We start from the raw sequence: 56690 nt of genomic DNA, 5'->3' as shown, positions 1-56690 counted from the left end.
TGGAGAAGGTGGAGTTCCTCGACTCGACCGGGCTCGGTGTGCTTGTGGGCGGTCTCAAGCGCGTGCGGGCCCACGACGGCACCCTGGACTTGGTCTGCACCCAGGAGCGGATCCTGAAGATCTTCCGGATCACCGGTCTGACCAAGGTCTTCGGTATCTACGAGTCGGTGCAGGAGGCCATCGACAAGCGCAAGTCGAAGCAGTCGTAAGCCAACGATGGCGGTTGTCCAACTCACGATTAGCGCGCTGCCCGCGCATGTCCGCACCGCCAGGCTCATGGCTACGGCCGTGGCCCGGCGGGCGGGTGTCAGCGAGTCGACCCTCGACGAGATTCGCCTGGCCGTGGGCGAGGCGTGCTCCCGCGCCGTGGAGGCTCATCGCACCCACTGCCCCGACCAGCCGATCAAGCTGGAGTTGATCGACAGTTCCGGCCCGACGGGACCCGGTGGCCCCTCAGGTCCCGATCGGATCAACGGCAGCCGTTCCGGCCGCTTCGAAGTGGTCGTTTCCGACCACGCCCCAGCCAAGGAGAACGGCGCTCCAGCGTTCAACGGTTTCGAGGGCGGGCCGCACGCTTCGCTCGGTGAATCCCTCACCTCAGGCGGGTTCGGCGGATTGTCACCTGATGTCGGCCTTGCCGTCATCCGCGGTTTGGCTGACGAGGTGAGTATCGAACCCAGCGAGAACGGCACGGTGATCCGCATGAGCTGGCCGTTGGCCAGTAACGAGGCGGACATCTCCGAGGCGCATGGACTCGACTGACGCCTTCCGCACGTCCACGGGCGTCTCATGGTGAGACGCCCGTAATTCCTTCCCCCGTCCCCTCAAGCACCACACAAATCCGCCATGGCAGCGGTGCGCCTAGTCGCATTCCTGAGTGGACACCGGCGTGGTAGCGCGGATTCCCGCTTCCGCGTTCGCGGCAACCTCTTCTGCGGTCAACACGTAACCGGTTTCTTCGTCATTGGTGGCGGCCGCGAACACCACCCCGTACACGGTTCCCCGGGGTGAGAGCAGCGGCCCCCCAGAGTTTCCCGGCTGGATCACCGCGCGCACCTGGTAGATTTCCCGGCTCACCTGCTGGGAGTGGTAGAAGTCGGGTCCCCGTGCGGTCTGCTCGGCGCGGATCCGGGCGGGGACCACGGTGAACCCGCTGTCCCGGGGGAAACCGGCGACGACCGCGTCGTCGCCTTTCTTCGCCTGCATTTCGAATTCCAGCGGCTCCAAGTCGAGACCGGGCACGGCGAGCACCGCAAGATCCTGTTGGGGGTCGTAGAGGACCACGATCGCCTCGTACTGGGTACCGTCCCGGGTGACGATCCGCAGCTCCTCTTCCACCCCGGCCACCACGTGCGCGTTCGTCATGACACGCTCGTGCGCGTAGACGAACCCGGTGCCTTCGACCCGACGCTGGCAGGAGGGCGCGTTCCCCAGCACTTTGACGACGCTCTGGCTTGCCCGCCGCAGCTCTTCAGTGTTGAGCACCGACGGGTCGGGTTCCGCGACCTCCGCGGGCTCGCTGGTGCCCAACCCGCTGAAGACCTGCGGGAAAGCGCTCTGGTCGACGATCCTGCGGAAGGTGGAAAACCAGGTCTGCGCCGGATCAGGCATGACCCGGTCCACCGTCCGCAGGATCCGCGAATTCTGCACCTGCTCGGTGACCAGAGGAATCATCGAGTTAGCGACGGCGCTCCCCACCAGCCAGGACACCAGCAGCACCGACAGGGTGCTCACCAGGGCCCCGCCCATGGCGTCGAGGATCCGCGCCGAGTTCCACGTGACCCGGTTGCGGATGAGCGCGCCCAGATAGGAAGTGAAGAACTGGCCGAGCGCGGCGAACAGGAACACCATCGCGATCGCGATGAGCGCCTGCTGCGTGGGGTTGGGGACGAACGCTTGGATGACCGGAGGCGCGCCGAGCGCAGCCAGGACTCCCCCGCCGATGAAGCCCACAAAACTCAGGACTCCGACAATGAACCCCTGCCGGTAGCCCGAGATCGCGAAGACGATAATGAGCACGACGAGGATCGCGTCCAGCACACCCGCTCCTCTCCGCTGTCCCCAAGGTTGTTTTAAGGTGTGCCGCCACCGTCTCGGGCCACGGGTCGGAACACGTCGATGACTTCCACATTCTGGTCACGCCACGGCCGTTCCCACCCGCCCAACACGAGCAGACGATCCAGTATCCCAGCGGTGAATCCCCACACCAGCATGCCGCGCACCCGGAACGCCGGGCCGGTGCGCCCGTTGGACAGCACTGTACGCACCCGGTTGGCCGGGTCGGCGAGCTCTGCGATGGGGACACGGGTCACCGAGGCGACTTCGTCTGTGTCGACGGCACGCACTTCAGAAGGGGTGTGCCACCACGCCAGCACAGGGGTGACGCGGAACCCTGTGGGAGGAATGTAGAACTCCGGCAGGGTGCCGAGCACGTGGACTCCGTCGCGGACCACCCCCGTTTCCTCTTCGGCTTCCCGCAGGGCACAGTCCACTGGCCCGGCGTCCTGCGGTTCGAGCGCCCCTCCGGGGAAGGCGGGCTGCCCCGAGTGGCGCCGCAGCCCCGTGTTGCGTTGGATGAGGAGTACGTCGGGCCCGGCTTCGCCTTCCCCGAACAGCAGCAGGACCGCGGAGCTGCGCCCACCGGAAGCTGGGGGCCGCATCTCGACGGGCACCGGCATCCGCTTCGCGGCCTCGGTCAGTGACAGCAGCCATTCCGGAGTAGTGATCTGCGGTCTCATGAGAACGGCCCCGTCCGTACCAGCCGCCGCGCGGTCTCCTCGTCCACCGGTCCTTCACCGTAGGAGGGGCACAGGTGCTGGAGTTCGCAGGCACCGCACGCGGGGCGGCGGGCATGGCAGACTCGGCGCCCGTGCCAGATGAGCCGGTGGGATAGCATCGTCCACTCCTCGGGCGGGAACAGGGCAGCGATCTCCTGTTCCACTTTCACCGGGTCGGTCTGCCGGGTCATCCCGAAGCGGCGCACAAGCCGTCCGAAGTGGGTGTCGACGGTGAGGCCGGGAACACCGAAGGCGTTGCCCAGCACCACGTTGGCGGTCTTGCGGCCCACACCCGGCAGTTTCACCAAGTCTTCCAACCGGTCGGGAACTTCTCCGCCGTGTTCGTCGCACAACCGCTGGCCAAGCGCGATGATGTTGCGCGCCTTGGTGCGGTAGAAGCCAGTGGAGCGGATGATGTTTTCGAGCTCCTCCTGGTTGGCCGAAGCATAGTCGGCTGCAGAGCGGTAGCGGGCGAACAACACGGGGGTCACCTTGTTGACCCTCCGGTCCGTGCACTGGGCCGACAGGATGGTGGCTACCAGGAGTTCGAGGGGGGTAGTGAAATCAAGCTCACAGTGCGCGTCGGGATACATTCGCGCCAATTCCCGGTTGATTTGTCGGGAACGTCTCATCAAAGCGAGGCGAGTCTCACCCGTGGGCGTGTCGCGCTCCGCTGCGGACGCGTCGCCGCTAGCACCGGGGGAGGAGGAAGCAGTGTATACGTTGCGGGACACTGTTCCAGCCTACGTATCTTTTCTGCTTCGTGCCCGGTCAGCGCGGGATTCCGCGACAGCCTCAGGCTGTGTTATCCGCGGTTTCCTCCCGGCACTCCAGCGGAGTCCGCAGCCACGCCCTCGAGAAACAACTAGGATCGAAGTGCTGACGTCGGCTGTGACGAGCTGCTCGTACCCCCGGTGGGGTCCACCAGGGAACACGCCGGTTTCACAGCTTGTGCGATGTGCGTCACACTGTTGACGGTCAGGCTGCGAGGAGGAATGGTGGACGAGACCAACGAGGTGCTGAGCAAGGCCCCCCTGTTCGAGGCGCTTGACGAAGAAGGCGCGGCCGCGCTGCGTTCTTCCATCACCGAGGTGCGACTCGGCCGGGGCCAGACACTCTTCTCCGAGGGAGACGAGGGTGACCGTCTCTACGTCATGCTCAGCGGAAAGGTCAAACTCACCCGCAAGTCCGCTGACGGCCGTGAGAACCTGCTGGCGGTTCTCGGCCCGGGCGAAATGCTGGGTGAGCTCTCCCTGTTCGACCCGGGACCGCGGACGGCCAGCGCGGTTGCGGTAACCGACGCTGTGTTGGCCGGGCTGGGCCACGACGACTTGCGGCCGTTCATCATGCGGCAGCCCGAGGTCGCCGTCCACCTGCTGAAGGCGCTGGCCACCCGACTGCGGCGGACCAACGACGTGGTGGCGGACCTGGTCTTCACCGACGTTCCCGGCCGTGTCGCCAAGGCCCTGCTCGACCTGGCGGAACGTTTCGGCAAGCAGAGCGAGGACGGGCTCCACGTCCACCACGACCTGACGCAAGAAGAGCTGGCCCAGTTCGTGGGCGCGTCACGCGAAACCGTCAACAAGGCGCTGGCCGAATTCGCGCTGCGCGGCTGGCTGCGGATCGAAGCCAAAGCCGTGGTCCTGCTCGACGTGGAACGGCTGCGTCGCCGCGCCCGCTGACTTCGACCCCGGTCCGACCGCCTCAGTCCCGCGGCGTCGGGCGGTCGGACCGTGCCGGACAACCATCCTCCGCGCAGTAGGAACACCGGTGAAGCGGCCGCTCCGCCGACCCCGGCACGTCGAGTGTGCTCGGCATGCCCGTGCCGCCCGGCCGCGCCGCGGGCAGGCTCAGTCCGCCAGAACCTCCACGGGAACGTCTCCGCGGTCCACGAGGTACCGCACCTGGGCGCGGACGGACGCTTCGGTCGCGGCACGCAGCGCGGGATCCACGTCCGCGTACACCCGGTCCACGATCTCGGCCAGCGTGTCCGCCCCGGCCGCCACCGCGTCACGGATCTGTCCTAGCCGCTCTTCGCGGTGCTGGATGTAAGAGTTCAGCTTCCGCAGCGGATCCGTGCAGACGGGCCCGTGCGCGGGCAGCAGGGCGCGGATGTTCGCGCTGTCCACCAGGTCACGCAGCCGAATCAGGGAATTCAAATAGTCGCCCAGGTCTCCGCCGTCTTCTCCGACGATCACCGTGGTGCCCCGCCCCAGCACGGTGTCCCCGGTGAGGACGACGTCGTCCGCAGGCAGGTGGAAGCTCACCGAGTCCGCGGTGTGCCCGGGCGTGCGCAGCACCCGTACCCGCAGTCCGTCTGCTTCGACCACTTCTCCGTCGTCGAGCCCGTCCCCGCTGATGCGATGCGCCGGATCGACCGCGCGCACACGGCAGCCGGTCAGCTCGGAGAAGTACCGTGCCCCCGCGGCGTGGTCGGCATGGCCGTGGGTGAGCAGGGCCTGGGTGACCTGGGATCCCTGCTCTTGCACCATGCGCGCAACACGCTCCAGGTGCCGTTCGTGATGGGGTCCGGGGTCGACCACCAGCACGTTGCGGGCGCCAGGCTCCCGCAGTATCCACGTGTTCGTTCCGTCGAGCGTCATCGGGCCGGGATTCGGGCAGAGAACGCAACTTGCGCGCAGCGTCCCGGAACCGTCGATCCTCATCGCACCTCTTTTCGCGGCATGCCCGACTAGGGGGTCCATCAGAACGGATAATCAACACCATCGGGAACGATCAGTGTGATTCCCCCCGCAGACTTCCGGAACTCCGGTTGCACCGGAACGATCTCCCGTTCCGCGGCCAACACCTCCTCAGGTGTGGCGTATCCGATGAGGCTCTTCAGGTTGGCCACCGTGGGCGGCAGCATCGCCAACTGCCCCGCCCGCCACTGCCGCACCGCCTCCTCCGGGGACATCCACGTGACATGGTCGGCTTCCCCGCCCACGTCGCGAGGCTGCTGGCCTTCCGGCAGGACCGCGACAAAGAACCTGGTGTCGTAGCGGCGCGGCTCCATCGCCGGGGTGATCCACCGCGCCCACGGACACAGTAGATCCGAGCGGAGCACCAGCCCTCGCCGGTCAAGCAGTTCCGCGAGCGACAGGGAACGGTTGAGCAGCGCCTGCCGGTCTTCCTCCCAGTCGTCCCCCCGCGTATCGGCTACCACTTCATTCTCGGAGGGACCGGCCAGCAGCACCCCGGACTCTTCAAAGGTTTCCCGTACCGCCGCGCAGACGAGGGCGCGCGCCAGTGCCTCGTCCGCCCCGAACGCGCGAGCCCACTCCCGGGGCGGCGGCCCGCTCCAGCGGATCGTGTGGTCGCTGTCCCGCGGATCCACCGACCCCCCGGGGAAGGCGTACATGCCCGGAGCGAACCGCATCGAAGCGACCCGCCGCAGCAGGTACACCTCGAGACCTCGATCTGCCTGACGCACCAGCAGCACGGTCGCGGCGTCCCGAGGCCGCACCGGAGTCACCCGCCCCGCGAGCACGTCCCACATGCGGGGAGTGATCTCGCCGCTGCCAAGGTGGCGGATGACCTCACCCTCCGAGAGAGTCGCTTCTTCGGAGGGAGACACGGGAGCGGAGGAAGGCTTCTCCTCTTCTTCCCGCCGGCATTCTGAATGGTTCGCTGACACGGAGCCTCCTCCCCGGGGGACGGTGACGTTGCCTGGTCGGACCGGACTAGTCGACCTCGACGATCACCTCAACCTCGACCGGGGCGTTCAACGGGAGCACGGCCACACCCACCGCGCTACGCGCATGCTTGCCGGCTTCGCCGAACACCTCGGTGAACAGTTCACTGGCCTCATTGATGACCTGCGGCTGGCCGGTGAACGACGGGTCGCTGGCCACGAATCCCACGACCTTGACCACGCGTTTCACCCGGGACAGTTCGCCCACCTCGGCTTTGATGGCGGCGATCGCGTTCAACGCGCACACCGCGGCCAGCTCCTTGGCCTGCTCCGGGTCGACGTCGGCCCCCACTTTGCCGGTCGCACGGAGCTCCCCGCCGACCACCGGAAGCTGCCCGGAGACGTAGACGTGGCTCCCGCTGCGCACGGTCGGCAGGTATGCGGCCACGGGAGGGACCACCTCGGGCAGGGTGTGCCCGAGCTCCGCCAATCGTGTCTCAGGGGTCTTCGTCGTCATTTCTTCTCGCGCTTCAGGTAGGCGACCAACTGCTGGTTGCGCGGGTCATCGCCGATCGTGGGGCCGGGGATCACCGTGACCAATTCCCACCCGTCTTCGCCCCAATTGTCCAGAATTTGCTTGGTTGCGTGCGACAACAACGGCACAGTCGCGTACTCCCACTTCGTCATGGCGCCAACCTTATAGCGACCGTTCCCCGCACGGCAGGGGTCCATGACCCTTACCAGCACCATCACTCCCGGCGGCGGCAGGGCGAGACCTCAACCCGCAGTGCATAGACTCCGTGGGGTGAGCTCACGCGATCGCGATTGGGACGGAGTCCGCCTCCACGTCGTCACCGGCAAAGGAGGCACCGGGAAAACCACCGTCGCCGCAGCACTCGCTCTAGCCCTGGCCGCGGAAGGCGGCAAAGTGCTGCTGGTGGAAGTTGAAGAACGGCACGGCATCGCCCCGCTCTTCGGCCTCGACTCGCTGTCCTATGCGGAACGCGAAATCGCCGCCGCCGACAACGGCGGCACGGTCTACGCGCTCGCCGTCGACGCTGAGGCAGCGCTCCTGGAATACCTGGAGATGTTCTACGGCCTGCGCCGGGTCGGCGGTGCACTCCGCCGCTTCGGCGTCATCGACTTCGCCACCACGATCGCGCCCGGCGCCCGCGACATCCTCCTGACCGGCAAAGTCACCGAAGCAGTGCGCCGCCGCACCCCGCAGAGTGCCCGGCACGACGGTCCCGGCCCGTACGTCTACGACGCCGTAGTGCTCGACGCCCCGCCCACCGGCCGCATCACTCGTTTCCTCAACGTCACCGCCGAAGTCTCCGGCCTGGCCCGGGTAGGCCCGGTCCGCGACCACGCCGCCCGGGTCATAGACGTCATCCGCTCCCCCGAAACCGTGGTGCACTTCGTCACCCTGCTCGAAGAAATGCCGGTCCAAGAATGCGTGGAGGGAATCGCGGAGGCACGCGACGCAGGACTGCATGTGGGAGGCATCCTGGTGAACATGGTCCGCCCCGCGCTGCTAGAGGACTCCGTGCTCGCCGCAGCGTCCCAAGGTGTCGTCGACGTCGCCGCGCTCACCCGCGGCCTTCAGGCCGCCAGCCTCCCCGACCCGTCCCGTCTCGCCCAGGAGCTGTCCAAAGAAATCGTGGAACACGCCCGGCACATGCGAGTAGCAGCCGAAGCCCGCAGCCGGCTCGCCGCAGCCGGACGCCCCTGCTACGACGTCCCTTTCCTCGACGACGGGGTCGACCTTGACGGCCTCCGCCGACTCGCCCGCGAACTACGCGACCAGGGGGCAGTGTGAACCCCACCCCTCCCCGCACCCTCGACGTGGACGACCTCCTCGACAACCCCGGCACCCGAATCGTGGTGTGCTGCGGCTCCGGAGGCGTCGGCAAGACCACCACGGCCGCGGCCCTGGCCTTGCGCGCCGCAGAACGCGGACGGCACACCGTGGTGATCACCGTGGACCCGGCCCGCCGACTCGCCCAATCCCTGGGACTGACCGAACTGGACAACACCCCGCGCCCGGTCCCCGGTGTCGCGGACAGCAACGGCGGATCACTGCACGCCATGATGCTGGACATGAAACGCACCTTCGACGAGACCGTCGAAGCGCACGCAGACCCCCAGCGGGCGGAGCAGATCCTCAACAACCCCTTCTACCAGTCCTTGTCGTCCAGCTTCGCGGGCACGCAGGAGTACATGGCGATGGAGAAGCTGGGCCAGTTGCGGCGTTCCGACGAATGGGACCTCATCGTTGTCGACACCCCGCCCAGCCGGTCCGCACTGGACTTCCTCGACGCCCCCAAACGGCTCGGCAGATTCCTCGACGGCCGCCTGGTCAGATTCCTGGGCACCCCCGCACGCGGCGGAGCCTTCCGCCTGCTCGGCGCAGGGTTCGGCCTGGTGACCGGGGTGATCACGAAGATCCTCGGCACCCAGCTCCTCAAAGACGTGCAGTCCTTCATCGGCGCGTTCGACGCTGTCTTCGGCGGATTCCAGGAACGGGCCGAACAGACCTACCGGATCCTGCAAACCGAAGGCACCGCGTTCCTCGTCGTGGCCGCACCCGAGCTCGACGCGCTGCGGGAAGCCTCCTACTTCGTGGCACGGCTCTCCGCAGAACAGATGCCGCTGGCCGGCCTGGTCCTCAACCGCGTCCAACAGGTCCACGCCGACCTCTCAGCGGAACAAGGCTCGGCCGCGGCGGAGCTGCTCGAAGCAACCGGGGAGCATCCCCTCGCCGCCGCGGCACTCCGCCTGCATGCCGGACGGGTCCGACAGCGGAACCGGGAGCAGCGACTGCGCAACCGGTTCGCTGCGGACCATCCTGACGTTGCGATAGCGGAAGTCCCGGCCTACCCGGAAGACGTCCACGACCTGGACGCGCTCCGCGCGATCGGCCGGGCACTCGCTGGTGTGTCCACCGTGCCGTAACGGCCCGGTGCCCTCAGGAAGGGGCGGCTGCTCCCCTCGGTCGCGTGGACGCCGCGTCTCCTCTCACCACGTGTCCTCGACAAGAGCAGCCCCACCCCACACCCTCCCAATGAATGGTGGACGGACCTGTCCCGCGCTTGCACGGCTCCGTCCGGAAGACGGCTGGTTCCCCCGTCTTGCTCTGTCGCTGCCGAAAACCACCCTCCACGGTCTCCGGAACGTGCACCGGGGGCGCGGGCGGCCACGGGCTTCCTCCCTGCCCGTGGTGCCGTCAACCCTTGACGAACTGGTCCTTAGCAGCCCCGGACTGCTGGTAGTGCTGCCGGGCGTCTTCGAGCAGTGCCCGCCACGAGGTCACCTCGGGGCGGCGCCGCAGCAGAGCCCTCCGCTCGCGTTCGGTCATCCCTCCCCAGACACCGAACTCGATCCGGTTGTCCAGCGCGTCAGCCAGACACTCGGTGCGGACCGGGCACCCCCGGCAGATGAGTTTGGCCCGGTTCTGCGCGGCCCCCTGGACGAACAGCGAGTCGGGGTCGATCTCCCGACAGGCAGCACGCGCAGCCCAGTCTGTACTCCACATGTGCCCCACTCCCAAAGATCATCATGTGTTGTGTGCTGTGACAGAAGCCAGCCGACGGGCGCGGACATCGACTGGCACGGAGGAACAGAGACGACCTCTGCGGGCACACCGGATCGGCTCAACGGGTACGACGGGGTGCGGGGCCCGTATGAGATGTACCGTCTCTTGCATCTCCGCTGGTAAAGAAATTACGGTCCGCACCCCAAAGTCAACAGTCCCCATTAGGCCCATTTCTGATATAGCTCAGGTGGACCATTAAAGCTTTGAAAACTAGTCACCTAGTGACTACCCAGAGTAATAAAGTGCGTGTGGGCGGCGACCCTCCCCAAGTCCCTGATCATGGAAAGATGGGAATCAGGGCTCGCGGATCGACCACATCCGGAACCGACAACAACGCGAAGCCCACGGCGGTTCGTCGCTGTTTTCTCGTTTCCGAACGTAATCTGGACGGGTGGGTCAAGGGACATTGCTGCAGAAACTCGGTCAGTTGTTCGGGGTCTCGGTCGCTGCCGGAGTACTCGTGGCTGCGCTCGCCGCTCCCGCCCTCGGCGGTATCGGCATCGCTGCCCGCAACGTAGCGACCGGCTTCCTCAACATGCCCAGCGAGCTAGAGACCCCGCCGCCGCCCCAACGCTCGATCATCTACGACGCAGAAGGCGGCGTCATCGCTGAGGTGTACGACCGGAACCGGGAACTGGTAGAACTCGACCAGATCGCCCCGATCATGCAGCAGGCGATCATCGCCATCGAGGACAGCCGGTTCTACGAGCACGGCGGCCTCGACATCGTGGGCACCTTCCGCGCCGCCCTGCGCACCATCGCCGGGCGCACCCAAGGCGGCTCCTCCATCACCCAGCAGTACGTCAAAAACGTGCTGATCGAAAGCGCCACATCCCAGGCGGAACAAGAAGAAGCCCGCGAAACCACCCTGGGACGCAAGATCCGCGAACTGCGCTACGCCATCGCGCTCGAACAGCGGATGACCAAAGACGAAATCCTCGAGGGCTACCTCAACATCGCCTACTTCGGGGACGGCGCCTACGGTGCCGAGTCCGCGGCCCAGCACTTCTTCAGCGTCAGCGCCAGCGAACTCAACCTCAACCAGGCTGCCACCCTGGCCGGTCTCGTCCGCTACCCCGAGCTGTACAACCCCCGCCTCAACCCGGACCAGGCCCAAGAACGGCGCGACGTGGTCCTCGACCGGATGGTCGCCACCGGGGTGATCACCGAAGAAGAAGCCGAGAAGACCAAAGCGCAAGACCTGGAACTCGACATCTCCACGCCCAGCAACGGGTGCATGCCCAGCAAGCAGCCGTTCTTCTGCGACTACGTGATCCAGGAGATCGAGAAGAACGAAGCGTTCGGGGAGACCGAAACCGAACGCGCCCGCTGGCTGCGCACCGCAGGCCTGGAGATCTACACCACGCTCGACCCCGACATGCAGGAGGCTGGGCAGAAAGCCGTAGACAAGTGGGTGCCGCGCAAGAACGAAGCCCGCAAGGTCGCCGCCGAAGTCTTGATTGAACCCGGCACCGGGGAGATCCGGGCCATGGTGCAGAGCCGCAACTACGGCCCCGACGAAAGCAAACTCGGCGAAACCTCCATCAACTTCACAGCCAACGCCGACCGCGGCGGCAGCACCGGCTTCCAAGCCGGCTCCACCTTCAAAGCCATCACCCTGGCCGCGGCCCTCGAAAAAGGACTGCCGTACAGCACGTCCTTCACCTCGGGCAGCACCATCACTGTCACCGGCCAGAAGAACTGCGACGGCAACACTCTCGCCCCGTGGACAGTGAGCAACTCCAGCGAAAGCGGCGGCGCCGCCACCCACAACATGGTGTCGGGCACCAAAGGCTCGGTGAACACCTACTTCGCCCAACTGCAGAAACGGGTCGGCCTGTGCAACGTCATCAAAATGGCGGAAAAACTCGGCCTGACCCGGGCCGACGGCCAAAGCTACGACAACCCGCGCACCCAGGGGAACAACTCCTTCACCCTGGGCAGTGAGGAAGTCTCCCCGCTGAACGTGGCCGCCGCCTACGCGACCTTCGCCTCGCGGGGCATCTACTGCAAGCCGATGGCGATCACCAAGATCGTCGACCGCCAGGCCGGGCGCACCATCGAAATGGAACCGGAGTGCGAACGGCGCATCTCCAAAGATGTCGCCGACGGCGTGAACTACCTGCTCCAGCAGACCTTCAAAGGCGGCACCGCCACCGGACTGGGTATCGGCCGCCCTGCCGCCGGAAAGACGGGAACCACCGACAACTCGGCGAGCGCCTGGTTCGCGGGCTACACCCCGAACCTGGCCGGCGCCGTGTTCGTCGGCGACCCGCGCGGCCCCAACCAGTACCCGCTGCGGAACGTCACCCTCGGCGGACGCTACTACTCGGTGGTCTACGGCGCGACCATCCCCGGTCCGATCTGGCAGGAAACCATGCGGGAAGCCGTGAAGAAACTGGACGAGAAGAGCTTCGCACGGTCGCCCGCACGGTTCGGCTCCACCAGCGAACCCGCGCCGCCACGACGAGAGGACCCCACGGACGCCAACCCGGCTTCCAGCCCGGGAAGCGTACCCAACGTGGTTGGCATGTCCCGTGACCAAGCGGTAGCCGCCATCGAATCCGCCGGCTACCGGGCGAACGTGGCCGACCGGCGGCTGCCGTCCAGCCACCCGGAAGGCACCGTGGCCCTCGTCGAGCCTTCCGCGGGCTCCCGCCTCGCCGAAGGCTCCGTCGTCAACATCTTCCTGAGCCGCGGCCCCGCCGACAACGGCAACAGCAACGGCGGCAACGGCAACGGCGGCTGGGAATTCCCCGGCGGAGGCGGCTGGGAGCTCCCCGCCTTAGATGACCAGTGGGGCGCGTTCTAGCTAGTCCCAACTCACCACTATGGCCCTCGAGCACTGGTGCTCGAGGGCCACACGCTTCCTCAGCCTGGGGACAAAAGTCACGACAACTGGCGGCGCACCTCGTCAGCGACCCGGCGGCCCTCAGCACGCCCCGCAACCCGGGGAGTGAGCAGCTTCATCACCGCGCCCATCCCCTTGACGTCGCTCACCCCGGCCTCCGCGATCGCCGCCCGAACCAGATCAGCCAGCTCTTCGTCGCTGAGCTGCTCCGGCAAATACTCGGACAGCACCTCGCCTTCGGCACGCTCGTCCGCTGCCCGGTCCGCGCGCCCACCCTGCTCGAAAGCCTCCGCGGCCTCGCGACGCTTCTTCACTTCCTTCGTGATCACCTTGATGATCTCGTCGTCGCTGAGCTCACGGGCGGACTTCCCCGACACCTCCTCGTTGGAGATCGCGGTGAGCAGCATGCGCAGCGCCCGAGTCCGCACAGCGTCCCGTGCCTTCATCGCAGCGGTAAGGTCGGCTTGCAGCCGGGTCTTTAGTTCGGACATGCCAGGGATGCTAGAGGCCCCTTCCGGGGAACTCCAGGCAATTTTTCCCATGGCGTCCACCACAGCCCAGCCGGCAGCCCCACCCCCACCACGGTTTTCGCCACCACCGATACCCGCGTGACCGGCGCGCCGGAACCAGGCACTGCTGGGATCTGACACCATCGTTCCATGACAGGTTCAGCGGTGGTGAACACCACGGGCAGAGTGCTACGCCGGATCGGCACAGCAGCAGCGGTCACCGGCGCCCTCGGTGTCGCAGGACTCGTATACGCCTCGGTCGTGGAACGCAACTGGTTCCGGCTGCGCCACTACGAGATACCGATACTCGCCCCCGGCAGCGACCGGCTGCGTATCCTCCACCTCTCCGACGCGCACCTGACCCCCGGACGCCGCCTACTCATCGACTGGATCCGCAGCCTCGACGCCCACAACCCCGACCTGGTCGTCAACACCGGAGACTCCCTCGCCCACCCCCAAGCGGTCAAACCGTTCCTCGACGCGCTCGGCCCTCTCCTCGACCGGCCGGGCCTGTTCGTCTACGGCTCCAACGACCTGTTCTCCCCCCAGCCGAAAAACCCCGCCCGCTACCTGTGGCGCAGCAGCAAAGCCGACTACCGGAAACGCAAAATCCCCGACCTGCCGTGGCGGGAGCTCGGCGCAGCCATGCGCGAAGCAGGCTGGCTCGACCTCAACAACCAGAAAGGCCACCTCACCGCAGGAAACCTGCGGATCGCCGCAGCCGGAATCCACGACTCCCACATCGGCCTCGACCGCTACGAGAAGATAGCCGGCCCCGCCGATCCCACCGCTGACGTACGCATCGGCGTCATGCACTCCCCAGAACCGCGGAACCTCGACCGGTTCACCGCCGACGGGTACGAACTCCTTCTCGCCGGGCACACCCACGGCGGCCAGATCTGCCTCCCCTTCTACGGCACCCTCGTCACCAACTGCGGTATCGACCGGGCCCGCGCCTGGGGACTCAGCCGGAACGGAACGTCGTGGCTCCACGTCTCCGGCGGGCTAGGCACCTCCCCCTACGCCCCAGTCCGCTTCTGCTGCCGCCCCGAAGCCGCCCTCTTGGACCTCATCCCCCGCGCCTAACCCGCCCCGCAGTGCCATCCCCGTGGCGGGGCCGCCCACCCCGCACCCCACAACCGCGGCCCCGCCACCCGTCCCTGACCCGGGCTCCCCATAATCGACATTCGCGTTCTCCAACCCCTCCCCGGCACGCATACATACCGGCATATGAGGCATAAACGCTGGTAGAGACCGCTCTGCCCGGAGGCCGTACGAATCCAGTGCCGAGATCGACGCCAGAGAACCACGGAGAACCCGGCGGCGCAATCCGGTTAACCGCCACCGTGTCGACAATGTTCGACCTGGCCCCTATCGGGGTGTCCATCACCCGTGGCCCCGACCACCGCCTGGTCTACGTCAACGAAGCACAACGAGCCATATTCGGCCCGCGCCCACTCGGCAAACCCCTGCTGCAAGCCTTCAACGACCTTGCCGAAGCGGGATACATCCTTGTCCTCGACCAGGTCATGACCACCGGGAAACCCGAATTCCTCCCCCAAGTCCCCGTAACCGTCAACTATCCCAACGCCGGCCGCCAAGAACGCTACTTCAACCTCAGCTTCACCCCGGTGTTCCTGGACGACGGAGAACCCGCAGTACTGAACCTGATCGCGGACGTCACCGAAACCATCGACGCCGCCCAGCGGAAACGCGCCCTCCAGCGGTACACCAGCATCGTCCGCTCCGGGAGCCTGGTGGAATGGAGCGCCTCCCCCATCGACGGCTCCCTGCAATGGATCCGCGGCTGGGAGGAGATCACTGGGCAACCCCACGAAGAATCCCGAGGCCACGGCTGGTTGAACATGGTCGCCCCAGAAGACAGGGCCGCGCTGCTCGCGTCCTGGCTACGGGCAATCGACGAAGTCCCCGACTCTGTGGAGTACATCTTCCGGGTACGAACACGCGACGGCACCTACCGGCACTTCCGTGCCCATGCCGTCCCCGTCCGAGAAAACGGGGTCGTCGTCGAATGGACCGGCACCTGCGCCGACGTGGAACAACAATGGCGGGAGCAGCGCCGCCACGCCCTGTTCAACCGTGCCTCTGGGGCGATCTCCAACACCGCCCTCATCGAAGACATGCTCAAGGCGTTACCCGAGGTCATCGTGCCCGAGGTCGCCGATGTGTGCACGGTCCACCTGTTGTCCCCCACCTCATCGCCTGAAACATCAGCGAACCCGTTCATTGTGGAACGCCTGGCGACCAAAGCCCGGGAAGGGATCACCGTGCCGCCGCCACGGTTCCAGTCACGCTTCACCATCCGAAGCACATACCTCGAGTTGATCCGGCAGAAGCGCTCCATCCACCGGGTGTTCCCGGTAGGAAAGCCGCCCTTGGACCCTCTCAGCCCGAATAGCTCGCGGTGGCTCCGCCAAGTCAAAGCCAACAGCGTGGTCATGCTCCCCATCACGGTCGAGGGGGAACTCGTCGCTAGCCTGGTCGCAGTCGTCTGCGGGGAACGCGAACCGCTGACTCAAGACGACGCGGACCTCCTGGCGGACCTCATCGACCACCTCCAGCCCACCATCGACACGTTCGCGAGCTTCCAACGCACCCAACGGGTCGCGAGAGCCCTCCAGCACAGCCTGCTCAGCGATCCCCCCACCATCCCGGGTCTCCCTATCGTCGGCCGCTACCAGACCAGCCCTACTTCCGCGGAGGTGGGCGGTGACTGGTACGACGCGTTCATCGTCGACGACACGATCATGCTCGTCATCGGGGACGTGGCCGGACACGACCTGACCGCGGCCACCGCCATGAGCCAGATGCGCAACATGCTCCGCGCTTTCGCTGCCGACCACCCGCACAACCCTCACGAAGTGCTACGCCGCCTGGACGGCGCAGTGCAACGCTCCGGGGAGTACAAAGGGACGGCCACCTGCATCCTCGCCCGGGTCACCCCAGACAGTGACGGCATCTGGCAGGTGGACTACTCGGTGGCCGGACACCTGCCGCCGCTGCTCGTTCTCCCGAACGGGGAGACCCGCTTCTTGGAGAAAGCCCACGACCTTCTCCTCGGCGTGGACCCCACAATGCCGCGCCACCGGGCGCTCGAAGTCCTGCCCTCGGGAGCCACCCTGCTGCTCTACACCGACGGTCTCGTGGAACACCCCCACGAGTCTCTCGATATCGGGTTGGAGCGGCTGGCCCACCACTGTGCCGCCATGGCCCGGATTCCCCTCAACACGTTCTGCGACCGGCTCCTCACTGAGCTGCCTATCGCCGGAAACGACGACATCACTTTGATCGCGTTGCGGTTGGAGTCGCCTACCCTGGCCACAGCCTCCCTGGCCCGGCACGGCTGACCGGCCAGTTTCCCCTCCGGCATAGGGGGTATCTCACCTAACGGACCCCCTGCCACCGGCAGATGTGCAAGTACCCCGGAGTGTCCGCTACACTGTCATCAGTGTTTCGGGGTGTGGCGCAGCTTGGCAGCGCGCTTCGTTCGGGACGAAGAGGTCGTGGGTTCAAATCCCGCCACCCCGACCACAGCGACACTGTCGCATAAGCAGAGGTCAAAGAGGGTGGCCCCAGGAGATCCGGATTCCTGGGGCCACCTTCTTTGCTGTGTGTCCGTGCGTCACACGTGCGTCAAAGGTCTCTGGTCGCATCCCTGGGACACTTCGCACCGTGGCCCCTTGAGGCATGGACTGCACCAGCATGCTGACTACCGCGGACTGCCCGTCCCATGCCTCGCAGGGACGTCTGCCTGCCGAACGTAGACGGGCAGCGGTAGCCGCCCACGGCGGCGCTCCCCGGACGGGCACCCCACCCCACAATCCCTCCTGTACGATTTTGAAAAGTGAATGAAATCAGCGCCGCGCGTTAGTAAAGTCGCAGGTCGTCTAGTGTGCTCCCCGCGCACGCGGGGATGATCCGCCGCGGTTCCGCGGCCAGGATGACGGACTGTGATGCTCCCCGCGCACGCGGGGATGATCCGAGATCATCGCTCGGCTCTGGCAGGGGGTTCCGGTGCTCCCCGCGCATGCGGGGATGATCCCCACTTGTCGGCGCTTCTGGTTGACGAGCTCACCGAGGCGCTGCGCCGCACTCCGGCTGCGGTGGTGGTCGCCACGCACGATCGGATGATGCTCTCCGACTGTGCGTCCTGGCCGTCCGTGGACCTTACAGGGTCTCGGGTCTCTGGTCGGTGAGTGTGCCGCTCCTCGCCCTGTCCACTGGGGTGCGGAGCGGCACACCGAGAAAACACGTCGGAGCCCGCTTCCGTGGGCGTGCCGCGTTCGGGGTTTTCTGGTTCAGCGGGGAACTGCTCGTGTGAAGCGGGGGCGCTTCTGCACGGAGCGCAGTTTGATGAGAGGAACAGCGCCGGTCGGGTGCTGCTGTGGTCCGACCGGCGCTGTTGCCGAGGCTGAGTCACGGAGCGTGTGGGGGCCGCTCCGGGACCTGGGGCTGCTGTCGGCTGGCTGTTATCCCGCGGAGGTGCCCGCTGTCAGCCGCTGCTGTGTGCCGCTGGAACGGCGGAGGATGAAGTGGTCGAGCGCCCAGGCTCCGGGTCCGAGGATGGCGATGAGGAAGAAAGCCCAGCAGTACATGGCGGCGAGTTCTCCCCCGTTGTTGAGGGGCAGGAGCGCGTGGGGCTGGTGCACGACGAAGTAGGCGTACGCCATGGAGCCGGAGGCGAGGACGGCGCTGGACCGGGTGAACAGGCCGAGGAGGACGAGGGCGCCGCAGACGAGCTGGATGAGGGCGGCCCACCATCCCGGCCAGGAGGCGAATTCCACGGCCTGCCCGGTGCCTTGGTTGCCGCCGAGTACGCCGAACAGGGAGGCCACTCCGTGGCAGAGGAACATCAGGCCTACGACTATGCGGAATAGAGCGAGGACTGGTCCGTGGTATCGGTCCAGGTTCATTGGTCACCTCAATACATGAATGGGGGAGGAAGGGAGGAGAGTGACCACGGGAATGCCACGTTTGCCGCAGCGTGGATGTGACACCGGCGGGCCCCGGCGGTGCACGGCGCTGCGGTGTGGACGTGTCCGTGGCACCGGAGAGACCACGACTGTGGGAGACACTCCGTGGTCATTCCGGTCGGGGCACCGCCACGCTGCGGTGCGTCCGGAACTGCGGAGCAGCCACGATGGTGTTTAAACCGCCCAGAGAGCACAACCCCGGCTCGGAGTTACGGTTTGACCACTTAATGTGATCAAGGTGGTGCGAGCGAGGGCACGGCTCTTGTTGAGGACATGACTGCTCCTCCGCACGAGTGGGGCACCCGGGGTGGCGGCCGAGTGGCCGAGTCGCCTTTGGGGCAGCAGGAGGCATTCCCACGACAAGGGGTGGGTCGCGTGGAATGCGACTCAAGGTCGGGTGTGCCCGCTATGCGGTTACATCAAATAGTGACTACTTGCTAGGCAAATGTCAACGCAGAGTAAAAGGGGATGGCAGAATCGCGTCCTCTCATTTTTTGGCCGGATAATTTTCCGGGTTTGAGGACTTCAGAAACGCGGTGCTCCTGCGCTGTCCCGAGGAGGCTTCCGACGTCCCGAGAGCGCTTTCTCGGGGCGCGGTTTTGGAAGAAACCGCACGTCACTGGGCATTTTTTCGAGGATGGTCCGGGCTGAACCAGCTCTTAAAGTTACTTTCTCGTCAAGTTTCTCTGTCGGATTCTCCTGTTCGCGGAAGCCTCTCGGACCGGATTTTTCTGACCGAATTGAAAGGTCGGACTACTTGGCGCTGTCTGCGTGTAGGCGGGAGCGCATGTCTGGCGTGGACGGCTTTTTCGCGCTGGTTTGAGTTGGCCGGCGTCTGCTGGCCGCTGGGTCAGCATGGCGCGGGATCGGGCCGGGTGGGCTGCTGTTTTCCTTGCGAGGAGGCCGACGGGACCGGGCCGTGCAGGTTCCGTGCCTGTGGGCAGGGTGCTCGTCATGCCTCTTGCGGGGCGGCCGCTGGTCCGATTTCGGTGCGGGGTGGTCGGGTGTCGGAGCCGGGAATGACGTGGTTCGTCGGCGGGAAACATGCACAGAGTTTTATCCACAGGCTGTGGATAACGTAGCGGCTCCCTCATGCTCGCCCGGCACATCGAGCGCAACGAATGCACCTAAAACTCACCGTTTGTCCCTTTTTTCGGGGCGCAAGGGCAACTTTTCTGATCCCCCAACCGCAGCCCGGGTTGTGGAAAACCGCTGTGAATTACCGTGACCCACACGGCATTAAATAGTGATCCACTTCACATAAAAACAGCAGGGAGAAAACCGAGGACTTCTCTCCAGCACACCTGGCAACCGGTGTGGGGTATCCCTCGAGGGCGCTCCTCGCACCGGCACGCTCCTCCCGGGCTCCGTCCAGCCGCGTGTCCGCCGCGCTGCGGACACGCGGGGTGTTCCACCGGGAAGTCCACCAGGGCAGATGGGGCGGCAGCCTTCATCGCCACGACAGGAAGCGCCGCTGTGCGCTGGCGTCACGGGAATCCCGGTGCCGCCCTCACCACAAGCAGCGGTACTACTCCTTCCCGAAGTCTTCACGGGAGAGTCCGGACCGCCGCATCGCATCTTCCAGTTCCGCGCCCAGGGTGGGGCGGGGTTGCGGCAGCTTCGGAGCCTGCACATCGGGCTCCGGGAGTGTCTGCTCGGTGCCGCGGGTCTTCGGCCGGTTCTCCTCGGGAGTGGTCACAGTCGTTCCCTTTCTGCTCTCTGCAGACCTGTCCCACCCCCGGCTACCCCAGGTATGCCGGAACACACGTGGCAGACGGCACTGCCTGCCCACGTCGTGGGCGAGGGGTCAGCCGCCTTGCGCCATCCGCCGGTTGAACACCTGTTCTTGGGCGATGCGGCGCAGCGCGGTGATGACGACGTCGCCAAGCACTGTGCCCAGCACTGCTTTTTCGACGACGTCGGCCACATCGGTGTGGCCGGAGATCAGGTCGATGTCGACCTCGGCGATCGCTTCAGCGAGTTCGGCGTAGCGGCCTACGCACTCGAAGAAGCCGCGCTGATTCAGCAGGCTCATCCGAGCCAAGGCTTCTACGAGCGCGGTGAAACCGGGGTGGTCTTCGGGGACTGTCCAGCCGCGGGCGGCGAACACTGATTCCACGTAGCGTCGGGCTTCTTCCCGGGGCTCGTCGCTGCGCTCCCCGGTGAGGACAGGCAGTCCGCGGTGGGCGAGGGCGACGGCGTGGTGCACCGAAGGCTGGGATGCGTCGATTTCGGCGAGGACTTCGCGGACTGTGGGCACGGGGAGTCCACCGACGTCGATGAGGCTGCGGATCAGTCGGAGGCGTCTCAGATGCTCTTCGGAGTATCTGACCTGGTTGGCGGCGATGCGTTCGCCTTCGGGAAGCATCTTTTCTCGCAGGTAGTACTTGATCGTCGGCACGGACACGCCGCTTCGCCGACTCAGTTCGCCGATGCGCACCCTGTCTCCTTTGCTCTTGCGTCCCCAGCAGTCAATAGATAGCTTTGTTATCGATAATTCAATTATCGATAATTCTTCTATCTAAGTTGTGGTGTTTCGGCCCCCTCAGCCGTTCCAGGAGCAAGGACCGACGATGACTCTCTCTTCCGCTACGGCACCGCCCCGCAGCCCGCGCCGGCTTCCGGGTGTCCGCTGGAACCGCACCTCCCTGGTCGTGGCAATCACCGCCTTCGCCTGCGTCCTCGTTGCTGCGATCTTTGTGCCCCCCTACCTGTCCCTCGACCCCGGCTCCAGCAGGGTCGCACTCCGCCCGGATTCGGCCCTGCACTTTCCCGCCGTCGCCATCCACGCCGCCACCGGTGGGATCGCGCTGCTCACCGGCCCACTCCAGTTCAGCCGGCGACTGCGCCGCCGCGGAGTCTGGCACCGCTGGATCGGCCGGGTCTACCTGTTCGCCGGAGTGCTGCCCTCGGCGCTCAGCGGTATCGTCGCCGCCCTGCTGACCTCCAGCGGCCCTGTGGCGATGGCCGCGTTCCTCTCCCTCGACATCCTGTGGATCATCACGGGCCTCGCCGCCTACCGGACCGCCCGCGCCGGCCGCTATGCCGCACACCGGGAGTGGATGCTGCGCAACTTCTCCCTGACGTTCGCCGCAGTCACCCTGCGCATCTGGCTCAGTGCACTGGTCGCCATCCAACTTCCCTGGCTCGACTCCCTCTACGGAGGCGACTTCGACCAGCTCTTCGCCACCGCCTACGCCGTCAGCCACTGGACGTCGTGGCTACCCAACCTGCTGCTCGTCGAGGTCTACCTGGCCCGGCAGGCTGCCCGACAAGCCCGGGAAGCCCTCGCCACGGCGCTCCAGACGACCGCCGCGGCAGCCGACAACACGGAAACGTCCCCGACCCCCGCATAGACGACATGTGGGCGGTGCCTGGCAACACCGCCCACACGCATCGACTACACCAGGCCTGCGCGGCGCAGCGCTTCCGCCATCGCCCCCATGGGCTGCTGCTCGCCGCGGCCGCCGCGCTGCCGCCGCTGGTCCCCGCGCCGCGGCGCACCCCGCTCCCGGCGCTCCCCGCCGGAGCGGTTGTTCTCCCCACTGCGCTGGTCCACTTCATCGTCCAAGCGGAGAGTCAGCGAGATCCGCTTGCGACGCACATCCACGTCCAGCACTTTGACGCGCACGATGTCGCCGGGCTTGACCACGTCCCGCGGGTCTTTGACGAAACTCTTCGACATCGCTGAGACGTGCACCAGGCCGTCGTGGTGCACTCCCACGTCCACGAACGCGCCGAACGCCGCCACGTTGGTGACCACGCCCTCCAGCACCATGCCCGGTTTCAGGTCGGTGATGTCCTCCACCCCGTCCCGGAATGCTGCGGTCTGGAACTCGGGGCGCGGGTCCCGGCCCGGTTTCTCCAACTCCGCGAGGATGTCGGTCACCGTGGGCAGACCGAACCGCTCGTCCACGAAGTCGTCGGGGCGTAGCGAGCGCAGCGTGTCCGTGTCGCCGATGAGCGCCCGGATATCCCGGCCGGTCGCCTCGAGGATGCGCCGCACCACCGGATACGCCTCCGGGTGGACGCTTGAAGAGTCCAACGGGTCGTCCCCGTCAGGAATCCGCAGGAAACCCGCGCACTGTTCGAACGCTTTCGGTCCCAACCGCGGCACTTCCCGCAGTTGGGCACGGGTACGGAACGGCCCGTTGGCGTCACGGTAGGCGACGATGTTCTGGGCCAGGCTCGCCGTGATACCGGAAACGCGGCTGAGCAGCGGTACCGACGCGGTGTTCACGTCCACGCCGACCGCGTTCACGCAGTCTTCCACGACCGCGTCCAAGGAGCGGGACAGTTTCACCTCGGACACGTCGTGCTGGTATTGGCCGACCCCGATTGACTTGGGGTCGATTTTGACCAGCTCGGCGAGCGGGTCCTGGAGTCGTCGTGCAATAGAGACAGCGCCGCGCAGCGACACGTCCAAGTCAGGAAGCTCCTGGGAAGCGTAGGCGGACGCCGAATACACCGACGCCCCGGCCTCCGACACCATCACCTTGGTGAGCTTCAGCTCCGGGTGGCGTTTGATCAGGTCAGCGGCGAGACGGTCGGTTTCGCGGGACGCGGTTCCGTTACCGATCGCGACCAGTTCCACCCGGTGCTTCTGGGCGAGCGCCGCCAGGACGGCGATGGACTCGTCCCAGCGCTTCTGCGGTTCGTGCGGGTAGATCGTCGCGGTGTCCACCACTTTGCCGGTGCCGTCCACGACAGCGACCTTCACCCCGGTGCGCAGGCCCGGGTCGAGACCGATGGTGGGCCGGGTGCCGGCGGGCGCGGCCAGCAGCAGGTCGCGCAGGTTGGCGGCGAACACCCGGACTGCTTCGTCTTCGGCTTCCTGCCAGAGGCGGGAGCGCAGGTCGATGTCGAGACGGACGAGGATGCGGGTGCGCCACGCCCAGCGGACCGTGTCCAACAGCCAGCGGTCCCCGGGACGGCCCTGGTCGGCGATACCGAAGTGCTGGGCGATGCGGACCTCGTAGCTGCTGCGGGCTCTCGGGTCTTCTGCCGGTTCTTCCGGTTCCAGGGTGAGGTCGAGGACTTCTTCCTTCTCACCGCGGAACAGAGCCAGGACCCGGTGGGAGGGCAGGGTGGTGAACGCTTCGGCGAAGTCGAAGTAGTCGGCGAACTTCACGCCGACTTCTTCCTTGCCTTCCCGCACCCGCGAGACGAGACGGCCCCGCTGCCACATGCGTTCCCGCAGTTCACCGATGAGGTCGGCGTCTTCGGTGAACCGTTCCACCAGGATGGCGCGGGCGCCTTCCAGTGCGGCAGCCGTGTCCGCGACCCCCTTGTCCGCATCAACGTAGGCGGCGGCCTGGTCGTGCGGGTCGCGGGAGGGGTCGTTGAGCAGCGCGTCCGCCAAGGGCTCCAGTCCGGCTTCGCGCGCGATCTGCGCCTTGGTGCGGCGCTTCGGCTTGTAGGGGAGGTAGATGTCTTCCAGGCGTGCCTTGGAGTCGGCGGCCATGATCGCGGCTTCGAGTTCGGGCGTGAGTTTGCCCTGCGCCTTGATCGACTCCAGGATGACGGTGCGGCGTTCCTCCAGTTCCCGCAGGTAGCGCAGCCGCTCTTCGATCGCCCGCAACTGGGCGTCGTCGAGCATCTCCGTGACTTCTTTGCGGTAGCGGGCGATGAACGGCACGGTTGCGCCGTCGTCAAGCAGTTCGACTGCGGCCCGTACCTGCCGTTCGCGTACCCCGAGCTCCTCGGCGATCCGCTGGTGAATGGACGTCGTCACAATCTGATCCGCTTTCTCCCTGAGGGTGGGACAGGAGCATTGTGCCGCCTGTCCATGCCCGCCGCGGCCGGGGTGGTGTGAAGGTCGAGTGGGCTGGTCGGCGCGCAGACGGGCACACCCCCGTGCCAGGACACGGCACGGGGGTGGATCAGAAGATACCTGTTGGTGTTCAGTTGACGCTTTGCGTGCGACTCTTTTTGATCATGATGAGTCCGGAGATGATCCGGTAGAGGCCGTAGACGGCCGGCCCCCAGGCGACGACGTAGATGCCGCCGGAGAACGACTGCAGGGCGTTCACGTAGGTGATCAGGGTGATGAGAACGCCGGCCAGCAGCCAGAGCGCGCCGAAGATGACCGCCCGTTCACCCCGGACCTTCAAGTCATGCCGCAGGGCCTCGGGGCGCGGAACGTACGGGGGCGGCTCAGCGGAAGGGGAAAGTGCAGCGTCCGTGTGCTCTGCGTTGGGCACGGGTTCTGGCTGGGGGCGGTTTGAGGAGTGCGGCTCGGGGGTGTGCTGTTCAGCCATGGGTGTGGTGCCGGTGGTGGTTCAGCGGATAGGGCGGTTGCGGGAGCGCACTTCGTGGATGATGCGGTCCATGAAGCTGTCGCGGCCGTCGGTGAGGATGAGGGGCACGTCGAACGACGTGGTGTCTCCCAGCCACACCTTGTAACCGAGGATCTTGCCTTTGGTTCCGGTGGCGCGGTTGCCGTAGATGGTGGTCAGGTGGCTGATTTCCTCCCACGCCGCAGGCTGCAGCCGTTTTCCTGCCGCGTAGATGATTCCGCCTTCGTACAGGTAGTGCGAGCGGGGGGCGACGATGAGGCCGCGCAGCCCGGCGGCAGCGGCCCAGACAGCCACGAAGAGGAAGAACAGGGCGAAGAACCGCAGTACAGAGCGGAGCAGGGAGAACGAGAAGGGGTCGTCCTCTGGGGCAAGGTAGGCCACGAGGACCATGAGCAGCAGTGAGCCGACCGCGATCGCACAGCCGCCAAGCGCTTTTTCTGCCCGGGTACCGTCGGAGCGCATGTCGATGAGGGCACCGAAACCGCGTTGGGCTGCGAGCTGGGTGACGGGCTCCGGAATGTTTCCTGAAGTGCTGCCCTGGCCGTCGGAGGGCTGGGGTGAAGGGCTCTCAGAAGGAAAGGGTCCGTTGGTCATGGGGATGCCTTTAGTGCTTGTCTGTCAGACAGCGCTCTGTGGCCTATCCGGGGTCTTCCGGATCAGGAACCGCGCGTTCCACTGCCCGGCTTGGTAGCGCCGGGCAGGACCTGAGGGCTGGTCCAGGTAGAGATCGGGCTCACCGTGAAAGCCGCAATGGTTCACGGTGAGCCTTAGGCAGCATCTCTCGCCGGACAGCCATCGGCTGCGGCTGGGTAAATAACCCTATACCCGAGTTTTCTCATAAATCCCGCACCATAGGGAACGTTGCTTTTCTGTGACACAAATTCCTTCCTGGAGCAATATCTATGCGACTGAGGAAATGGTCCTCTTCGCCGTTCTTTCCCCGGATCTGACATTCTGCGACGCGCGATCCCTCCTGCACACACCGTCACAGACAAGCCGTTGGCCGACGCGCAGAAAAGCGCGTTGACCAGCGGATACATCATGGAGTCCTGCTGCTTGCCCGACAGCAACAGAGAAGGGAAAACCTGAATTTCCTTCATTTTTCTCACCGCACATCCCGGAGGACTATGCGGCGTTCTGATAGCCGAGAAGAAAGAGGGAGCAGCGAGGCGAATGTGATGGGATCATCGGAACACAGTTGTTATTCATGAACACCAGAAATCGAATGGCGTTCAACCGTTGCCCCGCACCAAAAACGCGGCACTCCGCATAAGGCTTCAACCGGTGCCCCGGTAGTTCATGCGCGCCGTCCCCTGAACCAGCCGTGCCCCTGACGGCAGCGGCCTCCAGCAGGCCCCTGCCGCTCCTCCGGCACCCGCCCGCCCCAGTGTCCCTGTCCCCTGCGACAGCACCGTCCACCCGCCACGTGTTGCCGCGATCCCCACCGAAGGGAAGCTTGACCAGGCATGCTGAGTTATGCCACGTGGGACCCTATCCGGGGGTTCTGGGGCGTCGGAGGAGGTGGGATGGTGACCGCAGGGGATGGCGACGGCTGGGTGATCCTGGCCGACGGTTCACGGCGGTGGGGACTGTACGGGGCTTCCGGACTGCTGTTGTACAGCGTGGACGAGTCCGGAACCGGCCACGTGCTGCTGCAGCACCGTGCCCCATGGACTCACCAGGGCGGCACCTGGGGGCTGCCCGGCGGTGCCCGCAACAGCGGCGAGTCCTCTGTTTCCGCTGCGATCCGCGAATTCGTCGAAGAGGTGGACGGCGACCTGGGCACGCTGTCTCTGCTCGGCATCCACCGGCAAGACCACCAGGTCTGGGTGTTCGACACCGTGCTGGCCAGTGTGCCGGAACGGCGGCCGTTCACTCCCGGCAACCCGGAGAGCGAGAGCATCCGCTGGATTCCGGTCCCCGACGTGCCGTCGATGCCGCTGCTGCCCGCGTTCGGGAAGGTCTGGCCGGAGGTGGCGGCCGCGCTCTCTGAACAGCTCCTGCTGATCGTGGACACCACGGTGGTGCCGCAGTCCATCACCCCCGGCGCACTGTGCCACCGGTTGACTGAGCTGGCGCAGGTCGGAGTTACGGACGACATGCTTCCCCCCGATGTGCCCCTCACCCCGCTGCACCGGCGTTTTCCCAGCGTGCTGCTCCTCGTGGACGCCCACAGCCGAGCCGCCCTGCCTGCCCCCGTCCACGGGGTCGACGTAGTCCAGGTGTCGGACGGCAGTGCCGCCGCAATAGCGCAGCTCGTCTCCGAGCGCCTGCCGCAGACCCGCATCGTCGTCGCCACCGACCATCCGGACACGCGGGCACAGGCCGCGGCCCTAGGCGTCCACACGGCCCCCGTGTCGTGGGCGTACGAGCTTGCCCAGCGGGAAGAGTCCAGCCCGGTCGAACGCGGCTCCTCAGTAACGTAGAGTCCCTTCGCTGACTGTGACCGCTGTTCCCCCGATGAGGACCCGGTCGGGGGCATCGGCGGGAAGCTCCACGACCAGGCGGCCGCCCCGGGCTGAGCACTGCACGGCGTCCAGCCGGGTGCGGCCCAGCCGCTGGGCCCAGTACGGGCCGAGCGCGGTGTGGGCGCTCCCCGTCACCGGGTCTTCCGGAATCCCGATCGCGGGAGCGAAGAGCCGGGACACGAAATCGTAGGGCTGCCCGGGGTCGGCGGGCGCGGTGACGGTCACCCCGCGCACCGTGCACCGGGCGACCTCGGCCAGGTCGGGGGCAAGGGCGCGCACGGTCGCTTCGTCCGGATAGACCACGAAATAGTCGTTGACGTCGCTGAACCCCGCCCACACCGGTTCGCCGCCGAGCGCGGCCACAAGCCCGTCAGGAACGTCCTTCGCGTACGGCGGGTTGGCAGGGAAGTCGAGCCACAGCAGGCCGTCGCGCGCGGTGACGGTGAGCACCCCGCTGCGGCTGGCGAATCGGAACGGCCCTTCGGCCCCGCCTGCTGCGAGCACGTGGGCGGCGGCGAGGGTGGCGTGCCCGCACAGGTCCACTTCAGTGGTCGGGGTGAACCAGCGCAGTTCGTAGTCGGCGTCCGCCCCGGCAAGGGGCCGGACGAACGCGGTTTCGGACAGGTTGAATTCGGCAGCCACCCGCTGGGCCCAGGCGTCGTCGTAAGGGCTGTCGAGGACGAGCACGGCCGCGGGGTTGCCGTGGAACGGCTGGTCGGTGAAAGCGTCCACCACGTGGAAACGGTTCATGCGCCTTAAGCGTAGGAGTACGGCAGGACAGTGGACGAGACTCCCGCGGCACCGGTTTTCCGGGCACTTTCTGCCCGGCTGGTTCGTTGAGTAAGCGGAACCGGGTGGGGCTCGGGGATTCCCCTTTTCCCTGCTGGCGCAGCGTCAGGGAGAAGTCAGGGTCGATTCCCGATGGAGCTCGGGCCTGTTGTGGGGCATGGTGGAAACGAGAACAGCCGGGCCGTACCGTCCGGAACGTTCACTAACGGACTTGGAGCAGATATGACGCTGGAGCGCGGAAACGCTTTCACCCCCGTCGCCTCGGCGACACTGATCTGGCCCTGGCGCAGCTCCGTGGTCGCGGGCGGCGTGGCCGGAGTGCTCGCCTTGCTGACCAGTTTGAACGAGGGCGTGCTCAGCGCGTTGGGGAGCGGCATCGGGTCCGCGGCTTTCTTCTTCGCGCTGGTGGGCGGTGCGGTCGGAGCTCTGGGCAGCAAGGGGGACCGGCGGGCACGCCGCTACGCGGCCCAGTACCCGTGGCGGTTCGCCATGGTTCCTGCCCTGATCGGTGGCGCCGGCGCAGCCGTAGGCACTCTGCTGAGCAGCGGATTGATTCTGGGCATCTTGGGTGGCGCTGCGACCGCAGCGGTGCTCTGGGTCATCTTGGGGATCATCACCATGGTGGCGGGCAACAAGAAGTAGGCTGCTGCACAGTCCTTGACATATCGCAACGGTTGACTGAACCGCGACAAACTTCACCGCTCCGGGGAAGCACACCACCCCGGAGCGGTTTTTGGCCGCTGCCCAACAGGGAACGGAGCTGGGTCCATGGCGTCTGACGCACGGGGGCGCGCCGGGGGAGACGCCCGGAAGAAGATGATCGAACGGGTCCGCGGGCTGCTGCGCATGGCAGAGGACCCTTCGGTCACCGACGCGGAAAGCCAAGCGTTCACCGCGAAAGCCGCTGAGCTGATGACCCGCCACGCGATTGCGGAGGCGGAGGCGCGGGCGCAGCGCGGTGAGGGTGTTGAGGAGATCAGCAGGCTGGACTTCCCGGTTTCCGGTGTCGGCGGGCACGGCAAAGCCCGGGTGAAGGCGCTGGCAGCGATCGCGGCCGCGTACGGATGCCAGTCGGCGGTGCGCGGCAACACGTCAGCGAACACCGACCGCACGCTGATCATCATCGGAACAGTGAGTGCGTTGGATTCGCTGCGAGTGCTGCTGCCGTCGATCACCATGCAGATGGAGTCGTCGGCGCGGTTCGCGGCGCGGGAGCATGTGGCGAACCTGCGGGAGCTGCGCAACTACGACCGTTCCACTCTGGCCACGGAACGCAACCGCTTCTACCGGTCGTTCATCCGCGCCTACGGGACTGCGGTAGCGGAGCGTATCCGGGAGTTTCGGGCCCGGCTCGCCGAGGATGCCCAGGTGGGGAGTGGTGCGGGCGCGGCGGAGGACACGCCGAGCACGGGTGCGGAGCTGGTGTTGCGTACGGATGTGGACCGGGTGCGGGAGGAATTTGCCCGTCGTTTCCCGAAACTGCGGCCGACCCGGCCCGAGCGCACCTATCATCGGGCTGGGTACCGGGCAGGCTATCTGCGGGGCCGTAACGCACAGTTGGGTTTGGAGACCGCGGTAGGCAAAGGCGGCACCCACTCGTTGCCGGGGCAGGCGGCCGCGAACTAAAGCGGAGCGCGAGGCGGTTCCGCCGCGGTCCCCGGGTTTCCGCAGACCGGAAACGGCCATCCCCCACCCCTCAAAAGCTGTGGATAAACCTGTGGAAATCTGTGGATAACTTGGCCTGCCTGGACATGGTCAGTGGTGGCAGCCCCCAATTCCGGGAAAGTGGGGCCTTGACACCACGGCCGCTGCAGAGGGGGAGAGGATGCCCGGAACCGCGCTGCTCCACCAGTTCCGCCACCAGCGGATCGCGCTGCTCACCACGTATCTCAACAACGGCAAAACCCCCGTGCACACCCCGGTGAGCATCGCACTCGACGGTGACCGACTGCTGTTCCGGGTCGGCAAAGACTCCAGCACAGCCGCACGAATGACCGAGAATCCCCTCGTTGACCTGCGCACATGCACGTTCCGCGGGGAACCCACCGGTGCTCCGGTCCGCGGCCGGGTCCGACCACTCAGCGGTGAGGAAGCCCACCGCGCCGCGCGACTGCTGGCGCGCGGCCACCTGATCACCCGGCGGTGGATGCTGCCGCTGTCCTATCGGATGCTGCGCTACGAGCCCGTCCACTACGAGCTGCTCCCGGTCGGGGACGACGCTGGGGACAACCCTGTGGAAAAGGTGGCGGGCTAGCCCGACCTGCTGGCCCGCCACCCGCGTCTGCCCCCGGGTTTCGGACAGGGTGTCCCCACACTGGAGGCACCCTGTCCCCGCAGGAACGCGGACTACTTGATCAGACCCAGAGCGCGGACGGCTTCCCGCTCCTCCTCCAGCTCGCGCACCGACGCGTCGATCCGCTCGCGGGAGAACTCGTTGATCTCCAAGCCCTGGACGATCTCCCAGGAGCCGTTCCGGGACACCACGGGGAACGACGACACCAGGCCCTCCGGCACGCCGTAGGAGCCGTCGGACGGCAGCGCCACCGACGTCCAGTCGCCCTCCGGGGTACCGTTCACCCAGTCGTAGACGTGGTCGATCGCAGCGTTCGCCGCGGACGCAGCCGAGGAAGCGCCGCGGGCCTCGATGATCGCCGCACCACGCTTGGCCACGGTCGGGATGAACGTGTCGCGCAGCCACTCCTCGTCGTTGACGGCCTCCACCGCGCTGCGGCCGTTGACCTCGGCGTGGAAGATGTCCGGGTACTGGGTCGCGGAGTGGTTACCCCAGATCGTCAGCTTCTTGATGTCGCTCACCGACACGTTCAGCTTGGCGGCGAGCTGGGACAGCGCCCGGTTGTGGTCGAGCCGGGTCATCGCGGTGAACCGGTCCGCCGGGATGTCCGGGGCGTGCGCCTGCGCAATCAGCGCGTTCGTGTTCGCGGGGTTGCCCACGACGAGGACGCGCACGTCGTCAGCGGCACCGTCGTTGATGGCCGCACCCTGGGGACCGAAGATGCCGCCGTTGGCTTCCAGCAGGTCGCGGCGCTCCATCCCCTTCGTGCGCGGCCGGGCGCCGACCAGCAGGGCCACGTTCACGCCGTCGAACGCCTTGCGGGGGTCGTCGTAGATGTCGACCCCGGCGAGCAGCGGGAACGCGCAGTCGTCAAGCTCCATCGCGGTACCCTCGGCCGCCTTGATCGCCTGCGGGATCTCCAGCAGGCGGAGCCGAACGGGCGTGTCTACGCCGAGGAGCTGGCCCGAGGCGATCCGGAACAGCAGTGCGTAGCCGATCTGTCCGGCAGCGCCGGTGACGGTGACGTTGACTGGAGCCTTGGCCATGCTTGTCACTCCTGGTCCACTCGGAGGTTGTGCGGGAAGAGCGCTCGAGCCGGTCGCTTCGAACGCCACAACCCCGCCCGAAACGTGTGTTGCGACCAGTCTTCCAATGAGACGTTCCGAAGCGTGGACCACCCCCGGTTTGCGTTCCTGTGTCGTCTCAACCAGAACCGCGCACCGGGGTGGCTTCCGGATCGGACTGCGAACCGGTCTTCAGCTCTTTTCGCACGTCAACCGAGCACCAACGGTCCAATCAAGTGCTGGCGTCTTGGAGTCACCGGTCGGTGAGCTCGGTGAGGAAAGCACGCCACTCGGCCAGTGGGAAGGTGAGATACCCCAACTCGCGGTGCGCAGAATCCCGCACCGCAACAAACTCGGAAGTAACAGCGACTTCCACGCACTCTTGCGCGGTGACGCTGTAGCTGGACTTGCGGAAGGCAAGAGGTGCGGGATCGGGCGTGTGCACAGTTGTCCTATTCGGCGAGTTGGGCGAGGCGGGCGACAGTTGCTTCATGAGACAACGCTGTGGTGTGCAGGTGAGTGAAAAGGTCCTGGTATTCCGTAATCTCAGCGGTGTCCTCCAAGTAGTGGCCGCCAGCCCGGGTTTCCAGGTAGACGACGGGCCGGTCTGCCGGATCAGGGAATTCTAGGAGGACAAACGGTCCACTGACCCCCGCGTGCAAGCCAGCGGTGAAAGGCAGCAGTTGCAGGGTGACGTTGGCGTCGTTTGCGCGGTTGATGAGGTGGTGAATCTGCGCGCGCATGACGTCGGGACGATCGGGAGCCGCGGGACGGATGAGGGCAGCCTCGTCGATGACCGCGTGGAAGCGCGGCGGATTCTTCCTTGCAAAGAGTTGTTGACGCCGTACTCGGGAAGCGGCAATCCGCTCTACGTCCTCTGGCGGGTAGCGCATTGCTTGCGCGAGAGCAACGGCGTAGTCGAAAGTCTGGAGGAGACCAGGGATCGCGCCCAGTTGGTAGGTGGCAATGGAGGAGGCTTCAGCCTCCATTCCGACATAGTCGCCGAGCAGGCCACCGTAGGAGGCCCACCAGCCTTTAGTGCGGGATTGCCGGGTGAGGTCGAGGAGCGCTGCGCGCTGGTCAGGATCGTCGACCCCGTAGACGTTGAGTAGCAGTTCGACGTCGGTGACATAGGGACGGAGCCGTTTGCCGGTCTCGATGTTGGCGATTTTGGCTCTGCTCCACTCCAGTTTCTCCGCCACCTGCTCCAGGGTGAGCCCTCGGGCAAGGCGCAGCCGTCTCAACTCTTCTGATAGGCGACGCCGCCGGATCGTGGGGCTGTAGTCACCACTGGGTTCTCGCATGCATGCATGGTAGGCCTCGCGTAGTTTGAGGATCAATTCCTGATTCACAGTCCACGAATCTCATATTCATCTTTTATTTGTAAGATCAAAAAACTGTAAATCTCATTTTTAAATGAAAGACGAGAACTCTGATCGAAGTCCGCACACCTTCCTTGAGGGAGCGTGCGATGCGGCTTACTCTCGTCTTGTTTCCGCTGGTGACAGCGGTAACGATGTTTCTGATCCGGCCCCTTGTCTTTTGCCGCCTATCAGCAAAACTCAGCCACCCCTTCTCCCGTTATTGAAGAGTCTCCGGAAGTCCAGGAATCGCGCTCTCAGCCTGCCGTGCCGCTACCTTGCTCAAGAGCAGGCATCTCGTCCGTGTGCGCGGTGGCAGCTCCACTGTGGGCGCTAGGTTATGGCCCGGCCCAGGTCGTGATGCTCACTTGCCCGCCACCGACTCCTCCCTGACCTTGTCGTAGTTACACGGGAGGAGCGCTCGATTAGGTCGCGCCGAATCAAACGGCACCGCGCACCGGGGTGATTTTTGAGCTGGCCTGCGAACCGGTCTTCAGCTCTTTTCGCACGTCAACCGAGCACCAACGGTCCAATCAAGTGCTGGCGTCTTGGAGTCACCGGTCGGTGAGCTCGGTGAGGAAAGCACGCCACTCGGCCAGTGGGAAGGTGAGATACCCCAACTCGCGGTGCGCAGAATCCCGCACCGCAACAAACTCGGAAGTAACAGCGACTTCTACACAGTTCTGCGTGATCGACCCGCTGTAGCTGGACTTGCGGAAGGGTAGCCAGGGTGTCTCAGTCATGGCGTTTCTCGTTCAGGGACAGCCGGAGGGTGTGGATCAGGTCCCGTGAGTCTTCGGGGGACAGTGCCTGGTCCCGCAGGTACTCGTAGATGCGCTGGTAGCGGTCGATTTCCTCAGGTTTGTCCAGGTAGATCTCTTCTGCCAGAGCTTCGAGGTAGACCACCGGCTGATTGGGCAGGGGAAAGTCCAGGATGACGAACTGCCCGGTCATCGCAGCGTGCGGTCCTCTGCTAAGCGGGAGGATACGGATGTCGGTGTGCGGGCGGTGACTGGCCTCCCACAGGTGGTCGAGCTGCCCGGCGAGCTCGGGGGTAATCCGAAGCAGGACAGATTCGTCGATGACGGTGTGGAAATCGGGCGGGCTGCTCTGGTTAAGGATCTGCTGTCGCAGCATGCGCGCCTGGACTCTCCGGTCGAGGCTGGCTGAGGAACCGATTTGTTCGCTATCGCGCATGAGCGCACGGGCATAGTCCTCGGTCTGCAGCAGTCCTGGGATGGCCGCTGATTCGAAGGTGCGGATCCGCGATGCCTCCGCTTCCAAACCGACGAATTCGCCCGTGCCAAGCACGTCGCTGTAGGAGGCCCACCAGCCCTTCTGCATGGCCTCCCGGACAAGCGTGAGATAGGTGGCGCGTTCGTCCGGGGCGGTGATCCCGTAGATGTCGAGCAGCACGGTGATGTCCTCGGCGCGCACCCGCTTCCAGACGCCGCTTTCCAACCGGTTCAGCTTGGACTCGGACCAGCCGCGCTCCCGCCCGGACCGCTCCTTGGCTTTCTCAGCCACCCACTTGGCCGTAAGCCCTCGCTTCTCGCGTGCTTCACGCAGCAGCGAGGAGAGGTGTCGGCGGCGAAGAGTGGGACTGATAGCCACGTCCGGTGTGCTCCTCGTGTCACAGCGAATCTGCTGATCAGATCCTAAGACGCCCCTCAGAGAACCAGACATTTCACTCAACTCCCAACATTTTTCTAAGTAGACATGTAGAAACAATTTCTGAGTGCAAAGATGAATCTTGCAAGTTATATTGGATGCAATGAGTCAGAGCAGAGGCTGCCAGTCCACCCCCTGTTCGAGAGGAGCGCGCTATGCGACTTGTTCGCGTCTTGCTTCCGCTGGTCACAGCGTTACCGCTGTTCGTGGCCCGGTCCTGGCCTTTTGCCAACCGCCGAGAAACCTCAGCCGCCTCTTCCCCCGCCGCTGAAGAGTCACCAGAAGTCCGGGAACCGCGCCCCCAGCCTGCTGTGCCGTTGCCCGCGGCAACCCTGACCTACGAACAGGCAACGGATTTCGTCCGTGTTGCGCGGCGGCATGCTCCGCTGTGGGCGCTAGGTTATGACCCGACCCAGGTCGTGATGTTCACTGCCCGCCACCGGCTCCTGCCTGACCTTGTCGTGGGGGCCAGCGACCTGGAAGCCCTGGACTTTACGCTGATCGAGTTCAGCCCGCCTGACTATGCCCGCGCCTATCTCTCCCGCGTCGAAAAGGCCTGCGCCTCGGCTGAGGAGGACACGTAATGGTCGAGCTGACGCCTGAGGAAGCCCAGATCCTCCGTGGCCTCGCCGAGGATCTGTTCTCAGCCAGCCAGCAGCGCACCTATTGGCTCGACCGGACCCGCCGCACCAGTCTGGATCTGCTGGCACGCATCACAAGCTGGCTCGACGACGCCTGCCCGGGCCGTCACCCCGTCCACCAAAGCACCTGTCTACGGCCCCAAGGCCACGACGGCGACTGCACTGACGCCTACGACCGCACCTGGACCGCTCCCGTCGTGCCCGCACCCCGCAGAGAAAGAGAAGACGAGTAGCGGCCGCCCTGTTCCCGCACTCCCCTGCTGGCCCGCCACGGCACCGAACAGCAGGGGACATCCCCCGTTGATCTCCTCCCGCGCCGGGTCTCTCTTCACCTCACCGCTGTCAGCCCTGCCCTGCGCTCTGCCCTCGCGGCAGCCCTGCTCCGTACTGTCGAGCCTTAGGCCAAGCGGAGCGGCATCACCAGGTAGCGGAAGTCCGGTTTTCCGCCTTCCTTCGCCGGGGTTCCAGTGATCACCGCCGGTCTGGTGGGGGCGACGAACCTGAGGAAGGCGCGCTCCGTCTCCACGTTGGTGAGCCCGTCGAGGAAGTACTGCGGGTTGAACGCGATACGCATCGGTTCGCCTTCGAAATTCACCTCCAAGGCTTCCAATGCTTGGGCGTCGTCACCGGAGCCTGCCTCCAGCACCACCTCAGAGGAGGTGAACGACAGCCGCACCGGGGTGCTGCGGTCCGCGACCAGCGCTACTCGTTTCACCGCTTCGGCCAGGGGTGCGACCGGAACGTCGGCTTGGGCGGCGAACTCGGTGGGGAACCGCGACTCGTAGGAGACGAAGTCGCTGTCGATCAGCCGCGTGGTGGTGCGTTTGCCGTCATGCTCGAAGCCGATCATGCCTTCGCCTGCGCCTCGGCTGTCGCTGGTGGACAGGGCGATGTCGACGTTGCCGCCCGTCAGGGACCGGCTGAAGTCGCCGAGGGTGCGGGCCGGGACCAGGGCGGATGTGTCAATGTCGACCTCTTCCGGTTTCCACCACATTTCCCGCACGGCAATGCGGTAGCGGTCGGTGGCGGCGAGCAGGATCGTGTCGCCTCGGAAGGTGAGGTGCACGCCGGTGAGCATGGGCAGCGTGTCGTCGCGGCTGGTCGACGGGAGCACCTGGCGTACCGCGGTGGCGAACACGTCCGCGGGAGCCGAGCCGATCGTGCGGGGCATGGCCGGCAGGGTCGGATAGTCCTCCAGCGGCAGAGTGAGCAGCGTGAACCGGGCATTGCCGCAGGTGAGAAGGGCTCGGGAGCCTTCCACGTGGAATTCCACGGGATGCGGGGGCAGGGTGCGGACGATTTCGGCGAGCAGACGGCCGGGGACGAGAACGCTGCCGGCTTCCTCAGCGTGGACGTCCACGGACGCTTGAGCGGAAACCTCGTAGTCGAACCCGGACAGCCGCAGGGTGTCGGAGGCGGTGTCGGCGACCTCCAGGCGCATTCCCGCGAGCACGGGAACAGCGGGGCGTGCGGGTAGTGCCCGTGCTGTCCAGGTGACAGCGTCCGCGAAGGCGTCGCGGTCTACTCGGAATTTCACTGGGGCCTCCCTGTACCGTCCGGCATTCCAGAGTCGGGTTGGGGAGGACCCTACCTGGCGGATATGACAAAACCCGAGAAGTTGTCCCCAGCCTGTGGACAAACTTGTGCCAGCATTTCCGCTGCTCACTGGGTGTCGCCGTGGAGCAGCACGGTGGCGGGATCAGGGCAGCACGGATCTCGGCGGCTGTGGCGTCCGTTCCCTTGTCGCGGCCGCCACCGGACGCATACCGAGGGTGTGCGCGGGGCGGCAGCTGGTGCTGCGGGGAGCCAGCTGTCCGATACGTTGACCGGCCGCCTTTCGCGCGTTTGAGGGCGGTGGGGCGGGGGCGGTCCGCTCGCCCTCGATGCCGCGGTCGACCACGCATCCACCTTCGTCGTCCCCGCACCTACCAGCGGGCCGCAGCGGAGAGGACCGGGGTAGACGTGCGTTTTCGCGCGTGCCCTGCCTGCTGGTTCAGCAGTGCACGCATCCGGGCGGCAGGGTGGTTTAGGGGTGGGGCCGCAGCATCCACGTGATCGTGGCCGTGCCGGTGGTGGAGCCGTTCTCGGCGCGCAGCGCCACGTCCACGGGGAATTCGGGTTGGCCCCCGGCTTCCAGTTCTGTGAGGGCTGTGCGCCACTCCTCTCCCAGCACGGCTTCAGCGACCACGGGGCCGGAGAACGGCTGGCGGTGGTCGACGCGGGCGTCCAAGGACACGGGGAGCGCGAGTTTGAGCCGGTCGCCAAGGGCGTTGAACACGGCTGCCCCCGACGTGGTCTCTGCGAGGACGATCAGCGCTCCAGCGTGCTGGTTTTGAGTGTGGTCGTAATGGTCAGGGTTGTCAGGGAGCCGCATCACCGCCCGCTCCTCTGCCAACTCCACGAACTCCACGCCGAGGATGCGGGCGAGCGGCATGGCCGCCATGATGGACGACTTAGCGAAATCAGCCTCACTGATGACCATGCCCGCAGATATTACTGATCAGTAAAAATCCTGGGTACCCCAATTAGTCCCGAATCGTCGCATTTGCCAGAACCAGCGAGCCGCCCAACCGACCGACAGGAGAATCCCGTGACCGAGCAGCTCTCCCCCATGCCCGAAGACTGGCAGCGCGCCCTCGCCGTCGTCGCCCACCCCGACGACCTGGAATACGGGGCTGCCGCAGCGATCGCCGCCTGGACTGACGCAGGCAAAGAGGTGAGCTACCTGCTGGCCACCCGCGGTGAGGCGGGCATCGACGGCATCCACCCGAGCAAGGCGGCCCCGCTGCGGGAACGGGAGCAGATCGCCAGCGCTGCCGTTGTCGGCGTCACCACCGTAGAGTTCCTCGACTACCGCGACGGGGTGATCGAATACGGTCTCCCCCTGCGCCGGAATATCGCCGCGGCGATCCGGCGGCACCGCCCCGAACTCGTCATCACCCTCAACCACCGCGACACCTTCCACGGCGGCTTCTGGAACACCCCTGACCACAAGGCGGTAGGCCGGGCCACGCTCGACGCTGCCACAGACGCGGGCAACCGGTGGATCTTCCCGGAACTCGTCGACCAGGGACTGGAGCCGTGGAACGGGGTGCGCTGGGTTGCCGTGGCGGCCTCGCCCCAGCCCACGCACGCAGTGGACGCCACCCCGGGCTACGAGCGCGCTGTCCGCTCCCTGCTGGAGCACCGCGCCTACATCGAAGGGCTCACCGACGAAGACCCGGAAACCTATGTGCGGTCCTTCCTGGACGAGACCTTGTCCGCCAACGCCCCGCGGTTCGGCGGCCGACTTGCGGTCACCTTCGAACTGTTCCCCCGCTAAGACCTGCACGGCTGCGCTACCGGGGGCGCGGCGGCCCGGCAAGGAACCCCGCTGGGGTGGCGCATCCGCTCATCACGTGGCGCCTAGGTGGGCTACCATCACTGCAAGGGCATATGCCCGCAAGGAGGGTTCGCATAGCGGCCGAGTGCGACGCTCTTGAAAAGCGTTAGGTCGGTAGCCCCGGCCTCGTGGGTTCAAATCCCACACCCTCCGCGCAAACCGTTGGCCCCCTCCACGCCGTTGTGGAGGGGGCCAACGTGTGCCGTGACGCCGACGAGGTGAAACCACGGGGAGGTCGCCGACGTCACGCCTGGCAGCGGCTAGCCGAGCCGCTGACGCAGCGCCTCATACTCGTCCCACAGCTCCTTGGGCAGGCGGTCCCCGAAGGAGTTGAAGAAGTCGGGGACCAGGTCGGCTTCCTGACGCCAGACCTCGCGGTCCACCGACAGCAGCAGCTCCAAGTCCTCCTGGGAGATGTCCAGGCCCTCGGTGTCGAGCGCCTCAGGCGTGGGCACCCGGCCGATCGGGGTGTCCTGGGCTGCTGCCTTGCCTTCGAGCCGTTCGATGATCCACTTGATCACGCGGCTGTTCTCGCCGAAGCCCGGCCAGATGAACTTGCCCTCGTCGTTCTTCCGGAACCAGTTCACGTAGTAGATCCGGGGCAGTTTGTCCGGGTCGGTCTGGCGGCCGATCTTCAGCCAGTGGCCGAAGTAGTCGCCCATGTTGTAGCCGCAGAACGGCAGCATCGCGAACGGGTCGCGGCGCAGTTCACCGACCTTGCCTTCAGCGGCGGCAGTGCGCTCGGAGGCCACGTTCGCGCCCAGGTAGACGCCGTGCTGCCAGTTGAACGCCTCGACGACGAGCGGCACCGCGGTGGCGCGGCGGCCGCCGAACAGGATCACTGAGATCGGCACCCCGTTGGGGTCTTCCCATTCGGGGGCGATCGTGGGCGCCTGCGAAGCGGGGGTGGTGAACCGGGCGTTGGGGTGCGCGGCGGGCTCGCCGGAGTCGGGGGTCCAGTCGCGGCCCCGCCAGTCGGTCAGGTGTGCGGGAGGCTCGTCGGTGAGGCCCTCCCACCACACGTCCCCGTCGTCGGTCAACGCCACGTTGGTGAAGATGCTGTTGCCCCACAGCGCCTTGACCGCGTTGGCGTTGGTGGACTCGCCGGTGCCGGGGGCGACCCCGAAGAAGCCGTACTCCGGGTTGATGGCGTAGAGGCGGCCGTCTTCCCCGAACCGCATCCACGCGATGTCGTCGCCGATCGTCTCCACCTTCCACCCGGGGATGGTCGGTTGGAGCATGGCGAGGTTGGTCTTCCCGCAGGCGCTGGGGAACGCCGCGGCAATGTAGCGGGGTTCGCCCGACGGCGGGGTGACTTTGATGATGAGCATGTGCTCGGCCAGCCAGCCTTCGTCGCGTGCCATCACCGAGGCGATGCGCAGCGCGTAGCACTTCTTGCCGAGCAGCGCGTTGCCGCCGTAGCCGGAGCCGTAGGACCAGATCTCCCGGGTCTCAGGGAAGTGCGTGATGTACTTGGTGGAGTTGCACGGCCACGGCACGTCCTTCTGGCCGGGCTCCAGGGGGGCGCCCACGGAGTGGACCGCTTTGACGAAGGTGCCGCGCTCCTCGATGAGGCGCAGTGCGGGCGCGCCCATCCGGGTCATGATGCGCATCGACACCACGACATAGGGGGAATCGGTGATCTCCACGCCGAGCTGGGAGATCTTGCCGCCGAGCGGTCCCATGCAGAAGGGCACCACGTACATGGTGCGGCCGCGCATGCATCCGGTGAAGATCTCCTTGAGGGTGGCGCGCATTTCGGCGGGGTCCACCCAGTTGTTGGTGGGCCCGGCGTCCTCTTGGCGCTCTGAGCAGATGAAGGTGCGGTCCTCGACTCGGGCGACGTCGCTGGGGTCGGAGCGGCAGTAGAAGCTGTTCGGGCGGAGCTCTTCGTTGAGCCGGATCAGGGTTCCCTGTTCGACGAGCTGGGAGGTGAGTCGCTCCCACTCGGCGTCCGAACCGTCACACCAGACCACTTCGTCCGGTTGTGTCAGTTCCGCGATCTCGCGTACCCAGTCGACTAGTTCCTGATGGCTAGTCGGAGCCACGTTATTTCCGTGGACCGCAGTAGTCACGATTCCTCCTCCTCAGGGGTCGTTTCAAATGATGAACGATCACCCCCTATTACCACCAGTTGGCATAGACCTTGGACTAGACCTTTGCCACGCTTATGGACTAGACCATTTGAGGGTTGTGCAATGTGTTCTCTACCCGCTGCAGAGTTTCTCTTGCACGGGTTTTATTTCAGCAGCTGCCCACGTCACAGGGGATGAACACGGAATACTGCGGGGTAGGTCACGGTGTTGTGATAGCGGAAGGAGTTCCCTTGGAGCCGGTTTTTCAGAAAGCGCGGAAGGGAATTCCATGAGGGCGCATCCGAGACAGTTTGAAAAAGAGCATAGATGCCCGGTTCGAATCGGGCTCACCGGGGTAAGTCAAAAACTCTCGGCAGTCATTCCGGTGTTTTCCGTGGCGGTTTCCCGGCGCGAGTGGAGGGCTGAGATACGCGCGGGCGGCCGGGGTCGCGCCCCGGCCGCCACGGGCTGACACGGTGGTCATGGTCGGATCAGCATCCGGATACGCGCTCCCAGTAGCCGGGAGAGGTTTCCTGGACGGACGTGATGACGTAGATGTTCCACAGGCCGAGCAGGTCGTTGCCGCCCACGCTGTAAGCGTAGCCGTAGCTGACGTAGGCGCGGCCTTCAGCCACGTGCTGGTAGTTGTTCGCCGTCACGCACTCCCCCGCGGGCGGAGTGGTCGGGGACGGACTGGGCGACGGGGACGGAGAAGGGGACGGGGACGGCTGCGGATCGCCGTCGAGTTCCCAGAACTGGATCGTGTGGTAGGTGGAGCAGATCGTGTCGAGGAAGTAGGCGCCGGCGGTGCCGCACTGGTCCGTGCCGGACCCCGGGTCCACGGGAGTGCCGTGCCCCATGCCGGAGACCAGGTAGCGGGCGACCACGTCGCGTCCGGAACTGTCCTGGTAGTACTCGACGGTGGTGTTCGCTCCGAGGTTGGCGGTCCGCGCGGGGGTTTGCCCGATACCCCACACGTTGGTCCACTGGTCGCGGGAGGACTGCGCATTCTTGGGGGTCACGACCGCGTCCGCGGTGCCGTGCCAGATGGCGACGCGCGGCCACGGTCCCTGCCAGCCCGGGTTCTTAGCGCGCACGAGGTCGCCCCACTGCTTGGGGGTGAGGTTGCGGCCGGAGAACATGCACGTGGTCGCGTCCAGCAGGCTGCTGGCGCAGCCGGTGGGGATTCCGGCGACGATGCTTCCCCCGGCGAACACGTCCGGGTAGGCCGCGAGCATCTCGGAGGCCATGGCGCCGCCCGCGGACAGGCCGGAGATGTAGACGCGCTCCTCATCCAGGCTGTAGGTGCGCACCGCGTAGTCGACCATGGAGCGGATGGACTGTGCTTCACCGGAGCCGCGCGCCGTGTCGGACTTCTGGAACCAGTTGAAGCACGAGGAGCTGTTGTTCGCTGATTTCTGCTCTGCGTAGACGAGGGCGAAGCCGAGGCTGTCGGCGTACTTGGCCCAGCCGGAGTGGGCGTGGTAGGTGGCGGCGTCCTGGGAGCATCCGTGGAGGAGGACGACGAGCGGGGCGTTGTCGGGGAGGGTGGCGGGCCGGTAGACGTACATGTTCAGGTTGCCCGGGTTGGAGCCGAACGCGGACACCTGGGTGAGGGTGGCGGCTTCCGCGCGGGGGGCGAGGGCAGTGGTGCCGAGAAGGGCGGCGCCCAGGCCGAGGACAGCGGTCAGCGCCACCCATACCCGGGCGGGTATGCGTCGGGTCAGGTGCAGCATGGTGCCTCCGTTGGAAAGACCCTGCGGGGGACACGGGTTCGGCCGAACACCAGTGCCCACACCCTACGAACAATGTGACCTAAATAACATGTGTCTGGTGTGGAGGTTGCGGCGACACGACCCGTGAAGACCCCACACAGCTCTCCCCCACATAGCCGAACGCCACATAGAACCGCCCAACCCTGTGGTGGCCGCCCATATCAGCGACGAACCTCACAAAACCTACATTGAGGCCCATGACACCGCATGACACTCGTCCCGACACGGCCGCACCCCCCACCTCCGCTGCGGCCGGGACCTCTGTTGACGTGGACCTCACCGGCCGGACCGCTCTCGTAACCGGCGCTGCCAGCGGCATCGGCCGCGCCTGCGCGACCCGCCTAGCCGCCGCCGGGGCCACCGTCCGCCTCGTCGACCTCAACCGGGAAGCCCTCGACGAACTCGCCCAGCGCGGAATAGGCGAACCCCACCACGTAGACCTCACCGACCTGGACGCGGTCGACACTGTGGCACGCGGCGTCGACATCGTCGTCAACAACGCTGGAGTGCAGACAGTCTGCCCCGTCCACGAATTCCCCCCGGAACGCTTCTCCATGATGGTGAAACTCATGCTGGAAGCCCCGTTCCGGATCGTGCGGGCCGCGCTGCCGCACATGTACGCGCGCAACTGGGGGCGGATCATCAACATCTCCTCCGTGCACGGGCTGCGGGCCTCCGCCTACAAGTCCGCCTACGTGGCCGCCAAACACGGTTTGGAAGGCTTCTCCAAAGTCGTCGCCCTCGAAGGCGCCCCGCACGGAGTCACCTCCAACTGCATCAACCCCGGCTACGTGCGCACCCCCCTCGTGGAACAGCAGATCGCCGACCAGGCGCGCGCCCACGGGATCCCCGCCAGCGACGTAGTGGAAACCGTGCTGCTGGCCCGCAGCCCCATCAAACGGCTCATCGAACCCGCCGAAGTCGCTGAAATGGTGGCCTACCTGTGCTGTCCCGAGGCGTCTTTCATCAACGGCGCCTCCCTGACCATTGATGGAGCATGGAGCGCGAGCTGAACAACACCCCGGTTCCCCCCGAAGACGACCCGTGGGCGGTAGACGCCCAGTCGGCCTTCCTGGAACTTTTGCTGCGCGACGCTCCCGCGGTCGAATACGAACGGCCGCTGCTGGAAGCCCGTGCCCGCGGGGACACCCCGGAAACCCTGGCCCGGTTGGAACGCGCCAAACTCCTGGCGCTACGGGTCCGCTCCGTCCTCCGCGACCTGCAGCGCCGCGAATCCGAACTCACGGCCCTGTTCGAAACCGCTAACGACCTGACCGGGATGCGCAGCCTCGACCAGATGCTGCGCGCCATCGTGGACCGGGCCCGCCACCTCCTCAACACCGACGTCGCCTATCTGACACTCAGCGACCCGGAACGCGGGGACACCTACATGCGGGTGACGTCCGGTTCCGTCTCAGCCCGCTTCCAGCAGCTACGCCTCGGCCACGGGGAAGGTCTGGGCGGCCTGGTCGCCCAGACCGCCCTCCCCTATGTCACCGCCAACTACTTCGCGGACACCCGGTTCCAGCACACCGAGCACATCGACGCGGGGGTGCGCGAAGAAGGCCTGGTCGCGATCCTCGGCGTGCCGCTCCAACTCAACGGCCGTGTCATCGGCGTCCTGTTCGCCGCCAACCGGCGGGAACGGCCGTTCTCCCACGCGGAAGTAGCCCTGTTGAGCTCGCTGGCCACGCACGCGGCGATCGCTATCGACAACGCCAACCTCATCGACGACACCCGGCGGGCGCTCGCCGAACTCAACACCGTCAACCAGCGGCTCCAAGAACACACCGAATCCGTGGAACGCGCCGCGGCAGCCCACGACCGGCTCACCGACCTCGTGCTGCGCGGCGGCGGGATCGAAGAAGTCGCGGCCGCAGTCGGCGACGTCCTCGGCGGCCAAGTGTGCATCCACGACCTCAACACGGCCGCCACTCCCCCGCCCTGCTGCGAGGACCCTGCCGTTGCCGAAGCCGTGCAGACCGCGCTGCACAGCGGCCGCACCGCCCGCGCCGGGGATGCGTGGGTGGCAGCGGCCGCAGCCGGCAGTGAACTGCTCGGCATGCTCGTCCTGCGCGGCATCGAACCCGACATCACCGGCCAGCGCATCCTGGAACGCGCCGCCGTCGTCACCGCGCTGCTGCTGCTCATCCGCCGTTCCGCAACCGAAGCGGAGCACCGGGTCCGCGGCGACCTGCTCGACGAACTCTTGGACACCCCGGACCGGGACCCCGAGTCGCTGCGGCAGCGCGCGGCCCGCCTCGGCGCGGACATCACCGTCCCCCACGTGGTTGCGGTCGCGGAATCCCCCGGTGCTGATGTGGGGCGGCTGCGCCTCGCCGCCATGCACATCGCTGAAACCACGGGCGGGCTCGCCGGGATCCGCGGCGGCCGGGTCGTGCTCGTCCTGCCCGGCACCGACCCCACCGCGGTGGGCCGCCGTATCGGCGCTGACCTGGGGGTCGCGGTCAACGGTCCGGTGACCGTGGGGGTGGCGGGGCCGGTCGAAGCCCTGCCCGGATTCCGGTCCTCGTTCACCGAGGCGCTGCGCTGCCTGCAAACCCTGCAGGCCCTGGGTCGCACCGGGGAAGTCGCCGCCCCCACCGACCTAGGGTTCCTCGGGCTGCTGCTCGGTGACGACCGGGACGTCGACGGGTTCGTCACCGCCACCCTGGGCCCGCTGCTGGACTACGACGCCCGCCGGAAGACCGCGCTCGTGGACACGCTGCGCGCCTATTTCGCGGCGGGCGGCAACCTGTCGCGCGCCAAAGACGCGCTGCACGTCCACGTCAACACGGTCTCCCAGCGGTTGGAGCGGATCTCCCAGCTCATCGGCGACGACTGGCAGGAGCCCAGCCGGGCCTTGGAGATCCAGCTAGCGCTCCGCCTCCATGGTCTGCTGGACCGCGGTGTGGATTTGGGCGGCAACCGTGGCCGCGGTTGACGAGAACAGCGGCGTGTAGTGGTTGTCGTCCGGCAGCTCCACCAACTGCACTCCGCTGCCGTCCAACGCGGCGAGCCGCTCCGCCGTGTACAGCCCGGGGGTTTCGTCCAAGAGTCCGCGCGCCGCCCACATCAGCCACGCCGGGCACGGCAGGGCACGGATCGCCCCCAGCACTTCCGGATCCTCCAATACTTGGGCGCCGTCGATCCGCACCGCGTCCGCCACACAACTGGACCGCATCTCCGGGGGGTCCCCCACCAGGTCGCGTTGCACATAGGTGTCGGCCCACGTGTTCCACCGGCCCGCGAACGCGGGATGCTTCTGCCAGAAAGAACGGTAAGTGTCCCGGTCGGCGAACGTCATCGACAGTCGAGCCATTGCCGGGCCGATCACCTGCTGGATGTCGGTTCCCGGCGGGGCAGGCAGCCCGAACCCGCCGTCGACGAGCACCACCCCTGCCACCCGGTCGGGATGGCGGACCGCAGCCAGGCAGGCCACGAACGCACCCATGGAATGCCCGACCAGCACCGTGCGGTCCACGCCCACCGCGTCCAACAAGGCCATCGTGTCGGCGACATGCGCCCCCAGCCCGTACGGGCCGGGCAAGTGGGCGCTGCGGGCCCGGCCCCGCAGGTCGGGGGCGAGCAGCGCCAGCGTGTCGGGAAGCTCGGCGGCGACCCGGGCGAACGAGTGCCCGTTAGCGGTGATGCCGTGCAAAGCCACGACGGGCAGCGCCTCAGCAGATCCCCACCGGGTGACGGTGAGGGCGCCACCCGCCACGTCCACGGTGAATTCAGTTCCGGTCACGACACGACTCCTCAAACGGTTACCGGGTGCGAGACGGCCGGTTCCGAACCGTACGCCCGCCAGGGAACGGCCCGGAACCGGCCCGCGGCCCCCGCTAGGTGAGGGAACTTGACGGTTGCACAGCAGGGGCCGGGCTTGGGACGGCTATGCCGCGGCGGCGCGGCGGCGCAGCGCCGCATGGATCCGGGAAGGCAGTGCGGCAAGCCCGCCGGGGAAGAAGAACACCAGCAGCACGAAAAGCGTGCCGAGGATGAACAGCGGCTGGCTCAGCGGGGCGCGCACCACCGCGGGCAGACCGTCGAACACGTCCGAGGCCGCCAACTGCAGCAGCCGGTGGTCGACGTAGGTGTAGACGACCGCGCCCACCAGGGGCCCCCAGCGGGTGCCCGCGCCGCCCAGCGACACCATCACCAGCAGGGTCAGCGTGAACTCGGCGGTGGTGATCGCCGGAGTGACCCCGCCGGACACGACCAGGTAGACCACCCCGCCCAGGGAGGCGAGCGCGCCCGCGACCGTGAACGCGGCCAGCTTGTACGGGTAAGGGTTGACGCCCAGCACCGAGACCCGCTGCTCGTTGGCGCGAATCCCCTGCCAGACCCGGCCCACCGGGGTGGCGCTCAGCCACCACACCACGCCCAGCGCCACCACCACGTAGCCGACAGCCAGCCAGTACAGGTTGACCGTGTTGACCACGCCGATGAACGCGTCCGGCACCAGGTCCGGGTTGAGCGACAGCCCTTCCTCGCCCCCGGTCATCCGCCCCGGGTCGCGGACCACCAGGATCGACCCGGCCTGCGCGAACGCCAAGGTCACCATGGCCAGGGCGATGCCGGAGACACGCAGCGAGATCGCGCCCAACACCAAGGCCAGCAGGGTGCCGGAAGCCACGGCGATCAGCGCCGACCACAGCAGCGGCAGCTCCAGAATCCCCATGAGCAGCACCGCCAGGTAGGCGCCGGCCGCAAAGTAGAGGGCGTGCCCGAACGACAGCAGCCCCACCCGCCCGTACAGCAGGTCGTAGCTGGTGGCGAGCCCGCCCAGGACAAGGCAGGTGGCGAGCACGTGCAGCGTGGACGGGCTGTTCAAAGTGCCTTCGAACAGGCCGGGAATCCGCAGCGTGGAAAACGGCAGGGACAGCAGCACCACCGCGACCACGGCCGGGGCCACCCACGCGGGAACCCGCCGGGGGCGGCGCACCGCCTCGGCGACCGGTGCGGCGGGGGCGGCAGGGGCCTCGGTTGTGTGCTTGGTGTCGGTGTCGACGTTCATGCCACCCTCCCGGCGGTTGCTTTGGCGAGCCCGCCCTGCCGTGTCAACAGCACTGCGGCGAGCACGATCACCACGGCGATGTCGCCGAGCCCGGCGACGGTGTAGTAGTTGGCGAACTGCTGGACCATGCCGACCGCGACCGACGCGACCGCGCAGCCCACCGTGGACGTGGTACCGCCGATCACGACCACGATGAACGCGAAGACCAGCAGGGACGTGCCTTGGAACGGGGTGATCACCCCGAAGTAGAGGCCGCCGAGCGCGCCCGCGAGCGCGGCCGCGGCCCCGCCGATCGCGAACACCAAGGTGAAGGACTTGCGCACGTCGATACCAAGCGCGGTGACCATGGCCCGGTCCTCCACTCCGGCGCGCACGATCAGGCCGTAGCGGGTGCGGGTTCCGAACAGCAGCAGCCCGGCGAGGACCAGGGCAGCAACCGCGATCAGCAGGAACCGGTCGGTGGGAATGGCCGCGCCAAGCAGAGTCACCGTGCCGGAGACGAGCTCCGGGCGGGGGAACGGCAGCGGGTCCGCGCCCCAGATCGCTTGCACGAGAGCGGGGACCGCCAAGCTGAGTCCGACAGTGACGAGGATCTGCTCCCGGTGCCGCCCGTACAAGGGGCGGATCACCCCGAGTTCGACGAGGGTGGCAGCGAGCGTGCCCGCAGCAACCCCGAACGCTACAGCGACAAGGAAACCGACCCCGTCCCCGCCCGCGCCAGGCAGATAGACGCTGGCCCACCACGTGGCGTAGGCGCCGATGGTCAAAAACGCGCCGTGCGCGAAGTTCAGCACATCCATCAGGCCGAAGATGAGGGACAGGCCTGAAGCGATGAGGAAGTAGAGCGCGCCGAGCCCGAGCCCGGTCACGACGAGCAAGACAACGGTACTCATGCGGCTCCTCCCGGCTGGCCGTGTGCGGGAACGGAGGTTTTGGACACGCCGAGCAGTTCCCGGGTGCGTTCGGCGTCGTCCAGCAGGTCGAGCACGTTGCCGGTGTGCACGACCCGGCCGGCGTCCACGACCACGGCCTGCCCGGCCACCCGGCGCACCAGCGCCAAGTTCTGCTCGACAAGCAGCACCGGCACTTCTTCCGCGATCCGGGCGACCGCGTCCGCCACCTCCGCAACCACCCGCGGGGCAAGCCCTTTCGTGGGCTCGTCCACGATGAGCAGCCGGTTGTCGTTGAGCAGGACGCGGCCGATGGCGAGCATCTGCTGCTGGCCGCCGGACAGGGTGCCCGCGGGCTGGTTGGCGCGCCGCGCAAGCTCGGGGAAAAGGTCGTGCACGAGGTCGTAGCGGGGGGTGTGCCCGCGCCGCTCCGCCAGCCGCAGGTTCTCGGCCACGGTCAGCCCGGCGAACACGCCCCGGTCTTCCGGCACATAGCCGATACCCATCGCGGCGATCGCATGCGTGGGGTCGGCGGTGATGTCGCGGCCAGCGAACACGATCCGACCGGTGCGCGGCACCAGTCCGAGAATCGCTTTGACGGTCGTGGTCTTGCCGACCCCGTTACGGCCGAGCAGCGAAGTGACCCCGTGGTCAGCAACGGTGAACGACACCCCTTGCAGGATGTGGGAGCCCTCGATCCACACGTGCACATCGGCGACGTCCACCAGCGGCTCGGCGGCGGTCACAGCGCATCCCCAAGGTAGGCGGCTTGGACCCGCGAGTCCGCCATGGCGGTGTCCGGGTCGGCCAGGGCGAGGAGCGCGCCGTGGTGCATGACGGCCAGGCGGTCGGCCATATCGAGCAGCACCTCCATGTGGTGTTCGACCATGAGCACCGTGCAGCCTTGTTCGCGGTGCACGGTGCGGATGACGTCGACGAGTTCACCGATCTCCCCCGCGCTCACCCCGGCCATGGGTTCGTCGAGCAGGATGACGCGGGGTTCGCGGGCCAGCAGCAGCGCGAGTTCGAGCTTGCGTTTGTCGCCGTGGGACAGGTCTCCGGCGAGTGCGTCGGCCCGGTGGGAGAGCCGGACCAGGTCCAAAACCCGGCTGATCTCGGGCCCGGTCACGGGGGTGGCGCGCTGCCAGAAGCGGCGCGACTCCCCCAACCGGGCCTGGACCGCTAGACCGACGTTCGCGCCAACGGACAGGTCAGCGAAGACGCTGGAGGTCTGGAAGGTGCGGCCCAGGCCCAGGCGGGCCCTCCGGTGCGGCGGGAGCCGGGTGATGTCGGTCCCCAGCAGTTCCACGGTGCCGCGGGTGGGCCGGGTCAGTCCGGACACCAGGTTGAACAGCGAGGTTTTCCCGGCTCCGTTGGGGCCGATGACGGCGAGGAATTCACCGTCGGAGACGGTCATGGACACGCCGTCCACGATGACGGCGCCGCCAACCGACCAGCTCAGGTCGTTGAGGACCAGGACCGGGGCTGGTGGGGAGGGGGTGGGGGAGGTCATCACGTCACTCCGCGACTGGGGGTTCCACGTCGGCGGCAGGGATTTCCGCGATCAGTTCGGGGACAGCGTCTGCGCCGCTGCCGACCAACCGCACCTGGTACATGGGCTGGAGGAGCGCGTGGTCTTCCGCCCGGATGGTCAGGGTGCCTTTCACGCCTTCGAAGGTCCAGCCTTCCAGGGCTTTGATCCGCTCCTCGGTGGTGTCGCCTTCAGAGATGGCGTGCACGATCATCTGCGCGGCGGTGAACCCGTCGGGGGTGAACAGGTCTACTTCACCGCCGTTGTCTTCGACGAATTCGCGCATCATCTGCTCGGCTTCGGTCTGCGCGGCCCCGTCGAAGTAGTGGGAGAGGAAGGAGATCTTGCCTTCAGCTTCGCCGAACACCGGGTAGGACGCTTTGATGTCCAGTCCGGTGACGACCTCGGTGGCGTCGAGGACCCCCTGCTGGTTGAGGGCCTTCCACATGGCGGAGGCGGTCTCCCCCGCCCACGCCACGAACAACAGGTCAGGGTCGGCTTGGCGGACCTGTTCCGCGAACGGGGTCAGGTCGGTGGTGTCGGGCGGGGCGAGGACACTGTCCACGGTGGCGCCCTGGGCTTCGAGGACGGTGGTGACCGCGTCCACGTTGTCCTGGCCGAACGCGTTCTGCTGGGCGAAGACCATGACGTTCTTGCCTTCGGGGTCGTCCATGAAAGAACCCGCGGCGAGAATGTCCTGGTAGGTCTGGCGGCCGGAACGGAACGTGTAGTCGTTGATGCCGGTGATGGCGTCGGTGGCGGCCGGTCCAGAGATGAACAGCACCTTGTTCTGTTCGGCGAGCGGGGCGACTTGGACGGCCACGCCGGACGCGGTGGACCCGGCGATGATGTCGTAGCCTTCGCCGATGAGTTCCCGGGCCGCGGACACCGCCTTGGTGGGGTCGCCAGCGTCATCCCGGGTGGTGACTTCGATGGGCCGGCCGTCGACTTCCATGGTGCCGCCGGTGGCGTATTCGAGTCCGGCTTCGAAGCCCTGGTAGTACTGCTCGCCGTAGGTGGCGAGCGGCCCGCTCATGGAGTAGACGAGGCCGATTTTGATGGGGCCGTCAGCGTCGCCTGTGGCGGCGCTCTCCGGGCTGCCGCAGGCGGTGAGGACGAGAGCACCGGCGCAGAGCGCGGCTGCGAAAGGTGCGTAAGGGGGATAACGCATGGTCTCCTCCAGGTGTCCCCGCCACCCTGCGGGCGGCGGTGGGGACGGCAGGATCAGGGGTGTGCCACCGAAGGTAGAGAAGAAGTGATGTGATTCACATGTTGCTGTGGCACATATTGAACCGCGAATCGGTGTCTTCAACCCCTATCGGAGGAGCCGCACACGGCGCCGCACCCCGGAGGAAAAGCGGGCATACGCGCGGGCATGCTGATGCGCACCGACACGGTGTGTTGGTGCGCGACGCTGCTCCGTGTTCTTCCCTATTGCCTAAGGCACGCCAGCCCCGCGGCGGTCACCGCGGCCAGGCGAACGCCTCCCCCACGGTGGCGGCCAGTTCCAGGTAGGCGTCGTGGGTGCTCGGCTGCAGCCGGTCCAAGTAGATTTCGGCGCCCTCATCCAGGTGCGGATCCCACGGCACGCGCACTACGGCGCGGCATCGGGACGCGAAATGCTCCTCCAACCGCTGCAAGTCCACGTTGGACTTGCTGTTGCGGCGCACCATGGACATCACCACGACCGCGCCCCGCACCAGTGACCCGTAGTCGTGGGCGTCTAACCAGTCGAGTGTGGCGGACGCGCTGCGCGCTCCGTCCACCGACGGGGTGGAGACCACGATGATCTGGTCGGCCAGGCCAAGCACGCCCCGCATCGCCGAGTGCAGCAGCCCGGTGCCGCAGTCGGTGAGCGTGATCGAGTAGAAGTGCTCGACGATCCGGGCGACCTCACGGTAGTCGTATTCGCTGAGCGCTTCGGAGACGGCAGGATCCTGGTCTGAGGCGAGCACTTCCAGCCGGGACGGGGCCTGGGACGTGAACGCGCGGATGTCGGCGTACCGGGAGATCGTGTCCTTCTCGTTGAGCAGGTCCCGGATCGTGGTGGGAGTCTCCAAGTGGAGTTTGTCCGACAGGGTGCCCCGGTCCGGGTTGGCGTCAATGGCGAGTACGCGGTCGCCACGCAGGGACGCCAGCATGGATCCGAGGGCAGCGGTCGTCGTGGTCTTGCCGACCCCGCCTTTGAGGGAGAGCACCGCAACCCGGTGGTGGCCGCCCACCACATGGGTGCAGGCTCGGGCGATCATCTCCTGGCGGCGGCGTTCCGCCCGCGAGTTCCCCGGGTTGATGAGGCCGAAGGTGATCGACCGCACGGCCCGCCGCCACCCGGTGACCGCGCCGGGACGGTAGCCGCCGCTCCACTCCCGGCCCGGGGTGACCACGGGCGGGGCGAACGTCGCGGGACCGGTGGCGCTGTTCCCCTGCGACGGGGAGGACAACCACGGGGGTGTCTTCGCGGACGCGGGCCTGGAAGGCGTGGGCGACGCTGCCGTAGACCGCGGGGTCTCCGGGTCCGTGGTCCGCGGGTCGTGGACTGGTGGAGGCGGCGTGTCTTCCCGGCGCGGCGGGTGAGGGTCACGCCAGGCTGGGGCGGCAGGCGGGGGCGTCGTCGGGGCCGGGCCCGGCGGGGGAGTGGTCAATGCCCCGGAGAAGTCCAGCGGGGGAAGCGGTTCCGGCTCGGGAACGTCCTCGGGCGGGGGCGGCGGGGGAGCGGACCGCTGCTGGGCTTCTTCCAGCAACTGGCGGAGCTGCGGCCGGTTACGGCCGAAGCGCGACCGCACCGATTCGGCGGGCGAGTCATCCGCCTTCGGCGCCGAGGATTCCGGGGAGTGGGCTTCGCTGCCGGGGCCGCTCGCATCGGGCACGGCGGGGGACGGCGGTCCTGTTTCCGGTCCGCCCCGGGTGGCGTCGGCCCGGAACAAGTCCGGGGACGACACGGTAGGGAGCGGGTCCGGCGGCAGGTCAGGCGACAGGGCTGCCGGCGCAGGCCCGTCGAACTGCCGCGGTGGGGAAGGCTGCGGCTGGGCGAGCGGACCGGGCGGCGCCAGCCGGCCGGGACCGTGGCTGTCGCCGGAGGACTGGTCCGCGAACGGGGCAGGCTCGGGGGGAGATGAGGTGGTCGGAGCCGGTTCAGGGCTCAGTTTTTGGGCATAGGGTGGGGGAGGGGCAAGGTCCAAGTCGAAATCGTCGTCGCCGAACCACTCGTCGGCTCCCTCGTAGCGGTCCTCCCCTAGCTCGGTGTCGACCGCGGGATCCTCGTATCGCGAGCGCGGCGAACGAGCACCGAAGTGTTCGGAACCGTCGTGCTCTTCGTAGGACACCGCGCCACTCCTCAGGACATTCCGCAGACCGTACTGGGTATGCGTGGTATTTGGCTATTTCATAGTCGAAAGACGGTGCGCTCGGCGAGTCGCGCCGTCTCCGGGTTCGTCGGGCACTCGGTCATCAACGATAGAACTAGTGGTCATGAGATGAGAAGGGAGCGAAAGCCGCATCTCGGCATTGTTTGACGGGTCCGCCCCGCCCGCGACGGGGTGGGTAGCGTGGATTCCATGCGAGCAATAGTCGTCAGTGCCCCCGGCGGTCCGGAGAATCTGGTCTGGCAGGAGGCCCCCGACCCCCAGCCCGGGCCGGGAGAAGTCCTCGTCGAGGTTGCGGCAACAGCGGTCAACCGAGGCGACATCAGCCAGCGGGAAGGCAACTACCCGCCGCCTCCGGGCGCCCCGGAATACCTGGGGCTGGAATGCTCCGGCCGCATCATTGCGTTCGGCCCCGGCACTGAAGACTCTGGTTACCGGGTGGGCGACGAGGTGTGCGCGCTGCTGAGCGGCGGCGGTTACGCCGAGCGGGTAGCGGTTCCTGTCGGCCAGTTGCTGCCGGTCCCCAAAGGGGTCGGCCTGGTCGAGGCCGCAGCCCTGCCCGAGGTTGCCTGCACGGTGTGGGCCAACGTGTTCATGACCGCCCAGCTGCGTGAAGGCGAGGCTCTGCTGGTGCACGGCGGCGCCAGCGGGATCGGCACCTTCGCGATCCAGGCGGCCCGCGCGTTCGGCGCCCGCGTGCTGACCACCGCGGGAAGCGAAGCGAAACTTGCCCGCTGCCGGGAGCTCGGTGCGGATGTGGCGATCAACTACCGTTCCGAGGACTTTGCTGCGCGGGTGCGGGAAGAGACCGGCGGCCGCGGCGTCGACGTGGTGCTCGACATCATGGGCGGCAGCTACCTGGAGGCTAATCTCCGTTCACTTGCGGTGGGCGGACGGCTGGTCGTCATCGGTTTGATGGGCGGGCGCAGAGCAGAGCTCGACTTGGGGCGGATGCTGATCAAACGGCTGTCTGTGCACGCCGCGACGCTGCGGTCGCGCCCATTGGAGGAGAAGGCCGCGATCGTCGCGCAGGTAACAGAGCGGGTATGGCCGCTGGTCGAGAGAGGGGAGATCCGGCCGGTCGTGGACCGGGTACTGCCACTCAGCCAGGCCGCCGAAGCGCACCGTGTCCTGGAAGCCAGCGAGCATGTCGGAAAGATTCTGCTTGTTACCAATTAATAACACTCACCGCGAAATCGGCGTAGTGTCTCCAACGTCAACAGCCGCAAGGTGGGAGATGCGATGAACAACGGACCCAGTCAGGAAGAGCAGCCCCAGGTGCTGATTCTGGGGCCGAGCGGCCCGGCCGCCGTGCCCCCTGCGCCCTCGAATGAGGAGGAGAAGGAGGAGTCGGAGGGGCGTCCGGTCACCGAGATGGTGGAGCAGCCTGCCAAGGTCATGCGGATCGGCAGCATGATCCGGCAGCTGCTGGAGGAGGTCAAGGCCGCCCCCTTGGACGAGGCGAGCCGGGTCAGGTTGAAGGAGATCCACGCCAGCTCGATCAAGGAGCTGGAGGACGGGCTCGCTCCGGAACTGGTGGAGGAGCTGGAGCGGCTGTCTTTGCCGTTCACCGACGAGGAGACGCCGAGCGAGGCCGAGTTGCGGATCGCTCAGGCTCAGCTCGTGGGCTGGTTGGAGGGTCTCTTCCACGGTATTCAGACGACACTGTTCGCCCAGCAGATGGCGGCGCGCGCCCAGTTGGAGAACATGCGCCGGGCGCTGCCTTCTGCGCTGCAGCAGCAGGGGGAGGGCGAGCACGCCCAGCAGGGTCGGGTGCAGGGCAGCTCGGGACCGTACCTGTAGGTCGGCGCATACCTGGGGCTGGGCCGCGGCCCGCTGCCATGGATCAGTGAGACGGCTCGGGGGCGGAGGGTGTCATCCCGCCTTCCCGAGCCGTGTTGTGTGTCGGGGACTGCGGAGTCGGCGGGCGGGACCGTGTGTCTTTTTTTCGGGGCTGCGACGGGGTCCCGGGCCGAGGAACACCTTCCCCAGTTTCTGTCAGTCCGATTCAGGATTTAGGACTCGTCCGCTATCCGATCCGGCGCGTTCACCACTGATCGTTTAGGGGGCTTTGCACGCAAAGCCCGAATTTTTTTGTTCAAGACGGTGGGAATATGCGCGAATCCCCTGCGAAGGGGGATGGTTCATTTTTAGAATTTCACTGCTCCTATCACCGGAGTCGAGCACCATTGCCGTAAATCGGCAGCGGTGTCCCCGACACAAGAGGAGAGGTGAGGTGGATGGCGGATTTCTTCCATCGAAAGGCCGCGCATCTCGCCGTTTCTCCCGATGGCACGCCGGGCAAGGAGGGGGGTATCCCGGCAGCCGGGCTTATCGGGGACTCGTGTGGCACGGATTCCGGTGACGAGGAAAGGGTGGCGAATACCGCAGGGGAAGCCTCCAGCCAGGGTTTTCTACTCGGGGGCTACTGCGGTGCGCTGGCCTTACGTGGGGGTTCACCACCGTGGCCGCTCAGCCAGCAGGCAAGCGGGGGAGCCGTGGCTGGCGGCCTCGGGGTGGCAGCGGGGTCCCCCACACTGCGGGCTGCCCGGGGCCATGGGGATGTGGTCGCTGTCCCAGGTAGGCCGCGGCGCAGGACAGGGAGGGCGCACTCGGCTGCGCTCTCCCTGCAGCCCACGACAGGGGGTTTCGCAGGCATGACGGCCCTTGACGCGGGCGTGGTTGCTGAGCACGGAAGCATCCCGGTAAGTCGCTGCTGACGGCTTAAAGTCCGAGATTCCTGACCTGTCTCCCGGGGGGAAGATAAGGGGGGAGAAGGCCACGGGCGGGACCGCTTACTGCGGTCCCGCCCGTGGCCTTTGTGCTGACCACCACCGAGAAAATGAAAGATGTTTTCGTTTTCTCAGAATTCTTTTCGCGTTAGCACCTGCCACTCCCTCACGAAAATGAAGATTCACCGCCATCTGTTCAGAATTGTTTTCCTAGGATGACCGGATGATGGATTCGTTCTAGGGAAGGCCTTGGCCTCAGCGGAATTCTCCTCCTGAGCGCCCAGAGGGAATCCCGGCTCCGCCGAGAGTGGATTGCAGGGGCCCAAGAGATGATAGGACACATCAGACCTCTGTCTGATATGGCAGAATTTGCCCCTTATGTCCTGCACAGTAATTCAATGTCGGCAGACGTGGTAATGTCCGAAGTTCCGAAAACCATCACAGAAAACCGCATCCTCACCATTAAGTGAAATTTGTCATTGTCGCTGGTGAGGAAGGAGCAGCCACGGCGATCCACCCGACACCCCACCAGGACGGGAGGTGCGCGAGGTCGAGTGGAGGCAGCGTGGCCGCACGCCACGAGCGGACTTCCAGCACAAATGACGAAAGAGACGGAACCGGTGGACGATCTGACCGCGCACCCCGACGGAGCATCCCCCGCCTCGATCCCCCCGCCCACCTCCCCGGACACCGCGCCACGCCACACTCCCACGTCCACGGCGCTGATCCGCTACCTCCCCGTAGTCCGCAAGGGAGCACTGCTGGGCTTCCTGTGGGCAACAGAAACCGACGACGCCGTCGGATTCCTCGCACTGGATACCGCCGAAGAACCCGCAGCACGCTTCTGGGCCGACCGGATCGCGCACAGCGAGCGTGAAGGACTCCGCCCGCTGCAGATCCTGCGCCGGTGGGGCGGAACAGCTGAAGACCCTGTCGGCGGGACGGTGCCCGCAGCAGCACGGGAACGGGTCGCAGTC

At 66.7% G+C, this 56690-nt stretch carries 53 protein-coding genes and 2 tRNA genes (1 of these 55 running past the window's edge); 23 read left to right on the top strand and 32 right to left on the bottom strand.

What is annotated here, in order from left to right; all coding sequences use genetic code 11:
• Together TF1_RS10030 and TF1_RS10025 are read left to right on the top strand one after the other, a co-directional pair.
• Positions 1-209 carry the 3' portion of an STAS domain-containing protein gene (locus TF1_RS10030; protein WP_061783838.1) on the top strand. It extends 142 nt beyond the left edge of the window, so only the last 209 of its 351 coding nucleotides appear in the window; its start codon lies beyond the left edge, outside the window; its stop codon occupies positions 207-209.
• Positions 210-216: 7 nt separating this feature from the next.
• Complete coding sequence (locus tag TF1_RS10025) at positions 217-762, top strand: ATP-binding protein (protein WP_011290568.1); 546 nt, start codon at positions 217-219, stop codon at positions 760-762.
• 99 nt (positions 763-861) lie between these two features.
• Here TF1_RS10025 and TF1_RS10020 read toward each other — a convergent pair whose 3' ends face one another.
• From TF1_RS10020 to nth, 3 genes are read right to left on the bottom strand one after another with little or no spacing between them, the layout of a single operon-like run.
• Positions 862-2040 (bottom strand): MarP family serine protease, encoded by a 1179-nt coding sequence (locus tag TF1_RS10020; protein WP_016188019.1) that lies wholly within the window; start codon positions 2038-2040, stop codon positions 862-864.
• Between the two features lie 32 nt (positions 2041-2072).
• The gene (locus TF1_RS10015; protein WP_011290566.1) at positions 2073-2738 is read right to left on the bottom strand and encodes an NUDIX hydrolase; all 666 of its coding nucleotides are present in this window, start codon (positions 2736-2738) and stop codon (positions 2073-2075) included.
• Positions 2735-3409, bottom strand: coding sequence for an endonuclease III (gene nth, locus TF1_RS10010; protein ID WP_081430380.1), 675 nt, complete (start codon positions 3407-3409; stop codon positions 2735-2737). The genes TF1_RS10015 and nth overlap by 4 nt, the downstream gene beginning before the upstream one ends.
• Before the next feature lie 363 nt (positions 3410-3772).
• On the opposite strand from nth, the gene TF1_RS10005 reads away from it, so the two are divergent.
• Positions 3773-4459 carry a Crp/Fnr family transcriptional regulator gene (locus TF1_RS10005; RefSeq protein ID WP_011290564.1) on the top strand — a complete coding sequence of 229 codons (687 nt, stop codon included), beginning with the start codon at positions 3773-3775 and terminating at the stop codon, positions 4457-4459.
• Positions 4460-4627: 168 nt separating this feature from the next.
• Here the strand turns inward: TF1_RS10005 and TF1_RS10000 are convergent, their stop codons facing one another.
• The 4 genes from TF1_RS10000 to TF1_RS09985 are packed head-to-tail and all read right to left on the bottom strand — an operon-like array spanning position 4628 to position 7098.
• Positions 4628-5443 (bottom strand): MBL fold metallo-hydrolase, encoded by an 816-nt coding sequence (locus TF1_RS10000; protein ID WP_038043041.1) that lies wholly within the window; start codon positions 5441-5443, stop codon positions 4628-4630.
• 38 nt (positions 5444-5481) lie between these two features.
• The gene (locus TF1_RS09995; RefSeq protein ID WP_011290562.1) at positions 5482-6414 is read right to left on the bottom strand and encodes an NUDIX hydrolase; all 933 of its coding nucleotides are present in this window, start codon (positions 6412-6414) and stop codon (positions 5482-5484) included.
• 46 nt (positions 6415-6460) lie between these two features.
• Positions 6461-6928: a RidA family protein gene (locus TF1_RS09990; RefSeq protein WP_061783837.1), complete on the bottom strand. Its 468-nt coding sequence runs from the start codon at positions 6926-6928 to the stop codon at positions 6461-6463.
• Positions 6925-7098: a DUF4177 domain-containing protein gene (locus TF1_RS09985; protein WP_011290560.1), complete on the bottom strand. Its 174-nt coding sequence runs from the start codon at positions 7096-7098 to the stop codon at positions 6925-6927. Before TF1_RS09985 ends, TF1_RS09990 begins: the two co-directional genes overlap by 4 nt.
• 118 nt (positions 7099-7216) lie before the next feature.
• Here TF1_RS09985 and TF1_RS09980 point away from each other — a divergent pair, with 118 nt between their 5' ends.
• Together TF1_RS09980 and TF1_RS09975 are read left to right on the top strand one after the other, a co-directional pair.
• A complete protein-coding gene (locus tag TF1_RS09980; RefSeq protein WP_041427540.1) occupies positions 7217-8230 on the top strand; it encodes an ArsA-related P-loop ATPase in 1014 nt (337 codons plus the stop codon).
• Positions 8227-9366 carry an ArsA family ATPase gene (locus tag TF1_RS09975; RefSeq protein ID WP_011290558.1) on the top strand — a complete coding sequence of 380 codons (1140 nt, stop codon included), beginning with the start codon at positions 8227-8229 and terminating at the stop codon, positions 9364-9366. Before TF1_RS09980 ends, TF1_RS09975 begins: the two co-directional genes overlap by 4 nt.
• 271 nt (positions 9367-9637) lie before the next feature.
• On the opposite strand, the gene TF1_RS09970 is transcribed toward TF1_RS09975, so the two are convergent.
• A complete protein-coding gene (locus TF1_RS09970) occupies positions 9638-9946 on the bottom strand; it encodes a WhiB family transcriptional regulator (RefSeq protein ID WP_011290557.1) in 309 nt (102 codons plus the stop codon).
• A gap of 466 nt (positions 9947-10412) precedes the next feature.
• Between TF1_RS09970 and TF1_RS09965 the strand changes: the two genes are divergently transcribed.
• The gene (locus TF1_RS09965) at positions 10413-12818 is read left to right on the top strand and encodes a penicillin-binding protein (protein ID WP_011290556.1); all 2406 of its coding nucleotides are present in this window, start codon (positions 10413-10415) and stop codon (positions 12816-12818) included.
• A gap of 77 nt (positions 12819-12895) precedes the next feature.
• Here TF1_RS09965 and TF1_RS09960 read toward each other — a convergent pair whose 3' ends face one another.
• Entirely contained in the window at positions 12896-13348 is a 453-nt protein-coding gene (locus TF1_RS09960; RefSeq protein ID WP_041427539.1) for a GatB/YqeY domain-containing protein, read from the bottom strand.
• Positions 13349-13531: 183 nt separating this feature from the next.
• On the opposite strand from TF1_RS09960, the gene TF1_RS09955 reads away from it, so the two are divergent.
• From TF1_RS09955 to TF1_RS09945, 3 genes are all read left to right on the top strand, one after another.
• Entirely contained in the window at positions 13532-14452 is a 921-nt protein-coding gene (locus tag TF1_RS09955) for a metallophosphoesterase (RefSeq protein ID WP_011290554.1), read from the top strand.
• A 269-nt stretch (positions 14453-14721) separates the two neighbouring features.
• On the top strand, positions 14722-16734 hold the full coding sequence (locus tag TF1_RS09950; RefSeq protein ID WP_011290553.1) for a SpoIIE family protein phosphatase: 2013 nt from the start codon (positions 14722-14724) through the stop codon (positions 16732-16734).
• Positions 16735-16841: 107 nt separating this feature from the next.
• Positions 16842-16918: transfer RNA gene (locus tag TF1_RS09945), tRNA-Pro, on the top strand.
• Positions 16919-17856: 938 nt separating this feature from the next.
• Here the strand turns inward: TF1_RS09945 and TF1_RS09940 are convergent.
• From TF1_RS09940 to TF1_RS09935, 3 genes are all read right to left on the bottom strand, one after another.
• Positions 17857-18300: a DoxX family protein gene (locus TF1_RS09940; protein WP_061783836.1), complete on the bottom strand. Its 444-nt coding sequence runs from the start codon at positions 18298-18300 to the stop codon at positions 17857-17859.
• Between the two features lie 1588 nt (positions 18301-19888).
• Positions 19889-20059: a hypothetical protein gene (locus tag TF1_RS16155; RefSeq protein WP_016188005.1), complete on the bottom strand. Its 171-nt coding sequence runs from the start codon at positions 20057-20059 to the stop codon at positions 19889-19891.
• A gap of 108 nt (positions 20060-20167) precedes the next feature.
• The gene (locus tag TF1_RS09935) at positions 20168-20800 is read right to left on the bottom strand and encodes a MerR family transcriptional regulator (protein ID WP_011290549.1); all 633 of its coding nucleotides are present in this window, start codon (positions 20798-20800) and stop codon (positions 20168-20170) included.
• Positions 20801-20933: 133 nt separating this feature from the next.
• On the opposite strand from TF1_RS09935, the gene TF1_RS09930 reads away from it, so the two are divergent.
• Positions 20934-21716, top strand: a complete 783-nt coding sequence (locus TF1_RS09930; protein ID WP_011290548.1) for a DUF2306 domain-containing protein — start codon at positions 20934-20936, stop codon at positions 21714-21716.
• Positions 21717-21760: 44 nt separating this feature from the next.
• Here the strand turns inward: TF1_RS09930 and TF1_RS09925 are convergent, their stop codons facing one another.
• The 3 genes from TF1_RS09925 to TF1_RS09915 all read right to left on the bottom strand — a co-directional run bounded on the left by TF1_RS09925 (position 21761) and on the right by TF1_RS09915 (position 25253).
• Positions 21761-24094 carry a Tex family protein gene (locus TF1_RS09925; RefSeq protein WP_016188003.1) on the bottom strand — a complete coding sequence of 778 codons (2334 nt, stop codon included), beginning with the start codon at positions 24092-24094 and terminating at the stop codon, positions 21761-21763.
• Positions 24095-24263: 169 nt separating this feature from the next.
• Positions 24264-24620, bottom strand: coding sequence for a hypothetical protein (locus TF1_RS09920; protein ID WP_011290546.1), 357 nt, complete (start codon positions 24618-24620; stop codon positions 24264-24266).
• A gap of 21 nt (positions 24621-24641) precedes the next feature.
• On the bottom strand, positions 24642-25253 hold the full coding sequence (locus TF1_RS09915) for a hypothetical protein (RefSeq protein WP_011290545.1): 612 nt from the start codon (positions 25251-25253) through the stop codon (positions 24642-24644).
• Between the two features lie 932 nt (positions 25254-26185).
• Here TF1_RS09915 and TF1_RS09910 point away from each other — a divergent pair.
• A complete protein-coding gene (locus TF1_RS09910) occupies positions 26186-27085 on the top strand; it encodes an NUDIX domain-containing protein (RefSeq protein ID WP_011290544.1) in 900 nt (299 codons plus the stop codon).
• Here TF1_RS09910 and TF1_RS09905 read toward each other — a convergent pair.
• Positions 27074-27877, bottom strand: coding sequence for a PhzF family phenazine biosynthesis protein (locus TF1_RS09905; RefSeq protein ID WP_011290543.1), 804 nt, complete (start codon positions 27875-27877; stop codon positions 27074-27076). The two genes, TF1_RS09910 and TF1_RS09905, sit on opposite strands and share 12 nt — an antisense overlap.
• A gap of 261 nt (positions 27878-28138) precedes the next feature.
• On the opposite strand from TF1_RS09905, the gene TF1_RS09900 reads away from it, so the two are divergent.
• The 3 genes from TF1_RS09900 (at position 28139) to TF1_RS09890 (ending at position 30170) form a co-directional block, all read left to right on the top strand.
• Complete coding sequence (locus TF1_RS09900) at positions 28139-28558, top strand: hypothetical protein (protein WP_016188002.1); 420 nt, start codon at positions 28139-28141, stop codon at positions 28556-28558.
• A gap of 174 nt (positions 28559-28732) precedes the next feature.
• Positions 28733-29542 (top strand): DUF2786 domain-containing protein, encoded by an 810-nt coding sequence (locus TF1_RS09895; RefSeq protein WP_016188001.1) that lies wholly within the window; start codon positions 28733-28735, stop codon positions 29540-29542.
• A gap of 199 nt (positions 29543-29741) precedes the next feature.
• The gene (locus tag TF1_RS09890; RefSeq protein ID WP_011290540.1) at positions 29742-30170 is read left to right on the top strand and encodes a PPOX class F420-dependent oxidoreductase; all 429 of its coding nucleotides are present in this window, start codon (positions 29742-29744) and stop codon (positions 30168-30170) included.
• Positions 30171-30262: 92 nt separating this feature from the next.
• On the opposite strand, the gene TF1_RS09885 is transcribed toward TF1_RS09890, so the two are convergent.
• The 5 genes from TF1_RS09885 to TF1_RS09865 form a co-directional block, all read right to left on the bottom strand.
• Positions 30263-31255 (bottom strand): malate dehydrogenase, encoded by a 993-nt coding sequence (locus tag TF1_RS09885; protein WP_011290539.1) that lies wholly within the window; start codon positions 31253-31255, stop codon positions 30263-30265.
• A gap of 271 nt (positions 31256-31526) precedes the next feature.
• On the bottom strand, positions 31527-31718 hold the full coding sequence (locus TF1_RS09880; protein WP_011290538.1) for a DUF397 domain-containing protein: 192 nt from the start codon (positions 31716-31718) through the stop codon (positions 31527-31529).
• Between the two features lie 7 nt (positions 31719-31725).
• Entirely contained in the window at positions 31726-32625 is a 900-nt protein-coding gene (locus tag TF1_RS09875) for a helix-turn-helix domain-containing protein (RefSeq protein ID WP_255266165.1), read from the bottom strand.
• A gap of 563 nt (positions 32626-33188) precedes the next feature.
• A complete protein-coding gene (locus TF1_RS09870; RefSeq protein ID WP_041427538.1) occupies positions 33189-33377 on the bottom strand; it encodes a DUF397 domain-containing protein in 189 nt (62 codons plus the stop codon).
• Complete coding sequence (locus TF1_RS09865; protein WP_340147991.1) at positions 33370-34248, bottom strand: helix-turn-helix domain-containing protein; 879 nt, start codon at positions 34246-34248, stop codon at positions 33370-33372. Before TF1_RS09865 ends, TF1_RS09870 begins: the two co-directional genes overlap by 8 nt.
• A 212-nt stretch (positions 34249-34460) precedes the next feature.
• Here TF1_RS09865 and TF1_RS09860 point away from each other — a divergent pair, with 212 nt between their 5' ends.
• Together TF1_RS09860 and TF1_RS09855 are read left to right on the top strand one after the other, a co-directional pair.
• On the top strand, positions 34461-34889 hold the full coding sequence (locus tag TF1_RS09860) for a hypothetical protein (RefSeq protein WP_011290535.1): 429 nt from the start codon (positions 34461-34463) through the stop codon (positions 34887-34889).
• Positions 34889-35179 (top strand): hypothetical protein, encoded by a 291-nt coding sequence (locus tag TF1_RS09855; RefSeq protein ID WP_011290534.1) that lies wholly within the window; start codon positions 34889-34891, stop codon positions 35177-35179. The genes TF1_RS09860 and TF1_RS09855 overlap by 1 nt, the downstream gene beginning before the upstream one ends.
• Positions 35180-35343: 164 nt before the next feature.
• Here the strand turns inward: TF1_RS09855 and dnaN are convergent, their stop codons facing one another.
• Together dnaN and TF1_RS09845 are read right to left on the bottom strand one after the other, a co-directional pair.
• Positions 35344-36483: a DNA polymerase III subunit beta gene (gene dnaN, locus TF1_RS09850; protein ID WP_011290533.1), complete on the bottom strand. Its 1140-nt coding sequence runs from the start codon at positions 36481-36483 to the stop codon at positions 35344-35346.
• A gap of 489 nt (positions 36484-36972) precedes the next feature.
• Positions 36973-37428, bottom strand: a complete 456-nt coding sequence (locus TF1_RS09845) for a PaaI family thioesterase (protein ID WP_011290532.1) — start codon at positions 37426-37428, stop codon at positions 36973-36975.
• Between the two features lie 108 nt (positions 37429-37536).
• Between TF1_RS09845 and TF1_RS09840 the strand changes: the two genes are divergently transcribed.
• Both TF1_RS09840 and TF1_RS09835 read left to right on the top strand, forming a co-directional pair.
• Complete coding sequence (locus TF1_RS09840; RefSeq protein ID WP_011290531.1) at positions 37537-38268, top strand: PIG-L deacetylase family protein; 732 nt, start codon at positions 37537-37539, stop codon at positions 38266-38268.
• A gap of 123 nt (positions 38269-38391) precedes the next feature.
• Positions 38392-38481 (top strand) — tRNA-Ser (locus TF1_RS09835).
• Positions 38482-38588: 107 nt separating this feature from the next.
• Here TF1_RS09835 and TF1_RS09830 read toward each other — a convergent pair.
• Together TF1_RS09830 and TF1_RS09825 are read right to left on the bottom strand one after the other, a co-directional pair.
• Positions 38589-40376, bottom strand: coding sequence for a phosphoenolpyruvate carboxykinase (GTP) (locus TF1_RS09830; RefSeq protein ID WP_016187995.1), 1788 nt, complete (start codon positions 40374-40376; stop codon positions 38589-38591).
• 518 nt (positions 40377-40894) lie between these two features.
• Positions 40895-42139 (bottom strand): extracellular catalytic domain type 1 short-chain-length polyhydroxyalkanoate depolymerase, encoded by a 1245-nt coding sequence (locus TF1_RS09825; protein WP_011290529.1) that lies wholly within the window; start codon positions 42137-42139, stop codon positions 40895-40897.
• 236 nt (positions 42140-42375) lie between these two features.
• On the opposite strand from TF1_RS09825, the gene TF1_RS09820 reads away from it, so the two are divergent.
• Positions 42376-43191 (top strand): 3-hydroxybutyrate dehydrogenase, encoded by an 816-nt coding sequence (locus tag TF1_RS09820; protein ID WP_011290528.1) that lies wholly within the window; start codon positions 42376-42378, stop codon positions 43189-43191.
• A complete protein-coding gene (locus TF1_RS09815; protein ID WP_061783834.1) occupies positions 43176-45122 on the top strand; it encodes a helix-turn-helix domain-containing protein in 1947 nt (648 codons plus the stop codon). Before TF1_RS09820 ends, TF1_RS09815 begins: the two co-directional genes overlap by 16 nt.
• Here TF1_RS09815 and TF1_RS09810 read toward each other — a convergent pair.
• The 7 genes from TF1_RS09810 to TF1_RS09780 form a co-directional block, all read right to left on the bottom strand.
• Positions 45054-45929 (bottom strand): alpha/beta fold hydrolase, encoded by an 876-nt coding sequence (locus tag TF1_RS09810; protein WP_011290526.1) that lies wholly within the window; start codon positions 45927-45929, stop codon positions 45054-45056. The two genes, TF1_RS09815 and TF1_RS09810, sit on opposite strands and share 69 nt — an antisense overlap.
• Before the next feature lie 144 nt (positions 45930-46073).
• Positions 46074-47198, bottom strand: a complete 1125-nt coding sequence (locus TF1_RS09805) for a branched-chain amino acid ABC transporter permease (protein ID WP_011290525.1) — start codon at positions 47196-47198, stop codon at positions 46074-46076.
• Entirely contained in the window at positions 47195-48091 is an 897-nt protein-coding gene (locus TF1_RS09800) for a branched-chain amino acid ABC transporter permease (RefSeq protein ID WP_011290524.1), read from the bottom strand. Before TF1_RS09800 ends, TF1_RS09805 begins: the two co-directional genes overlap by 4 nt.
• Positions 48088-48834 carry an ABC transporter ATP-binding protein gene (locus TF1_RS09795; protein WP_011290523.1) on the bottom strand — a complete coding sequence of 249 codons (747 nt, stop codon included), beginning with the start codon at positions 48832-48834 and terminating at the stop codon, positions 48088-48090. Before TF1_RS09795 ends, TF1_RS09800 begins: the two co-directional genes overlap by 4 nt.
• A complete protein-coding gene (locus TF1_RS09790) occupies positions 48831-49601 on the bottom strand; it encodes an ABC transporter ATP-binding protein (RefSeq protein ID WP_016187991.1) in 771 nt (256 codons plus the stop codon). Before TF1_RS09790 ends, TF1_RS09795 begins: the two co-directional genes overlap by 4 nt.
• Positions 49602-49605: 4 nt before the next feature.
• Entirely contained in the window at positions 49606-50790 is a 1185-nt protein-coding gene (locus tag TF1_RS09785; RefSeq protein WP_061783833.1) for a substrate-binding domain-containing protein, read from the bottom strand.
• 292 nt (positions 50791-51082) lie between these two features.
• A complete protein-coding gene (locus tag TF1_RS09780; protein ID WP_061783832.1) occupies positions 51083-52942 on the bottom strand; it encodes a MinD/ParA family ATP-binding protein in 1860 nt (619 codons plus the stop codon).
• A gap of 231 nt (positions 52943-53173) precedes the next feature.
• Between TF1_RS09780 and TF1_RS09775 the strand changes: the two genes are divergently transcribed.
• The 3 genes from TF1_RS09775 to TF1_RS09765 form a co-directional block, all read left to right on the top strand.
• The gene (locus tag TF1_RS09775) at positions 53174-54160 is read left to right on the top strand and encodes an NAD(P)H-quinone oxidoreductase (protein ID WP_061783831.1); all 987 of its coding nucleotides are present in this window, start codon (positions 53174-53176) and stop codon (positions 54158-54160) included.
• A gap of 63 nt (positions 54161-54223) precedes the next feature.
• Complete coding sequence (locus TF1_RS09770; RefSeq protein ID WP_011290518.1) at positions 54224-54784, top strand: bacterial proteasome activator family protein; 561 nt, start codon at positions 54224-54226, stop codon at positions 54782-54784.
• 1528 nt (positions 54785-56312) lie between these two features.
• Positions 56313-56690: hypothetical protein (locus tag TF1_RS09765; protein ID WP_061783830.1), on the top strand; the 378-nt coding region annotated here is incomplete at its 3' end.

This window comes from Thermobifida fusca NBRC 14071 = JCM 3263 (genome assembly GCF_001592045.1).
GTDB classification, from domain to species: Bacteria; Actinomycetota; Actinomycetes; order Streptosporangiales; family Streptosporangiaceae; genus Thermobifida; species Thermobifida fusca.
Note: the sequence above shows the minus strand (reverse complement) of the source record. Positions and strands in the feature narration are given on the sequence as shown.

Bases quoted from the DNA above. Each gene is read 5' to 3' on its own strand.
- TF1_RS10025 (WP_011290568.1), top strand. From the start codon at position 217: ATGGCGGTTGTCCAACTCACGATTAGCGCGCTGCCCGCGCATGTCCGC.
- TF1_RS10015 (WP_011290566.1), bottom strand. From the start codon at position 2,738: ATGAGACCGCAGATCACTACTCCGGAATGGCTGCTGTCACTGACCGAG.
- nth (WP_081430380.1), bottom strand. From the start codon at position 3,409: ATGAGACGTTCCCGACAAATCAACCGGGAATTGGCGCGAATGTATCCC.
- TF1_RS10005 (WP_011290564.1), top strand. From the start codon at position 3,773: ATGGTGGACGAGACCAACGAGGTGCTGAGCAAGGCCCCCCTGTTCGAG.
- TF1_RS10000 (WP_038043041.1), bottom strand. From the start codon at position 5,443: ATGAGGATCGACGGTTCCGGGACGCTGCGCGCAAGTTGCGTTCTCTGC.
- TF1_RS09990 (WP_061783837.1), bottom strand. From the start codon at position 6,928: ATGACGACGAAGACCCCTGAGACACGATTGGCGGAGCTCGGGCACACC.
- TF1_RS09985 (WP_011290560.1), bottom strand. From the start codon at position 7,098: ATGACGAAGTGGGAGTACGCGACTGTGCCGTTGTTGTCGCACGCAACC.
- TF1_RS09970 (WP_011290557.1), bottom strand. From the start codon at position 9,946: ATGTGGAGTACAGACTGGGCTGCGCGTGCTGCCTGTCGGGAGATCGAC.
- TF1_RS09960 (WP_041427539.1), bottom strand. From the start codon at position 13,348: ATGTCCGAACTAAAGACCCGGCTGCAAGCCGACCTTACCGCTGCGATG.
- TF1_RS09950 (WP_011290553.1), top strand. From the start codon at position 14,722: ATGTTCGACCTGGCCCCTATCGGGGTGTCCATCACCCGTGGCCCCGAC.
- TF1_RS09940 (WP_061783836.1), bottom strand. From the start codon at position 18,300: ATGAACCTGGACCGATACCACGGACCAGTCCTCGCTCTATTCCGCATA.
- TF1_RS09930 (WP_011290548.1), top strand. From the start codon at position 20,934: ATGACTCTCTCTTCCGCTACGGCACCGCCCCGCAGCCCGCGCCGGCTT.
- TF1_RS09920 (WP_011290546.1), bottom strand. From the start codon at position 24,620: ATGGCTGAACAGCACACCCCCGAGCCGCACTCCTCAAACCGCCCCCAG.
- TF1_RS09915 (WP_011290545.1), bottom strand. From the start codon at position 25,253: ATGACCAACGGACCCTTTCCTTCTGAGAGCCCTTCACCCCAGCCCTCC.
- TF1_RS09910 (WP_011290544.1), top strand. From the start codon at position 26,186: ATGGTGACCGCAGGGGATGGCGACGGCTGGGTGATCCTGGCCGACGGT.
- TF1_RS09905 (WP_011290543.1), bottom strand. From the start codon at position 27,877: ATGAACCGTTTCCACGTGGTGGACGCTTTCACCGACCAGCCGTTCCAC.
- TF1_RS09900 (WP_016188002.1), top strand. From the start codon at position 28,139: ATGACGCTGGAGCGCGGAAACGCTTTCACCCCCGTCGCCTCGGCGACA.
- TF1_RS09895 (WP_016188001.1), top strand. From the start codon at position 28,733: ATGATCGAACGGGTCCGCGGGCTGCTGCGCATGGCAGAGGACCCTTCG.
- TF1_RS09890 (WP_011290540.1), top strand. From the start codon at position 29,742: ATGCCCGGAACCGCGCTGCTCCACCAGTTCCGCCACCAGCGGATCGCG.
- TF1_RS09885 (WP_011290539.1), bottom strand. From the start codon at position 31,255: ATGGCCAAGGCTCCAGTCAACGTCACCGTCACCGGCGCTGCCGGACAG.
- TF1_RS09870 (WP_041427538.1), bottom strand. From the start codon at position 33,377: ATGACTGAGACACCCTGGCTACCCTTCCGCAAGTCCAGCTACAGCGGG.
- TF1_RS09860 (WP_011290535.1), top strand. From the start codon at position 34,461: ATGCGACTTGTTCGCGTCTTGCTTCCGCTGGTCACAGCGTTACCGCTG.
- TF1_RS09855 (WP_011290534.1), top strand. From the start codon at position 34,889: ATGGTCGAGCTGACGCCTGAGGAAGCCCAGATCCTCCGTGGCCTCGCC.
- TF1_RS09845 (WP_011290532.1), bottom strand. From the start codon at position 37,428: ATGGTCATCAGTGAGGCTGATTTCGCTAAGTCGTCCATCATGGCGGCC.
- TF1_RS09825 (WP_011290529.1), bottom strand. From the start codon at position 42,139: ATGCTGCACCTGACCCGACGCATACCCGCCCGGGTATGGGTGGCGCTG.
- TF1_RS09820 (WP_011290528.1), top strand. From the start codon at position 42,376: ATGACACCGCATGACACTCGTCCCGACACGGCCGCACCCCCCACCTCC.
- TF1_RS09815 (WP_061783834.1), top strand. From the start codon at position 43,176: ATGGAGCGCGAGCTGAACAACACCCCGGTTCCCCCCGAAGACGACCCG.
- TF1_RS09805 (WP_011290525.1), bottom strand. From the start codon at position 47,198: ATGAACGTCGACACCGACACCAAGCACACAACCGAGGCCCCTGCCGCC.
- TF1_RS09800 (WP_011290524.1), bottom strand. From the start codon at position 48,091: ATGAGTACCGTTGTCTTGCTCGTCGTGACCGGGCTCGGGCTCGGCGCG.
- TF1_RS09790 (WP_016187991.1), bottom strand. From the start codon at position 49,601: ATGACCTCCCCCACCCCCTCCCCACCAGCCCCGGTCCTGGTCCTCAAC.
- TF1_RS09785 (WP_061783833.1), bottom strand. From the start codon at position 50,790: ATGCGTTATCCCCCTTACGCACCTTTCGCAGCCGCGCTCTGCGCCGGT.
- TF1_RS09775 (WP_061783831.1), top strand. From the start codon at position 53,174: ATGCGAGCAATAGTCGTCAGTGCCCCCGGCGGTCCGGAGAATCTGGTC.
- TF1_RS09770 (WP_011290518.1), top strand. From the start codon at position 54,224: ATGAACAACGGACCCAGTCAGGAAGAGCAGCCCCAGGTGCTGATTCTG.